This is a genomic window from Nocardiopsis algeriensis, from assembly GCF_014203695.1.
GTDB classification, from domain to species: Bacteria; Actinomycetota; Actinomycetes; order Streptosporangiales; family Streptosporangiaceae; genus Nocardiopsis; species Nocardiopsis algeriensis.
This window is the reverse complement of sequence record NZ_JACHJO010000003.1, coordinates 191,272-248,942: the sequence shown is the minus strand read 5'-3', so window position 1 is coordinate 248,942 and position 57,671 is coordinate 191,272. Positions and strand designations below refer to the sequence as shown.

Annotated in this window: 38 protein-coding genes and 1 pseudogene (1 of these 39 running past the window's edge); 20 read left to right on the top strand and 19 right to left on the bottom strand. The window is 70.8% G+C overall.

Going from position 1 to position 57,671, the window contains the following annotated elements:
• The 3 genes from FHS13_RS05555 to FHS13_RS05545 form a co-directional block, all read left to right on the top strand.
• Positions 1-594 carry the 3' portion of a DEAD/DEAH box helicase gene (locus FHS13_RS05555; RefSeq protein ID WP_184288519.1) on the top strand. It extends 801 nt beyond the left edge of the window, so only the last 594 of its 1,395 coding nucleotides appear in the window; its start codon lies beyond the left edge, outside the window; the stop codon is at positions 592-594.
• A 193-nt stretch (positions 595-787) separates the two neighbouring features.
• A complete protein-coding gene (locus tag FHS13_RS05550; RefSeq protein ID WP_184288516.1) occupies positions 788-1,423 on the top strand; it encodes a TetR/AcrR family transcriptional regulator in 636 nt (211 codons plus the stop codon).
• Between the two features lie 51 nt (positions 1,424-1,474).
• Entirely contained in the window at positions 1,475-2,143 is a 669-nt protein-coding gene (locus tag FHS13_RS05545; protein ID WP_184288513.1) for a GNAT family protein, read from the top strand.
• A gap of 23 nt (positions 2,144-2,166) precedes the next feature.
• On the opposite strand, the gene FHS13_RS05540 is transcribed toward FHS13_RS05545, so the two are convergent.
• A complete protein-coding gene (locus FHS13_RS05540) occupies positions 2,167-2,739 on the bottom strand; it encodes a hypothetical protein (protein WP_184288510.1) in 573 nt (190 codons plus the stop codon).
• Between FHS13_RS05540 and FHS13_RS21835 the strand changes: the two genes are divergently transcribed.
• Positions 2,696-3,523, top strand: a complete 828-nt coding sequence (locus FHS13_RS21835; protein ID WP_343064917.1) for an Imm1 family immunity protein — start codon at positions 2,696-2,698, stop codon at positions 3,521-3,523. The genes FHS13_RS05540 and FHS13_RS21835 overlap by 44 nt on opposite strands.
• Positions 3,524-4,318: 795 nt before the next feature.
• On the opposite strand, the gene FHS13_RS05530 is transcribed toward FHS13_RS21835, so the two are convergent.
• Together FHS13_RS05530 and FHS13_RS05525 are read right to left on the bottom strand one after the other, a co-directional pair.
• Positions 4,319-4,561, bottom strand: coding sequence for a DUF397 domain-containing protein (locus FHS13_RS05530; protein ID WP_184289178.1), 243 nt, complete (start codon positions 4,559-4,561; stop codon positions 4,319-4,321).
• Positions 4,555-5,415, bottom strand: a complete 861-nt coding sequence (locus FHS13_RS05525) for a helix-turn-helix domain-containing protein (protein ID WP_184288505.1) — start codon at positions 5,413-5,415, stop codon at positions 4,555-4,557. The genes FHS13_RS05530 and FHS13_RS05525 overlap by 7 nt, the downstream gene beginning before the upstream one ends.
• A gap of 217 nt (positions 5,416-5,632) precedes the next feature.
• On the opposite strand from FHS13_RS05525, the gene FHS13_RS05520 reads away from it, so the two are divergent.
• From FHS13_RS05520 to FHS13_RS05510, 3 genes are all read left to right on the top strand, one after another.
• Positions 5,633-6,190, top strand: coding sequence for an ATP-binding protein (locus FHS13_RS05520; RefSeq protein WP_246404584.1), 558 nt, complete (start codon positions 5,633-5,635; stop codon positions 6,188-6,190).
• 276 nt (positions 6,191-6,466) lie between these two features.
• Positions 6,467-6,721 (top strand): hypothetical protein, encoded by a 255-nt coding sequence (locus tag FHS13_RS21830; RefSeq protein ID WP_343064916.1) that lies wholly within the window; start codon positions 6,467-6,469, stop codon positions 6,719-6,721.
• Positions 6,722-7,157: 436 nt separating this feature from the next.
• Positions 7,158-7,826, top strand: coding sequence for a hypothetical protein (locus FHS13_RS05510; RefSeq protein WP_184288496.1), 669 nt, complete (start codon positions 7,158-7,160; stop codon positions 7,824-7,826).
• 30 nt (positions 7,827-7,856) lie between these two features.
• On the opposite strand, the gene FHS13_RS05505 is transcribed toward FHS13_RS05510, so the two are convergent.
• Both FHS13_RS05505 and FHS13_RS05500 read right to left on the bottom strand, forming a co-directional pair.
• Positions 7,857-8,525 (bottom strand): alpha/beta fold hydrolase, encoded by a 669-nt coding sequence (locus FHS13_RS05505; protein WP_184288493.1) that lies wholly within the window; start codon positions 8,523-8,525, stop codon positions 7,857-7,859.
• Between the two features lie 91 nt (positions 8,526-8,616).
• Entirely contained in the window at positions 8,617-9,375 is a 759-nt protein-coding gene (locus FHS13_RS05500; protein WP_221442411.1) for an IclR family transcriptional regulator domain-containing protein, read from the bottom strand.
• 94 nt (positions 9,376-9,469) lie between these two features.
• On the opposite strand from FHS13_RS05500, the gene FHS13_RS05495 reads away from it, so the two are divergent.
• The 4 genes from FHS13_RS05495 to FHS13_RS05480 are packed head-to-tail and all read left to right on the top strand — an operon-like array spanning position 9,470 to position 13,314.
• A complete protein-coding gene (locus tag FHS13_RS05495; RefSeq protein WP_246404577.1) occupies positions 9,470-10,564 on the top strand; it encodes a cupin domain-containing protein in 1,095 nt (364 codons plus the stop codon).
• Complete coding sequence (locus FHS13_RS05490; protein WP_184288484.1) at positions 10,561-11,391, top strand: fumarylacetoacetate hydrolase family protein; 831 nt, start codon at positions 10,561-10,563, stop codon at positions 11,389-11,391. Before FHS13_RS05495 ends, FHS13_RS05490 begins: the two co-directional genes overlap by 4 nt.
• Positions 11,384-12,115, top strand: coding sequence for a maleylpyruvate isomerase family mycothiol-dependent enzyme (locus FHS13_RS05485; RefSeq protein WP_184288482.1), 732 nt, complete (start codon positions 11,384-11,386; stop codon positions 12,113-12,115). The genes FHS13_RS05490 and FHS13_RS05485 overlap by 8 nt, the downstream gene beginning before the upstream one ends.
• A gap of 26 nt (positions 12,116-12,141) precedes the next feature.
• A complete protein-coding gene (locus tag FHS13_RS05480; protein WP_184288479.1) occupies positions 12,142-13,314 on the top strand; it encodes an FAD-dependent monooxygenase in 1,173 nt (390 codons plus the stop codon).
• A gap of 41 nt (positions 13,315-13,355) precedes the next feature.
• On the opposite strand, the gene FHS13_RS05475 is transcribed toward FHS13_RS05480, so the two are convergent.
• From FHS13_RS05475 to FHS13_RS05415, 13 genes are all read right to left on the bottom strand, one after another.
• Positions 13,356-15,974: an OmpA family protein gene (locus tag FHS13_RS05475; RefSeq protein ID WP_184288477.1), complete on the bottom strand. Its 2,619-nt coding sequence runs from the start codon at positions 15,972-15,974 to the stop codon at positions 13,356-13,358.
• A gap of 7 nt (positions 15,975-15,981) precedes the next feature.
• Positions 15,982-16,386 carry a pilus assembly protein TadG-related protein gene (locus FHS13_RS05470; RefSeq protein WP_184288474.1) on the bottom strand — a complete coding sequence of 135 codons (405 nt, stop codon included), beginning with the start codon at positions 16,384-16,386 and terminating at the stop codon, positions 15,982-15,984.
• Positions 16,383-16,793: a TadE family protein gene (locus tag FHS13_RS05465; RefSeq protein ID WP_343064915.1), complete on the bottom strand. Its 411-nt coding sequence runs from the start codon at positions 16,791-16,793 to the stop codon at positions 16,383-16,385. The genes FHS13_RS05470 and FHS13_RS05465 overlap by 4 nt, the downstream gene beginning before the upstream one ends.
• The gene (locus FHS13_RS05460; protein WP_343064914.1) at positions 16,790-17,152 is read right to left on the bottom strand and encodes a TadE/TadG family type IV pilus assembly protein; all 363 of its coding nucleotides are present in this window, start codon (positions 17,150-17,152) and stop codon (positions 16,790-16,792) included. The genes FHS13_RS05465 and FHS13_RS05460 overlap by 4 nt, the downstream gene beginning before the upstream one ends.
• Before the next feature lie 3 nt (positions 17,153-17,155).
• Positions 17,156-17,368: a hypothetical protein gene (locus FHS13_RS05455; RefSeq protein WP_184289231.1), complete on the bottom strand. Its 213-nt coding sequence runs from the start codon at positions 17,366-17,368 to the stop codon at positions 17,156-17,158.
• Positions 17,369-17,396: 28 nt separating this feature from the next.
• Complete coding sequence (locus FHS13_RS05450) at positions 17,397-18,287, bottom strand: type II secretion system F family protein (RefSeq protein ID WP_221442410.1); 891 nt, start codon at positions 18,285-18,287, stop codon at positions 17,397-17,399.
• Positions 18,284-19,156 carry a type II secretion system F family protein gene (locus FHS13_RS05445; RefSeq protein ID WP_184288471.1) on the bottom strand — a complete coding sequence of 291 codons (873 nt, stop codon included), beginning with the start codon at positions 19,154-19,156 and terminating at the stop codon, positions 18,284-18,286. Before FHS13_RS05445 ends, FHS13_RS05450 begins: the two co-directional genes overlap by 4 nt.
• The gene (locus tag FHS13_RS05440; RefSeq protein ID WP_184288468.1) at positions 19,144-20,493 is read right to left on the bottom strand and encodes an ATPase, T2SS/T4P/T4SS family; all 1,350 of its coding nucleotides are present in this window, start codon (positions 20,491-20,493) and stop codon (positions 19,144-19,146) included. The genes FHS13_RS05445 and FHS13_RS05440 overlap by 13 nt, the downstream gene beginning before the upstream one ends.
• Entirely contained in the window at positions 20,490-21,227 is a 738-nt protein-coding gene (locus FHS13_RS21675) for a hypothetical protein (protein WP_184288465.1), read from the bottom strand. Before FHS13_RS21675 ends, FHS13_RS05440 begins: the two co-directional genes overlap by 4 nt.
• On the bottom strand, positions 21,227-21,892 hold the full coding sequence (locus FHS13_RS05430; protein ID WP_184288462.1) for an SAF domain-containing protein: 666 nt from the start codon (positions 21,890-21,892) through the stop codon (positions 21,227-21,229). Before FHS13_RS05430 ends, FHS13_RS21675 begins: the two co-directional genes overlap by 1 nt.
• A gap of 11 nt (positions 21,893-21,903) precedes the next feature.
• A complete protein-coding gene (locus tag FHS13_RS05425) occupies positions 21,904-22,800 on the bottom strand; it encodes a hypothetical protein (protein ID WP_184288459.1) in 897 nt (298 codons plus the stop codon).
• Entirely contained in the window at positions 22,794-23,300 is a 507-nt protein-coding gene (locus FHS13_RS05420; RefSeq protein ID WP_184288456.1) for a hypothetical protein, read from the bottom strand. The genes FHS13_RS05425 and FHS13_RS05420 overlap by 7 nt, the downstream gene beginning before the upstream one ends.
• A gap of 209 nt (positions 23,301-23,509) precedes the next feature.
• Positions 23,510-24,130: a DeoR/GlpR family DNA-binding transcription regulator gene (locus FHS13_RS05415; RefSeq protein ID WP_343064913.1), complete on the bottom strand. Its 621-nt coding sequence runs from the start codon at positions 24,128-24,130 to the stop codon at positions 23,510-23,512.
• Between the two features lie 395 nt (positions 24,131-24,525).
• On the opposite strand from FHS13_RS05415, the gene FHS13_RS05410 reads away from it, so the two are divergent.
• The 3 genes from FHS13_RS05410 (at position 24,526) to FHS13_RS05400 (ending at position 45,660) form a co-directional block, all read left to right on the top strand.
• Entirely contained in the window at positions 24,526-34,725 is a 10,200-nt protein-coding gene (locus FHS13_RS05410) for a hypothetical protein (protein ID WP_184288454.1), read from the top strand.
• Between the two features lie 362 nt (positions 34,726-35,087).
• Positions 35,088-44,330, top strand: a complete 9,243-nt coding sequence (locus FHS13_RS05405) for a hypothetical protein (RefSeq protein ID WP_184288451.1) — start codon at positions 35,088-35,090, stop codon at positions 44,328-44,330.
• Positions 44,331-44,427: 97 nt separating this feature from the next.
• Positions 44,428-45,660 (top strand): S8 family serine peptidase, encoded by a 1,233-nt coding sequence (locus FHS13_RS05400; RefSeq protein WP_184288448.1) that lies wholly within the window; start codon positions 44,428-44,430, stop codon positions 45,658-45,660.
• 80 nt (positions 45,661-45,740) lie between these two features.
• On the opposite strand, the gene eccCa is transcribed toward FHS13_RS05400, so the two are convergent.
• Positions 45,741-49,700 (bottom strand): type VII secretion protein EccCa, encoded by a 3,960-nt coding sequence (gene eccCa, locus FHS13_RS05395; protein WP_184288445.1) that lies wholly within the window; start codon positions 49,698-49,700, stop codon positions 45,741-45,743.
• Positions 49,701-49,924: 224 nt separating this feature from the next.
• On the opposite strand from eccCa, the gene eccD reads away from it, so the two are divergent.
• The 6 genes and pseudogenes from eccD to FHS13_RS05365 all read left to right on the top strand — a co-directional run.
• Positions 49,925-51,325 carry a type VII secretion integral membrane protein EccD gene (gene eccD, locus FHS13_RS05390; protein ID WP_184288443.1) on the top strand — a complete coding sequence of 467 codons (1,401 nt, stop codon included), beginning with the start codon at positions 49,925-49,927 and terminating at the stop codon, positions 51,323-51,325.
• Position 51,326: 1 nt separating this feature from the next.
• Positions 51,327-52,778 (top strand): type VII secretion protein EccB, encoded by a 1,452-nt coding sequence (eccB, locus tag FHS13_RS05385; protein WP_184288441.1) that lies wholly within the window; start codon positions 51,327-51,329, stop codon positions 52,776-52,778.
• A 22-nt stretch (positions 52,779-52,800) separates the two neighbouring features.
• Positions 52,801-53,127: a WXG100 family type VII secretion target gene (locus FHS13_RS05380; protein ID WP_184288438.1), complete on the top strand. Its 327-nt coding sequence runs from the start codon at positions 52,801-52,803 to the stop codon at positions 53,125-53,127.
• 57 nt (positions 53,128-53,184) lie between these two features.
• Positions 53,185-53,481, top strand: a complete 297-nt coding sequence (locus FHS13_RS05375) for a WXG100 family type VII secretion target (protein WP_184288435.1) — start codon at positions 53,185-53,187, stop codon at positions 53,479-53,481.
• 116 nt (positions 53,482-53,597) lie between these two features.
• Entirely contained in the window at positions 53,598-55,799 is a 2,202-nt protein-coding gene (locus FHS13_RS05370) for a hypothetical protein (RefSeq protein ID WP_184288432.1), read from the top strand.
• A gap of 29 nt (positions 55,800-55,828) precedes the next feature.
• Positions 55,829-57,671 (top strand): annotated as a pseudogene (locus FHS13_RS05365) (hypothetical protein); the annotation flags it as partial.

The following is a 57,671-nucleotide window of genomic DNA, read 5'->3' as shown; positions in this document are numbered from 1 at the left end:
ATGGAGCACCACATCGTGCACGTGTCCACCGCGGAGAAGAAGTCCGTGGCGACCCGGATCGCGGCCCGCGAGGGACGGGTGATCATGTTCCTCGACACCAAGCGCGCGGTGGACCGGATGGCCGAGCACCTGCTGGCCAACGGAATTCTGGCCGCGCCCCTGCACGGCGGCCGGAGCCAGCCGCAGAGGACGCGCACCCTCGACCAGTTCAAGCGGGGCGACGTCACGGCGCTGATCGCGACCAACGTGGCGGCCCGCGGCATCCACGTGGACGGACTGGACCTGGTGGTCAACCTGGACCCGCCCTCCGACCACAAGGACTACCTGCACCGGGGCGGGCGCACCGCCCGGGCCGGGGAGTCCGGCAACGTGGTCACGCTGGTGCTGCCCGGCCAGCGCCGGGACATGATCCGGCTGATGGACCGGGCCCGGATCGAGCCCCGCGTCCTGGGCGGCAGCACCGAGGCTCCCGAGCTGGCCGAGGTCACCGGTGCGCGCGAGCCCTCGGGCGTGCCGGTCGTGATCCGCTCCTCCGCTCCCCCGGAGCGGAGCCGGAACCACGCACCGCGCGGACGGCGCCGCCCGCGCCGCTGACCCGGACGAACGGCGAAGGGCCCTGCGATCGGTGGAGATTCCTCCACCGACCGCGGGGCCCTTCCGCGTTCCCGGAAGGAGCGCTCCCTCCTACGACACGGGGACTCACCCTTGCCTGCCCACGTGGAACAGAAATTGGCCAGGCGCCTTGGCCACTTGACCAAGGCACTCGGCCATTCGCTAACCTGGACGCATGAGCGACCGGAAGAAGGCACCTCGCAAGCAGATCCGTGCGGACGAGCGCCGCCGACAGCTTCTCGCGGCATCGCTGCGCGTGATGAAACGCGAGGGGATCGCGGCGGCGACCACCCGTGCCATCTGCGCGGAGGCGGGCATGCCCCACGGGGCCTTCCACTACTGCTTCCGGTCCAAGAGAGAGCTCTACGCGGCCCTGCTCGCCAGTGACATCGAGATCGACCTGGATGCCGTCTGGCCGGAGCTCTCCCCGGAGGCGGACCCGCAGGAGAACATCCGGAAGCTGCTGCTCGCGTACTGGTCCCAGGTCGAGGCCGACCCCGAGGCGCAGCTGGTCCTCTTCGACCTGGGGAGCTTCGTGCTGCGCGACCCCGAACTCCAGGAACTGCCCGGGCAGGAGTACAGAGCGTCCCTCGACAGGGCCACCGGGTACATCACACGCCTGGGTGACGAGGCCGGCCTGACATACCTGTGTGAGGAGCACACGCTTGCCGAGCTCGTGGTCACCACCCTCAACGGGGTCGCGTGGTCGTGGCTCGCCCACCGTGACAGCGCGGTCGCCCGGGCGAGCCTTACGCAGTTCGCGGAACTCGTCGCCGGCCTCACCCGAAGAAAGGCTGCCCGCCCGGTGTGACCTCTACCGGCGGCAGATCGAACCGCATCCCTCCGAGAGCCGAGGACGGCCATGACCGACATCGTCCACCGCCCGTACCAGGAGCGCGACGCCGAAGACGTCAAGTCGATGATCGACGAAGCGTTCCACATCCACCTCTACATGACAAAGGAACACCTGCTCAACAGCGCCCTGGAGGTCTACCTCCGCGAACGGCTTCTGGCCAGCACCTACACACGGGTCGCCGTCAAGGACGGTCGGGCGGTCGGGGTGATCATGGGTCGGGTCCCGGGTTGCGCACGGGTCCCCCACTCGGCTCGGAACAGATTGCTGACCTGGGTCCACATGGCGAAGATCGCCGTCACCGGCCTCTCCGACCTGCCCTCGCTGACGCAGTACTTCGCGTTCGACGGCGTCTACCGGAGGCTGCGCCGCAGCACATCTGCGCCTCTTACGGATGAGCTCACGCTCTTCGCGGTCGACGCGTCCACCCGGGGAACCGGCGTCGGAAAGGCCCTGTACCAGGACTACGTCCAGCACCTGCGCGACCTCGGCAGGAAAGACTTCTACCTGTACACGGACTCGCTCTGCACCTATGGCTTCTACGAAAGCAGGGGGATGACCCGTGCCGCGTCAGAGGACATGAAGATCCGGCTGAACGGCACCACCAAGGACCTCGGCGTCTTCCTGTACACGGGCTCGATCTTTGCCAGGGAAATCCCTGACGAGCCCGGCAGATGATCCGCCGCCAGGCATATCACAGGTCAAGGATTTTTCTCGTAACGACTGGCCGGTTCGATTTTTACCCCATCAAACTTCGGCCACGAATCTTGAGTAAAAATCGGACATTCAATATTCCTGGAGAAGAGTCCATAAAGATAATCTAGAGAATGCATGCGATAGCGGATCCACCTGGCCCCGAAGTCCGTAGCCACAATCGACCATTCCCCCGGAGAGCCGACAGCATCCCAGAACAGCATTGCACCATTATCGTCACCACCCCAGTACGTGAGGTTAGAAAAGCTCACCGAATCAACGTCTTGGAGATCACCCGGCCGATAAACCCGACGGCCATTTTTAAAATGAATTAATTTTCTCCCATAAATACGCCCCAAGGTCATTTGATGGTATTCGCGATGATCAAAAATCCCCTCAACATCTAAAATCAAGAATCTTCCATCAGCGACAAGACCAGATCCCATTTTGGAGGCTAGATCAAGGAAATCTGACGGCAGTCTACCAACCCAATCATCTTTGTTGAAAAAGACGCCTGCACCAGCTCGCGCACCATTGATGTTTTTAAAGGTCTCCAGGAGAAGATCTACTTTCGCTACCATGTTCCCGACTCCATCTCTTCCAAGCACCATGATCCCGAACAATCGATGGAGACTTTTTCATTGCTGGTACACCACACCCGGGCCGCCCGGGTGTGGAAGATCGCCGAGCGTATCAGAGCCGCGGGCCTGCTCGGCCTGGGCCAAGGGCCTCGGACGTGGTGTTCTGCCCGTTGAAGGGCCCGGGCAAGCCGCAGTGGAAGAAGGACGCCAACTCCGAACACACCAAGCTCCGAAGTCCCGGCGAACGCGCGATCCCCAGCACTCTGCGTTGGCAAGACGGCAATGGGGCATGGAGAAATCAGACCTATGGAGGACGTTGATTGTGAAGCCTCGCGCTGAAGTTCGGCATCGGCGGAAAAATGGAGACAGGCCGGATCTCATTTATTCCCCCAAGGACGTCGATGCACTAATTGATTCGATGCTCGAGAACCCAATAACTTCATATGAAAATTTTCGCGTGATTGAAAACTTGGCTCAAGTCCACTCCTTGGACCGAGATCTGATACCTTCTTCCGGGTATCCTGATCACGAACTGCTTGTGGGTGTTAACGTGGATTCCCGGGTGGGCATTGTTTCTTTCATGGATGCTGATGGAAATTTTGCACCTCGGGGATCCGCTGAAGGTAGATCCAATGTCGTCTACTACGCCCAGGGGGAGCCAACAGAGTTCCCAGATAATTCAGAAATATCAATCGATCTCGTTCGCCAAGCCGTCAAAGAATTTGTGTTCTCTGGAGGAGAAAGGCCATCTTGCATTCAATGGCAGGTGATCGATTTCTGGTAATTTTTGCCAAAAACACTCTGCCTGCAAACCTGTTTTGCCATGATTCCTGAAGTATTTTCTCGCGGTGCTATTGAGGTGATCTCAGTGGCTTTTCTTCTCGTGATCTTGTACCTACGGTCACTTTGTCCGACTACGAAACGGCAGCAAGACAGGGTGAAGTTGACTCCAGATACAAGATCACGAGAAGAAAAGACGCCGACCAGAGGGAAGCACTGAATTCCAGCCGAGGCAAGAAAGTCGCCGAACCGGACCAACCAGCAGGCAGACCTGAAACCTAGGCCCGACCAACAAAATCACCATCCCTCTCCCAGCTACACACTATTCCCTCGTGATCTTGTACCTGGAGTCAACTTCGCCCCACCTTGTTGGTGTCCCGACAACCAACCAAAGTGACCGCAGGTACAAGATCACCGGAAGAAAGGTAGCTGGTGGGATTGACCGGAAACCTTCGGCCGTGCCTACGTCTGCAATCGCTCCTGGTCCACACCGCTCCCGTGTCTGTTCCCACCCGGAGCTGCTGGGGAGTCGGCCTCCGCGCTGGAGCTGAGGGTTCGGCAGGGGCAACGCCGTCGCCGCGCTCGCTGCCCAAGGGGCAAAGGCCACAGGGGTGGCCCTGTCGCCGTCGTGGCGTGCAGCCGAGACATGGTTGGGCGGACGGGCCTCGGGGTTCTCGCGTGTGAGGCTGTCCACGAAGGCAGCTGTCCCTGTGGCTGTCCGTCTCTGTGGCTTCGGAGCGCGCTGACAGCAGAACCCGGCCATGCAAGGGTCACGGCCGGGCTCTGATCGCGTGCAGGGTTACCTGAGGGCGGCGTGGAGAAAGCCGGCCCACTCGCCGGCCGGGAAGGGGAGGTGCCCGGCATCGGGGTGCTTGGAGTCGCGGATGGCGGCACCACAGGGCAGGTCGGCGACCTCAACGCAGTTCTCACTTGCACCGCTGTGGCTGCTCTTACGGAAGCTGGCGGGGATGTGGGCTACCTCAACGCAGTTCTCACCAGCGCCGCTGTAACTACTCTTCCGGAACACAAAGTTGTTCACGATCGATCCTCTATTGATTCGAGTAGGTCCTGGAGGAAATCTATGGTCTGAGAAACTGTGAGCGCAGCACTGCTTGCTTCACGCCACATAGCATCGTAACGCCGTATATCTTCCGAGCTTTCCACGTAGAGAGTGGAGGTAGGAGTCTCGGCGTAACCGATAGTGGGGTCCCTGGGCTCAGGAAACTCCATGATCTGGAAACTCCCGAGATTAGCAGCATGCATCCCTGCCGAGAAGGGGAGAACCTGGATGGCGATGTTCGGCCTTGTAGCCATTTCGATGAGGTGCTGGAACTGCTCCTGCATGACTGTAGCTCCACCGGCATGCCGCCGCAGAGCGCTCTCATCGATGATTGCTGCGTACTCCGGCGGGTGCAGGACTCCCAGAATTTTCTGACGCTCCATGCGAGCCTTAATATGGCGTTGTATTCTCTCCTCGGAGTAGGCATTTGCCCCCAAGAACACTGCTCTCGTGTAGGCAGGAATCTGAAGAAGGCCAGGAACTACCTGCGCCTCATAAACTCGTATGAAAGAAGCTTCAACCTCAAAAGACGGCAATCCGGTCGCATTGAAGACATCTTTGTACTTAGACCACCATCCCGACTCGGAAGCATCCTTGGCGAGCTGGTGCATACCCTCCCAAGCTGATCGGTCAACCCCATAGAGCTCCGCCAAAGCATCAATGTGTGCAGTCCGGATGCGCTTGAGAGTAGCTGTCTCCATCTTGCCCAAGGTGGCACGCGGGATACCTGACTTTTTGGCTGCTATGTCCAGTGTGTCACCGGACTCCTCCCGAAGATCACGCAGTATGCGCGCCAGGCGCCGTCGCCTGACAGTCGGACTGAAGGTGTGCCTCATGCGGCCAACCTACCAAACCTCTTTGGAGATTCTCTGAACTACTTGACCTCAGAGAATCTCTAGATGATGATTGACGTGTAGCCAGTGATCGGCGCATCACCGAGAGTCTCTGCTGGTCAGGCTACGCCTTGCCCGTTTCGCGCATCACGGCAACCGTGAGACTCCTTCAACGGGCCTGCTCAACCCCTGTTCATGCATGCCAAGGAGTGCATCCGCCATGCCTTCGACCACCCGTGCCCCGATGCCCGAGCTGGGCCAGGCCACCGTCCCGCTCTCGTGCTTCATCCGCTCCGCGCACCGCCACTACTTCTCCGGGCGTCCCGAGCGGCCCGGTTACCGGATGCGCCACTACGAGTTCGCCGGCACCCCCGCGGTCATGCCGCTGGTGCGCGCGTTCCTGGACACCTGCGCCGCCGACCAGAGCAGCGACTACCGCTACCTGTTCACCCTGCTGGGCTCGGAGCTGGCCACGAACGCCCTGCGGCACTCCCTCTCAGGGCGGCCGGGCGGCAGCTACGTCCTGAAGGTCGAGCGCAACCGCGAAGGTCTGCGTCTGACCTGCCGTGACCTGGGCGGACTGTGTGAGCGCGATGCCCACCTGGCCCCCAGCCCCGACGGTCTGGACCTGGGCGCTGAGTCCGGGCGGGGGCTGGCTCTGGTGGACGCCCTGGCCTCCGCCTGGGGCGACAACGGCAACGCCCAGTACCGCAGCGTCTGGTTCCACCTGGCCTACGACCTGACCGACAGCCGCTGGAACACCCTCACTGACCACTGAAACCACCGCCCCGGCACCTCTCGGCACATGCCGACGGCATGAAGCGGGCCCAGGAGAGCGCTGCAACGCTCTTCCGGGCCCCAGATCCCAAAAACCACACTGCGACATGTAGAAAGTCAGGATCTGATGCAGAATCCTATCCCCGCTCCGCGCCCGGCTGTCGACCCCCGGCCCGAGCCTACGCAGCTGCCCTGGCGCCGACCCCTCCCTGGGCCCGTCTGCCCGGTGTGCGGCCACCCCTCCTGTCGGCGCCGGCGCGCCCAGCAGCTGCCTCGCTTGGGCGGGCACCGCGCCGAGTACGCCCGTGAGCACGCCCAGGCCGCCGCGCTTCAGCGCCAGTACCGGCACTTGATCGTCTACTACGGTGAGGCCACCCAGTCTTTCTGGGCCATCACCTCCACCGGCCTGGTGGAGGGCCGTGACATCGATGCCCTCCTGTTGGCGCTGTGGCCGCGCATCCAGGGATCTGTTGTTCGGGGTGGTTTTCAGAGGCAGGTGGCAGGCGGTGCCGGGGTGGTGGCCGCCGCCTGACAAGAGAAAAGCAGCCTGCGGCGGGGAGTAGATTCTGGGGGCGTGGAACCTTTTAGGCTGGTCAGCGGCTGGATCGGCGGGTAATTCTATGGGGCTTGCCGTGCTTTATTCCTTTTGGCTGGCGGTGTCTGTTTTTCGCAAACTTGCAAAATCAGGCATCCTGGCGGGGTAAAGTCGCAGGTCAGCAAGACTGCTCCCCGCGCACGCGGGGATGGACCCTCGTTGAGCTGGAGCTTGGCCAGGAACCGAAACTGCTCCTCGCGCACGCGGGGATGGGCCACGTCGGCCCCAAGGCCCTGGGCACCGACCTCCACCTTCAAGGCACATGTGCCCAGGCCGAGGACCGCCCCAGCGGCAGGCACACCCCCCGCTTCCGGTCGGCTCGTCCGTGCAGGCCACCGCGGTGCGGGAGCCTGCCGCGGGGTAGTGGCCGGGCATGGACACCTCAGCCTCTTCACAGCGGCGGAACCCGTGGAGGGCCGAGCAGCTGGCCCAGCGGCTGGACCGGCCGATGGGGGTGCTCGGCCTGGTCTTCGTCCTGGTCGTCCTCGGCCAGGCGCTGGCCACCGACCCGGGGCTGACCGCGGTCTTCACCTGGCTGGGCTGGGGCCTGTGGGCGGTGTTCGCCGGCGAGTTCGCCCTGCGCGCCTACGTGGCGCGCGACCAGAAGGTGTTCTGGCTGCACAACTGGTGGCAGCTGCTGTTCCTGGTGCTGCCCTTCCTGCGCTTCGCCCGGGCACTGGTCCTGCTGCACACCGCGCGGGTCGGCGGTGTGGTCTCGGCCGCGGTGCGCGGCTCGCGCTCGGCCGGGCAGCTGCTGTCGGGGCGGGTGACATGGCTGGGCGCGGTGACGGTGATCGTCGTCCTGGCCTCCAGCCAGGTGCTCTACCTCCTCGGCTCCTACGACAGCTACGGCACGGCGCTCTACCAGGCGGCCCTGGCGACGATCGCCGGCGAGCCCCTCACGCCGGACGACGCCTACGCGCGCTGCGTCGGGGTGCTGCTGGCCGCCTACTCGGTGGTGGTCGTCGCGGCGCTGGCCGCGGTGCTGGGTGCCTTCTTCCTGGAACCGGAGCGGAAGGCCGCGCCTCCGAGAGCCGGCTGACGGCGGCCGCCGGGGGCGCGGCTTCCTTGCTCAGGACAGGGTGTCGCGCACGTCCTCGGACACGCCGGAGTCCCGCAGGAACGAGATGTGCCCCACGCAGCCGGCCAGGTTGTTGTCGGCGCCCGGGAGGGTGACGCTGGAGACGGGGCGGATGATGAAGTCGCAGTAGGAGCGGAAGGTCGTGTAGGCGACATCGCCCGGGGTGGGGTCGCCGGAGTTGAGCGCGGCCAGGAAGTCGGATCCCACCACCACCTCCTGGCACGACGGCGAGGTCCCCACGCACGGGAGTTCCACGGTGGAGCCCTGGTTGGGTCCGGCGAGCGAGATCCAGTTGTCGACCTTCTCGTGTCCGCCGAGGAACTTGAGGTACCAGCGGGAGGACAGCCCGCCCATGGAGTGGGTGACCATGTCGATCTTCTCGCTGCCGGTCTCGGCCAGGATCCGGTCGACCTCCCGGGCGATCGCCTCGGCGGTCTCCGTGTTGGACGCGTCGTAGTCGTAGCTGATGGCGTACAGCTCGTCGCGGTCCCATCCGTCGTCGGTGAAGTCGGAGATCATCGGGTCCCAGTTGTCCGCGCTCCCGCTGTAGCCGTGCACGAAGAGGACGGGGTTGCGCGTCTCGGCGTGGGCGGTCGCGGGCACCAGGACCGCGGAGAGCGTCGTCAGCGCCGCTGCGGCGAGGGTGAGGAGGGCTCGCACCGGTGGCTCCTTTCCGTAGGGGAGCCATGATTGTGCGTGATGGTTTCTCCGCCGCGCATCCGGTGGAGCACGGGTCGGGGCCGCCGCGCCGTCAGAGGGTGAAGCCCTCGACGTCGTGCTCGGCCCGGGCGATGGACTCCTTCAGCGCGCGCAGGAGCTCTTCGCGGCGTTCGGCGGAGAAGCGGGCGCTGGGAACGGCGACGGTCAGCGCGCACAGGGCATCGCCGGCGCCGTTGCGCACGCAGGCGCCGAGCGCCGAGACGCCTTCCTCGGTCCCGTCGATGTTGAGCGCGTGGCCGCGGGCGCGCACCGAGGCGATGTCGCGCCGCACGTGCGCCCACTCGGCGTCCTCCAGCACGGGCCCGTCGGTCCGCAGGAGCTCCTCCAGCCGGTCGTCGTCCAGCTCGGCCAGCAGGGCCTTGCCCCCCGAGGCCCGCCAGGCCGGCAGGAGCGTGCCGCGCCGGTCGCCGACCTTGAGCAGCTGGGAGGATTCGGCGCTGGCCAGGAAGCGGACCCGGGTGCCGGTGCGGACCAGCAGGTTGACGGTCTCGCCGGTGCGCTCGCACAGCTCCTCCATGTGCGGGGTGAGCAGGCGGCGCAGTTCGCCGGTGGAGCTTCCGCCGGCGTAGGCGAAGGACAGGGAGGGTCCGGGCCGGTAGACGCGGTCCTCTCCGTGCACGGCGAAGTCCCGGTAGACGAGCATCGCCAGGAGCCGGTGGACGGTCGAACGTGCCAGGCCGAGTTCGCGCGCGGCCTCGCTCACCCGGACCTGGCCCTGGTCGCGGAGCATGTGCAGCAGCAGGAGCGCGTTGTCGACGGACTCCAGCGCATAGGCAGGCTTGTTCTTCACAGAAGAATTGTATTGCAGTCTCCAGAACACCGCTCCTAGTGTGCTGTGCATCCCGTCCCGGCGTATGCCGGCACACAGTCCGAGGAGCACATCCATGAACACCGGCCCCGCCGCTCCGGAGCCCACCCCTGAGGAGGAGGCCGCGCTCGAGCGCCTCTACTCCGACTTCGACTCCGAGAACCTCGTCCCCCTGTGGACCGAGATCGGCGACCTGATGCCGCCCCACCCCCGGTCCGACGCCGACCCGCACCTGTGGCGCTGGAAGACCCTGCTGCCGCTGGCCGAGCGCGCCGGCGACCTCGTCCCCGTGGGCCGGGGCGGTGAGCGCCGGGCCATCGCCCTGGCCAACCCGGGCCTGGCCGGGCGCCCCTACGTCAGCCCGACCCTGTGGGCCGCCATCCAGTACCTGGGCCCGCGCGAGGTCGCCCCCGAGCACCGCCACTCCCAGAACGCCTTCCGCTTCGTGGTCGAGGGCGAGGGCGTGTGGACCGTCGTCGACGGGGACCCGGTGGCCATGCGCCGCGGCGACTTCCTGCTCACCCCGGGCTGGCACTTCCACGGCCACCACAACACGACCGACAAGCCGATGGCCTGGATCGACGGCCTCGACATCCCGTTCGTGCACGCCACCGACAGCGCGTTCTTCGAGTTCGGTCCCGACCAGGTCAGCGACCACAGCACCCCCGAGACCTCCCGCTCGGAGCGCCTGTGGGCGCACCCGGGCCTGCGTCCGGTCTCCGACCTGCGCGCCCGCCACAACTCGCCCATCGCCGCCTACCGGTGGGAGTACACCGACCGGGCCCTGACCGAGCAGCTGGCGCTGGAGGACGAGGGCCATCCCGGTGTCGTCGAGCCCGGACACGCCGCCGTGCGCTACACCAACCCCACCACCGGCGGCGACGTGATGCCCACGATCCGCGCCGAGTTCCACCGCCTGCGCCCGGGTACCGCCACCGCGACCCGGCGCGAGGTCGGCTCCTCCGTCTACCAGGTCTTCGAGGGCAGCGGCGTGGTCCGCCTCGGCGGCAAGGAGTTCACCGTCGACCGCGGCGACCTGTTCGTGGTGCCCTCCTGGGTGCCCATGAGCCTGGGCGCCGAGAGCCGGCTGGACCTGTTCCGGTTCAGCGACACCCCCGTCTTCGAATCCCTGCACCAGGACCGCGTGTCCGTCGAGAAGGAGTCAGAGTGAGACTGGCGACCCTGCGCCTGAACGGCACCACCGCCGCCGCCCGGATCGAGGCCGATGCCGCGGTCGAGCTGCCCGCGGCCGACGTCGGCGCGCTGCTGGCGATGCCCGACTGGCGCACCGTGGCGGCCTCCGACGGCCCCCGCCACGACCTGGCCGGCCTGGACCGGGCGCCGGTCGTGCCGCGGCCGGGCAAGATCGTGTGCGTCGGCCTCAACTACCGTACGCACATCACCGAGATGGGCCGCGACCTGCCCGAGTACCCGACCCTGTTCGGCAAGTTCGCCGAGGCCCTGATCGGTCCCACCGACGACATCGTCCTGCCCGCCTCGTCGGAGGCCATGGACTGGGAGGCCGAGCTGGCGGTCGTCATCGGGGCTCCGGTGCGCCACGCCGACGAGGAGCAGGCGCGCGCGGCCATCGCCGGGTACACCGTCCTCAACGACGTGACCGCCCGGGACTGGCAGTACCGGTCCGTGCAGTGGCTCCAGGGCAAGACCTTCGAGGCCACCACCCCCATGGGCCCGGACCTGGTGACCCTCGACGAGCTGGGCGAGGGCGGACTGGACATCGAGTGCGTCGTCGACGGCGACACCGTGCAGAGCTCCAACACCGCCGACCTGGTCTTCGGCCCGGTCGAGCTGGTGCGGTACGTCTCCTCGATCGCGACCCTCCGGCCGGGTGACGTCATCGCCACCGGCACGACCGGCGGTGTCGGCCACGCCCGCAAGCCTCCGCGCTACCTCGCCGACGGCTCCGAGGTCGTGACCCGCGTCGAGGGCATCGGCGAACTGGTCAACACCGCCCGCCGGGAGCAGATCGATGGCTGAGGTCACGGCCCTCGACGAGCGGATCGCCTGGATGGAGGAGGGCACGGCCCTCCTCCTGCGGGCCCTCGCGGACCTGTCCGACGACGACCTGTCGGGACCGTCGGGCCTTCCCGGGTGGAGCCTGCGCCATGTGGCCGCGCACGTGGGGTACAACGCCCGCGCGCTGAGCCGACTGGCGCACTGGGCGCGCACCGGCGAGAAGACGCCCATGTACTCCAGCGGTGAGGCACGGGCCGCCGAGATCGAACAGGGCGCCGCCCTCCCCGCCGGGGAGCTGCGGGCGCTGGTCGCCGAATCCGCCGAGCGGCTGCGCGCCGACCTGGCAGCGCTGCCCGCCGACCGGTGGGAGGCAAAGGTCGCCACGGCACAGGGGCGCACCGTCCCCGCCACCGAGATCGTCTGGATGCGGTGCCGCGAGGTGTGGGTCCACGCCGTGGACCTCGGTGCGGACTTCTCCGACGTGCCCGCCGCCGTGGTGGACGCGCTCGCCCTGGACGTGCTGTCGATGTGGGAGCGCCGGGGCGAGGGCGCCGACATCGCGCTGGCCCCCGCCGACCGGCCCGCAGGGTGGCCCGGCCGCCCGGTGCCCGGGGCCGGGCAGGAGCCGGTGGTCGTCCGCGGCGACGCCGCCGGCCTCACCGGATGGCTGACCGGCCGTTCCGCCCCTCCCGCCCCCGCCGGCGGGGAGGGGACCTCCCTCCCCTCCCTGCCGAGGTGGCTGTGAGCAGCCACGGTCCGAAAGGAGCCCCCATGTCCGAGGTCCACCGCACCGATCCCGGGAGTTCGCACGAGGTCGTCGTCGTCGGAGGCGGCATCGGAGGGCTGGGCACCGCCCTCGCCCTCACCCGGGAGGGCAGGAGCGTCCGCCTCCTGGAGCGCGCCGACAGTTTCGGCGAGGTCGGTGCCGGGTTGCAGCTCGGCCCGAACGCCACCCGGATCCTGCGGGAGTGGGGTCTGCTCGACAAGGTGCGCGCGGCCGGTGTGGAGCCCAGGCGCCTGGTCTTCCGCGACGCCCTCACCGACGAGGTGCTCACCGAGCTGGACCTGGGGCAGGAGTTCCAGGAGCGCTACGGGGCTCCGTACGTCGTGTTGCACCGCAGCGACCTGCACTCGATCCTGCTGGAGGCCTGCCGCGAGGCCGGCGTGCTGCTGGAGACGGGGCGGACGGTGACCGGTGTGGAGAACACCGAGGACACCGCCTACACGCAGCTGGCCGACGGCACCGTCCTGGAGAGCGACGTGGTCGTGGCCGCCGACGGGCTGCGCTCCACCCTGCGGGGGCAGATCGTGGACGACGAGCCGGTGGGCTCCGGCTACGTGGCCTACCGGGGCACGGTGCCGTTGGCCGAGGGCGACCCGGTGCCCGACGACGTCGTGGCCTGGGTCGGTCCGGGCTGCCACTTCGTGCGCTACGCGCTGCGCCAGGGCGACATGCTGAACCTGGTGGCGGTCTTCCGCAGCCCCGCCTTCGACCGGGGCGAGTCCGAGTGGGGCGGCCCCGACGAGCTGGACGCGGCCTTCGGCGATTGCAGCGACACGGTGCGCTCTGCCCTGGCGCACCTGTGGCGCGACCGCTGGTGGCCGATGGCCGACCGGGAGCCGGCCTCGGAGTGGGTGAAGGGGCGCACCGTCCTGACCGGCGACGCCGCACACCCGATGCTGCAGTACCTGGCGCAGGGTGCGTGCCAGGCGCTGGAGGACGCCCACACCTTGGCCGAGCTCTCCACCGGGCAGGAGTGGGCCAAGGCCCTGGCGTCCTTCGCCGAACGGCGGATCCCCCGGACCGCCCGCGTCCAGACCACCGCCCGCATGTGGGGCGACATCTGGCACGTGGACGGGGTCGCCCGCGTGATGCGCAACGAGCTGTTCCGGACCCGGGACAGGTCCGACTACAAGTACACCGACTGGCTGTACGCTCCCTGACACCCGTGCGGGGTGGGCCCCGGCCTTCTGCTCGGGGCGCCCTACTTGGGGCGCCAGCTCCTGCCGCGGCCGGCCTTCTTGGGCTTGCGGGGCAGCGGGCGCGCGGGCTGGGGGTCGGCGGCGGGCTCGGCGGCAGGCGCGGCGGCGGCGCCCTGTCCGGCGGAGGGCTGCGCCCTGCCGAGCCGCTCCAGGCGCTCCAGACGCTCCGTGCGGGAGGCGATCCGGGGTTCGGCGGGCACGGTCCGAGGTCGCGGCCGGGCCGGTTCGGGTTCCTGCCGGGGCCTGGCCGGTTGGGGTTCCTGCCGGGGCCCGGTCGGCGCGGTGCCGGCCGCCGGGGGTGCCGGGCTCCGGCCGCCGTCCCCGGGTGCCTCGGCGGGTCCGCCGCGCGGCCCGGCCTTTCCGGGTTTCCGCCGCGGTGAGGGGGCCAGGGCCTCCTGAAGGCTCCGGAGCACGGATGTCTCCGCTTCCCCAGGAGCCTGTGCGGTTCCGGGGCCCTGCGCGGGCTCTCCACGCTGTCCGGTCGCCTCGGCACCGCCCTCGCTCCCGGGGGCCCCGGAGGATCCGGAGGTCCCCGCCGTCCTGGGGGTCTGCGCGGCCTCGGGGATCTTCCCTGTCTCCGGGGTACCTGCGGGCCGGGGGTCCGCCACGGGTTCGGGGGCTTCCGCGGCTCCGGAGGTTCCGGTGGGGTCCGGGGTCTTCTCCGTCCCACCGGGCCGTGCGGGATCCCCGGCTCCTCGTGTCTCCCCGAAGCCTCCGGCTCTGCTCTCCTCCGTCGGCTCAGGGGTCTTCATGACCCCGGGGTCTTCCGTGGGTCGGAAGGCCTCCACGGGAGCGGGTGCCGGTACGGGGCCGGAGGCCGCGGCGGGTTTCGGGGCCGGGTCGGGCGCGGGGGACTCGGCGTCCAGGAAGCTCCAGAGATCCTCGGTCCCGGTCGTCCCCGCCGGGGCGAGGGGCTCGTCCAGGAACTTCCAGGGGTTCTCGGGTTCGGCGGCCGGTGCGGGCGCGGAGGCGCGGGGCTGGTCGGGGCCGGCGGGTGAGGAGTGGTGGTAGGCGCGGACGGCCGACACGACCTGGTCGGCGGTGGATCCGGGCCAGGAGCAGTGGAAGAGGGGGTTGAGCGGCGGGCTGGTCTGGGTGATGAGGCCGTCCGCCTCGATGACGAGGCTGCCGCCCAGGGGCCAGCGGCCCAGGATCACCGCGGTGATGCCGTTGCGCTGGCCGTGCAGCAGCAGTCCCGACAGCGCCGTCTCGTATTCGGGTCCGGGTGCGGAGGCGACCAGGGCCAGCGGCGGGCGCTCCCCGGTGTCCCCGTGGAGTTCGCGCTGGAGGACCTCCAGTGCCTCCTCCATGGTGTCGACCATGCGAACGGGCTCGCACGGGTGGGCGCGCAGCAGGTCGCGGGTCTTCTCCCCCAGCAGGCGGACCGTGTCGGCCTCGGTGATCAGCACGCGCACGGCGCTGCCGTCGAGGGGGTCGAGCGCGTTGGCGACCAGGCGCCGGACGGCGCCGAAGGCGCCTTCCCCGGTGACGCCGAGCCCGGGGACGTGGTCCAGTTCGACGGTGACCCGCTCGTCGATCTCGTCCTCGGGGACGGGGCGGGGCGGCGGGGCGGGCAGGGCCAGGCGCCGGGGCCGGGACCTGGGGAGCGACCGCACGCGGGGCAGGCTCAGGCTGATCCGGGGCACGCGGACCCCGCGTCTGCCGAGGACGTAGCCGCCGGCCAGGCCGGCGAACGCCAGTGCGCCGGTGACCGTGCCGTCGGGGATCTCCAGGACGACGACCCGGCGGTCGCCGTCGTCCGCCGGAGCCTCGGAGGCGATCTCCTCGACCGCCGCGGCCTCCCGGGTGTGGACCACCGCCGGCGGCGGTTGCTGCGGGACGACGGTGTAGGACACCTCGGCCCGGCGCTGGGCGGCGGCGCCTCCGTCGCGGGGTTCCCCCGATCCGGCGCCGCGCGCCTCGAAGTCGGGGGCGTCCTCGCCCAGGGTGTCGGCGAGGTGGTCGGCGACCGCCTGCGCCCGGCGCTCGGACAGGTCCATGTTGGCGGTGGCGCTGCCGCTGGGGTCGGTGTGCCCGGTGATCCGGACGGGGGTCCCCGGGTCTCCGTAGGAGGCGATCATCTCCGCGACCGGGGCGAGGTCCTGGCGCATCTGCTCGGTGAGTTCGGCGGATCCGACGGCGAACCCCGCGACGGTGCGCACGCGTTCGGTGGGCCGGGCCGCCTCGCCGAAGGCCGGCGGCACGCCCTCCTCGCCGTTCCCGCCGTTCTCGTCCCCGGCCCGTTCCTCCTGCTCCTCCTGGCCGTCGGCGACCGTGTCGGCGAACGCGCCGGCCGGGGTGAGGGCCGCGGTGCCGACGGCGGCGGCCGCGACGGCCTGGAGGGGGCCGAGGGGGCGCAGCCTGCGGGGCGCGCCGCGCAGGCGGGCGGCGACCTCGACGGCCAGGCCCGCGGTGTACAGGCCCCACAGGGTCCACAGGGCGACGATCAGCAGGGCGGCCGGCACCCCCGGCGGCAGCCGCAGGCCGCGCAGGTGGGCCGCGGCCACGTCCCACGACTGCGGCAGTTCGGGCCAGGGCAGGTGCCACAGCAGGAGGTAGGGGACACCGGCCAGGACCGCCGCGGTGATCAGGGCCGCGCTCAGCTTTCCGACATGGGACATGTCCGCCTCACAGGGAGCTAGAGGTGGGCTGGGTGTGGGGACGTGCCGTGGCCGTGGCGCCGACGGTGGTCGAGCCCATCGGCAGCAGGACGTAGGAGTAGGACACCGAGCAGGTCACGGTCACCGTGTCGCCGCTGACCGAGACCGTTCCGGTGGCGCCGGAGGCGGCCAGGAAGGACTGCGCCGCCGAGGCCGCGGCGGCGGGGTCGAGGCCCACCGCGTCGCCTCCCGCGCGGTAGGCGGCCCAGTCGATCTGCTGGGCGCCGGCCCGGGCCGCCTCCTGGGCGAGCACCGCGGCCTCGTTGCGGCTGCGGAGCATGCCCCCGCCGTCGAACACCAGGCCCAGGCACAGCAGGAAGGCCGACAGCAGGACGGCGACGAACGCCGTGGTCTGGCCTCGGTCGTCTCTCACGGCTGCCCCCGGAAGGTGTCCACGACGACCGTCGACTCGCCGGTGACCGTGTGGGTCCCGGGGACGCCGAGGCCGGTCAGGTCGGCCAGGCTGACGTGGCAGCGGACCACGGCGGTCACCGCTCCTCCGGGGAGCAGCCCGCCGGAGTCCAGCGTCACGGTGTGGCTGCCGCAGCCCAGGCCGTGGCCGGCCAGGGTCTGGGTGGCCACGCTCCGCGCCGCCGCCTCCGCGGCGGGCACGGTGCGCTGGAGGGAGGCGGCGCGCGCGGCGGAGTGGGCCGCCTCGTCGGCGGTGGTGCTCGCGTCCACCACCCGCCCGGCCAGCACCATGAGCAGGGCGAAGGCCAGGAGGGCGGGGGTGAGTACCGCGAGCTCCACGGACGCCGAGCCTCGGTCCCTGTCGGTCACGGGGTTCCCTCCTCGGGGACGAACCGCTCCACCGGGGCGGAGGAGTCGTGCCGTACGGGCCAGGTGATCCCGGGCAGGAGGCTCGGTACCTGTGCCCGCACGACGACGTGCACCTCCTCCGCGCCGCGCTCGACGGAGACGTCGAGGTCGGTCAGGAGCGAGCCGCCGAGCGCCTCGGAGGCGGAGGTGCCGCCGTCCGCGGTGCGCGACTGCTCGGCCGTCCTGCGCGCGATGTCGGCGGCGACGTGGTCGCCGTGCATCCACAGGGCGGCCTGGATGACGAACAGGACGAGGAGCAGCAGGAGTGGCGTGGCCACGGCCAGCTCCGCGCTGCCCCGGTCCTCGCGGGGAGGGCGCACCGGTCAGACTCCGCCGATCTCGGCGATCTTGGCGTCCACGAGCGTCTTGACGGCGGCGGCCACCGCGCCGGCCAGGACGACCAGCACGGCGATGATGATGACCGTCTCGGTGGAGTAGCCGTCGTCGTCCTTGCCGGTCAGCCGGTGGCGGAGGTGGACAGCGGTGGCCTGGAGGGCGATCAGCCGGTTGTTGGCGAGGGCGATGAGTCGTCTCATGGAAAGCTCCGGGGTGGTTCGGGGGTTTTCAGGCGAACAGGATGTGGCTCATGGCGGGGTAGCCGAGGAGGACGAGGAAGCCGGCGAAGAGCAGGACGACCGGCAGGCTCATCCGCTCGGTGGCGGACTGGGCCTCGGCGTCGATCTCGGACAGGAACTGGGTGCGCAGGGTCTTGGCCTTGGCCGCCAGGGAGCCGCGGATGCGCGCACCGTCGGCGCCGGCCAGTTGCAGGCTCGCCGACAGCTCGGAGAACTCGGGGGTGTCGAAGCGCTCGCCGAGTTCGCGCAGCGCGGTCCAGGGCGGGCGGCGCAGAAGGGCGGCCTCGCGCAGGCTCTCCCGGATGCGGGACATGGCCCATCCGCCACCGGCCGCGGCGGCGTCGGAGAGGGCGCCGTTGACGCCCGCCCCGCCGGCCAGCGACACCACGACCAGGTCGGCGAACCCGGCCAGGGTGTGCCGCATCTGCTTGCGGCGCCTGTCCGCCTCGTCACGCAGCGACAGGTCGGGGGCGAACCAGGCGACCAGGGCGAAGAGCACCCAGGCGGCCGTGCCGTAGGCGGTGCCGAGGGCGACCCCGGACAGGGCGAGCAGTCCGCCCAGGAGCGGGGGCAGGAGCAGGCCGAGCAGGAGCCCGGTGAACTTCTCGGCGAGGTAACCGCCGGCTTCGCGCTCGCACACCCGCAGGTTGCGGCGGGTGCGGGGGCCGGGCAGGCCCAGGCCCGCCAGCAGCGGAATTCCGAGCGTGCCGAGGCGGGCCAGGGTTCCGGCGTCCTCGCCGGCGACGGGCGCGGGGCGCGGGGGCGGCGGGTCGGCGAGGCGTTCGGCGAGGGTGGGCCGGGCCCAGCGCACGGCCAGCACCAGCCACAGGCCCAGTCCGGCCGCGGCTCCGGCGGCGGCTGCTGCCAGGAGGGGGCTCATCGCGCTGCCTCCGGTGTCGGGGAGGGCCCGGGGGCGAGCACCCGCGGTCCCAGGTCGAAGCGGGACATGCGGGTCAGCCAGACCAGGGCGGTGGCCCACAGCGCGCCGATGGCCGCCATCACCAGCTGTCCCAGGAGGCCGTCGAAGGGGGCCAGGTAGTCGGGGCTGAACAGCAGCATGAGCACGGCCATGCCCAGGGTCGCGGCGACGATGATCCGCGTGGAGGTGCGTACGCGCGCGCGGCTCGCCGCCACCCGCACGAGCATCGCCGCCTGGTCGCGGGCCGCCTCGGCGAGGGTGCCCAGCAGGACGCCGAGGTCGGTGGCGTGCCGGGTGGCGGCGCTGGTGAGGGCGGAGGCCACCAGGTCGGCGGTGGGGTTGTCGACCTCGTCGGCGAAGGCCCGCAGGGAGTCCTGGACGGGGCGGCCCGAGCGCAGCCGCTCGGCGAGGCGGGTGACGGGTTCGCGGACGGGTTCGGGGGCGATGGGCACGGTGGCGGCGATGGCCTGGTGCAGGCCGGAGGCGCCGGCCATGAGGTCGCGCAGCATCTCCGTCCAGGCCGCGACGGCCTCCACCCCGGCCACCTGGTCGCGGTGGCGGTGGTCGGGGCCCAGCAGGGAGGGGCCCCACCAGCAGCCGGCGGCGATGAGCGCCCCGGCCACCGGCCAGCCGGTGAGGAGCCAGACCGCGCCGCCGGCGGCCGCGCATCCGGCGAGCTTCAGCAGCTGCCACTGCCCGGGCAGGGCCGCGGCGCGCCGCGGCCGCCGGGGCCGGGCGAGGGCGGCCAGCGACACCAGGGTCAGCCACAGGCCGGCTCCGGTGAGGGCACCGAAGGCGGCGACGAGGATCAGCGGGGTCACGGAGCCCACCCCACCGGGTCGGTGTGCAGCACGGCGGGGTCGAAGCCGGCCTCGGCGAGGGCGTCGAGGGTGTCGGGGCTGGGCGGCGCCGCCGGGAGCGCGCCGTCGCGGCCGCTGCGGTAGATCTCGTTGGAGATCACGTTCTGGCCCTCGGAGCCCACGACCTCGCGCACGCTGGTGACCTTCCGCCCGCCGGTGGGCAGGGCGGACACGTGCACGACCAGGTGCACGGCGGCGGCTACCAGGGACGCGGTGGCCTCCAGGGGCAGGCGTTCGGCGGACTGGGCGGCGTAGGCGCCCAGTTTGGTGAAGGCGCCCGCGGAGTCGGCCGCGTGCAGGGTGGTGAGGCTGCCGTCGTTGCCCTGGCTCATGGCGTTGAGCAGCGGGACGGTCTCGGAGCCGCGGGTCTCCCCGACGATGACGCGGTCGGGCGACATGCGCAGGGCGGTGCGCACGAGGTCGGCGATGGTGATCTCGCCGACGCCCTCGACGTTGGCCGGGCGGGCCTGGAGGGCGACGCAGTCGGGGTGGGCGGCGCGGTCGCGGTCCAGGCCGAGCTCGAAGACGTCCTCGATGGTGACGATCCGCTCCTCGGGCGGGATCTCGGCCGCCAGCGCCCGCAGGAGGGTGGTCTTGCCGGCTCCGGTCCCCCCGGTGACGACCATGTTGCGGCGGGCGCGGACGGCGGCCCGCAGCAGGGCGGTCAGGGCGGGGTCGACGGTGCCCAGGTCGCGGAGGCGTTCGAGGCTGGTGCGGCTGTGCCGGTGGCGGCGGATGGAGACGGCGGGCTGCCGGGAGACCTCCATGACCGCGTTGAGGCGTTCGCCGCCGGGCAGCTGCATGTCGAGGATGGGGGCGCCCGGGTCGAAGCGCCGCTCCCCCGAGGGGGACTCGGCGGCCAGCCGCCGCACCAGGGCGACGACGTCGTCGGGGTCGTCGAAGAGGGCGGCGTGCTGTTCGCGGGTGCCGTCGGCCCGGCGCACCCACACGTCCACGCCGTTGATGTTGATGTTCTCGATGTCGGAGTCGTCCAGGAGCGGCTGGAGGGGGCCCAGGCCGCACACCCTGGCCAGGGCGCCCGAGGAGACGGCGGCCTCGGTGGCCGGGTCGAGGACCGCGCGCCCCTCGGACAGCGCCCGGGTCGCGGCCTCGTCGAGGATCTGCGCGATGACGCGCTCGGCGCGGGCCCGGTACTGCTCGGCGGTCTCCTCGGGGCCGCCGCGGGTCTCCTCGCTCAGTCTGCGGGTGGCCTCCGCGGCGGTCCGAGCCACCTGTTCCGCCCGGGTCCGGGCGCGGTCGGTGTCCAGGAAGAGGTTGTCGGTGAGGTCGAAGGGTTCGCTGTTCACGCCGGGGCTCCCGTCAGCTGGGGCTCGGTCCTGGTCCCGGTCGCGGCGAGGTCCGCGGCGAGGCGGGACGCGGCCCGGAACAGGGGGCGCCGGTGCGGTCGGCGCAGGTCGGCCTCACCACGCAGGAACGCCGCGGCGCGCGGGTCGGCGGGCAGGCGGCCCCACACGCCGGGGCCCAGCGCCTCGGTGATCTCCTTGGTGCCGCCCTTTCCTCCGGTGACGACGGTCCGCAGGCCCGGCAGGGTCTCGGCGAGGGTTGCGGAGGCCTCCTTGGCCCGGCGCAGCTGAGCGACGTCGTCGGCGACGAGCAGAAGGGCCGCGTCGGCGCGGGCGGCCAGGGCGGCAGCCGGCGAGCCGGGGGCCAGGCGGCCCAGGTCCAGGACGGTCGCGGGGCCGGTCCCGGGAAGGAGCACGGAGGGGTTCTGGGAGAGCAGGCGCACGGCTCCGCCGGCGCGTTCGGCGGTGACGGGGGCCGGGCACACGGCCAGTCCTCCGGGGAGGGCCTGGGTGTGGTCGGCCGGGGCCGTGCCGGAGGCGGTGTCGTGGCGGGCGGCCGCGGCCAGGCCGGTCAGCCCGGGTGCGGGTTGCAGGCGCTGCCAGGTGGCGACGTCCCCGCCCGAGGCGTCGGCCTCGACCAGGACCGCCTCGCCGGGCCAGACCGCGGCCAGGGCCAGGGCGGCGGTGGTGGCGCCGGGGGCACCGCCCAGGGAGAAGAGCGCCACGGTGCGGGGCATCAGGCACCTCCGCGGGGGTTGACCTGGACCAGGCTGACCTGTTCGGCCGCGGCGGCCGAGGCGATGCGGGCGGCGTCGGTGGAGGCCACGACGAGTTCGAGCGTGGCCGAGCCGTCGGTGGAGGAGGCGGTGTCGATGCTCTGCACGAGCGCCCGGTAGGCCTCCACCCCCTCCGTCTCCTCGGCGGTGACCACCACGGACACCGCGGCGCCCGCACTCAGGGAGGCGGGGAAGCGGCCGGGGCGCAGTGCGGCGCCGACCACGGCGCGGTCACTCTCGGGGAAGGCGGCCTCGGCGCCCAGGGCCGCCTCGGGCAGGATTCCGCCCTCGGTGACGGGGACGGTGAGGGTGCGTCCGACCGTCTCCTCCAGGTGCTCGGCGCCGATGAGGGAGACCCCTTCGAAGGCGCCGATCCTCTCGATCCTCAGGTCGTCGGCCGCCACCACGTGCCCGGCGGGCAGGTCGGTGACGGCGACGAGGACGCCGCGGCGGGTGTCGAGCTGCTCCAGGGCCAGGACCCCTCCCAGGGCGCCGGTGACCGTCAGGGTCAGGGCCAGCACCAGCCAGCGCCGGCGCCGGGGGCCGCTGCCCAGGAGCCGCACGGGCGGTGTGCCCTGCGCCTTCGGGGGCGCGGGGGGCGCGGGTGCCGTCTTCGTGTCCACCACGTGTGTCTCTCTCACTGCTGTCGGGGGCCTGCGCCGGTGACGAGGCCCTGGGATTCGGCCACCTCGAGTTCGACCTGCGTGACCGTGCTGACCTGGTTGAGTTCGCCCGAGGCACCGTCGGAGAACTCCCAGGCCGTGTCCCAGGCGACCTCGACGGTGACGGTGTAGGTACCGCCGGCACTGCCTGCGGAGGAGCGGGTGTAGACGTGGCCGCAGTCGGGGGAGGCCGTGTCGGGGGCGTGCACGGCGGGGTCGTAGGGGGTGCCCGGGCCGTCGCACTCGATGCGGGTGCCGTCGCCCAGGGTCCAGGTGGTGGTGACGGGGGTGGCGGTGACCTCGAGGGACCAGCCGGGGACCTCGGCGGAGGCGCTCTCGGGCGCCCATGTCCGGGAGTCGACCCACAGCCAGACGGGCGTGTTGACCAGGACGAGGGAGTCGGGGCCGGGGGAGGTCTCGATCTCGGGCGGGGGCAGCTCGAAGGAGGCCATGGACTCCTGGATGAGGGTGACGGGGTCGACGGGGTCGCGGCCCTCCTCCCCCTCCTCGTCCTCTCCGTCGCCGTAGTCGATCGACTCCCAGTCGATCTCGTGCCAGGGGACCTGGGACCAGTCGACCGCGGTCTCCCAGTCGATGCCGCTGTAGTCGATGCCGTCCCCGGCGGGGGCGGCGGTGTCCCCTCCGGAACCGGTCTGGGTGCCGGTACCGCCCTGGGTGGGGCCCGAGCCGGCGCTTCCGCCGTGGCTGCTCCACCAGTCCAGCCGGACGGTGCAGCCCCTGCCGCCCGAGCTTCCGCACTCGACCCGGCCGAGGAAGGAGCCGGGGTCGGCGTGCGCGGGGGCGGCGGCGCCCGCCGCCGCCAGGGCCAGCAGTGCCGCGGCGGCGGCAGCGGGGGGTGTGGGCCTCAGCATGTTCCTGTCTCCCAGATGCGCAGGTCGGACACGCGCCAGGCGAGTCCGTCGTGGATGAGCGCGGCGTCGACGCGGCGCGGACCCCCTTGCGAGGAGGCCCCCGCACCGAGGTTCCAGTCGGAGTCGTCGAGGCAGTCGGTGACCTCGGCGCGGTCGGCGTCCTCGATGCGCGCGGATGGGTCGAGGACGGGTTCGCCGGTGACCTGCGCGCCCTCGGCCCGGGCGCCCTGCAAGGCGTCGGTCATGAGGGCGAGGGCCGCACCGACGGCGTGTTCCTCCAGTTCGGCGCTCTCGTCCGCGCCTTCGTGCGAGGCGTCCGCGACGGCCTCCCACATGCCGGTGTAGGCGGCGAGCACCGCCTCCTCCTCTCCGGAGGAGGGATGTGCCGGCGGTGTCGCCGCGACCGGTTCGGAAGGGCCGGTCTGCGGGTCCGCGCACCCCGCCAGCAGGGCCAGTGCCGCGGCACCGAGGACCGCGGTGAGGGGTCTCCGCACTGACATGCCCTCTCAGTGTGGCTTTGATTGTGTTTCGGCTTGGCTTTGGGTGAGCTTATAGAAGGACCGCATGCGTCAACAACCCCCGAAGGTCACAGAAGCCCTCTGTTACCGAACCTTCTCCTGAAGGGGGGAAGCAGTTTCCCGCAGCACGGCGAGGGCGCACCCGGAGCGGCGTCCGGATGCGCCCTCGAAAAGGGGCGGGAGGGGTCGCGTCAGACCACGGTGACGCGGGGCCCGCGGCCGCACAGGCGGCGGATCTCGCGAGGGTCCAGGCCGGCGTCGGTGACGAGGTGGTCGACCTCCGCGAAGCGTGCGAACCGGGACAGCCGGTCGCGGCCGATCCTGGTGTGCTCCGTCAGCAGCACGACCTTGTCCGAGGCCCTCACGACCGCCTGCCTGGACACGACCTCGCTCGGGTCAGCACAGGTCAGGCCGCGTTCGGGCGAGACACCGTCGGCCGCCACGAAGGCGACGTCCACATGTATCTGCTCCAGCACCTGGGGTCCGACCAGGGTGGCCCCGGAGCCCTTGCGCACACAACCGCCCAGCAGGTGCACGCTCAGTCCCTCGCAGTGGGACAGCAGCAGCGCGACGGGGACGGAGTTGGTCACCACGGTCAGGCCGGAGCCGGGGGGCAGCAGCGCGGCGACCTGCTCCGAAATCGGGCCCGCCTCCAGCAGGACCACTCCCCCCGGGCCTGGCAGTTCGTCCAGGGCGGCCCGGGCGATGCGCTCCCGCGCCTCGGCGGCGCGGTCCGCCTGCGGCATCACCCCGGTTCCCTTCCCGGCGGTCTCCCCTGCCGCACCGATGGCTCCCATCACAGGAACAACCACCTGAGCCTCCCCTGCATCGATGTCCAGAAGCCGTTCTCCGGCAGCCCGAAGATCTGGTCCGCGGAAGTCGGATTTTGGCACAGGGGCATGAAGGATCCAAGAAGAGGTGGGGGAAGTGCGGACAACGCTCTCCGAACGATCGCCGGGGCGGGAGGAGAGCGGGCGGAGGCACGGGTGTCCACCAGCGGCTTCGTGGCCTCTCGGGGAGGACCGGGGCCGACCGCCCGCGCCGATTTCCTCAGAGCTCAGGGCGTGCCGGCGACAGGACGCCACCAAACAGAAGTAGAACCACAGATGACAACTCAAACAAGGGGAAGACAACAACCACTTCCACATGAGGGCGTTGCGATGTTACCTTCTGTTGCGCTCGCAGCTGTGACCGGGAAGGCGCCCCCATGCCCTTGGACCCCAACATGCCCGAGTCCGCACGCACCGCCATCAAGGTGCTCACCGGCATCGAGGTCCCCACCGCCAACCCCCACGCCATGCGCGCCGCCGCCGAAATCTACCGGACCCTCGAAGACCGCCTCCTCACCGTCCTGGTCCCCCTGGTCGAAACCGTACGCCGCCGCGTACGCACCAACTTCGACGGACGCACCGCTGACTTCTACGACCGCTCCCTCGACCAGTTCACCAAAGGCGACAACGACTACATCGGCTCCGCCGCCCACACCTCACGCACCCTGACCACCGAACTACGCAAAGGCGCCGCCAACGCCGAATACATGGCCATGATGGTCATCGGCCAGTTCGTCCAACTCGCCCTGGAGATCGCCTGGGCCATCGCCACCGCCAAATTCACCTTCGGCGCCAGCCTCAAACTCATCCCCGTCTTCAAAGCCATCCGCAGCCTGGCCATCCGACGCATCCTGGCCTGGTTCCTGCTCACCGTCCCCAGCCACCAGATCCTCAGCCAGATCTTCGCCAGCCTCGACAGCATCATCCAACGCCTGCAGATCGACAACGGCACCCGCGACACCTGGGACAACAAACTCACCAAGGGCGCCCACACCGGCGCCGTCTTCGAAGGACTGGTCTCCGCAGGCCTGGCCGGCGGCATCGACCTGTTCCTGAGCAACCGGATCAGCAAGGTCTTCAACGACCACCTCGACAACCTACGCACGCTCCCCGACCCCGTACCCGCCCCCAAAACCACCGGCCCCGATCCGCTGCCGGCGCCCAGAAACACCGATCCCGCGCCCGACCCGGTCCCCGACTCAGCGCCCGCCCCCAGGGACGCCGGGTCCGATGCAGGACCCGGCACCGACCCCCTCTCCCCTCTCAACGGGGATCTGGCCGACCTGTTCGGACGCCACGGCAACGAGTTCCTGGCCTCCTTCAGCGGCGGAACCCCCGGCCGCGTCCCCTGGGACAACGCCGCCAACGCCACCCAACTGCGCGACGATCTCTCCGACCTGTTCACACGCCACTTCGCCGACCACCTGGGCACCACCGGCGCCCGCGACCTGGGCCGCGACTACGCCGACACCCTCATCCGCCACTGGAACACCCCCGACCTGCACGGACAGCTCAAGAACACCCTCGGCAACCAGCTGCCCCCGCACCTGCGCGACCACCTCGCCGACAGCCCCGCCCACCTCCAACAAGCCCTGCACCAACACAACGGCAAGGCCACCACCTACCTCCAACACCTGGGCCTGGGCGCCGGAAGCGGAGCCCTGGAGGGCTACCTCGGCGAAGGCCTGGGCAACGCCGCCCAGGGCGAGGGCTGGAAAGCCTCCGTCTGGTCGGCCACCGCCGGCGCCAGCCAAGCAGGCACCCAACAAGTCACCACCGACAGCGCCCTGGCCGGCATCAACGCCCTCACAACCCCACCCACCCTGCCCGATCCCCTCACACCCCCACCCCCAACCCAGACCGACAGCGGCGGAGAAGACCCCCCGACCACCAACACCACCGGCCCCGACAACCGGCCCTCCCTCGACGACCGCAACGATCCGGACGACAGAGACCCCGGCAGCAGGAGCAGCTCCCACCCCGACCACGGCACCTCGGACACCGACAGACCCAGGCCCGGAAACAACGAGCCGTCCGAAAGCGGCGGCGCCGCCCCTGGCAGTGGTCCACGCGGGACCGGGGACGGACAGAACACCGCTCCTCCCCGGGAAGCCTCCGACGGCCCGGGGACGGAGAGCCCACGCGAGAACACCGACCGGCCGGAACAGGTCGCGGAGGACAGCACGAGCACTTCGCGGGAGGAGTCCTCCGACGACCACGACTGGCCGCTCGGGGACATGCCCGACTTCCGCACCGGCGAAGGCGACCCCCCGGCCCTGGGCGCCTACCCCGACCGCAGCCCGTTCGACCCCCTGGGCCTGCTCGACGAAAAACCGGGAACGCCCTGGGTCCCGCTGCTGTCCCCCAAGGAGGATTCCCCCTTCTCCGACATCCCCTTCCCCGGCTACCAGGGCAACCTCACCGTCTTCATGCTCAACGAGCTCTCCGTCACCGGCCCCCACCCTGCACCGGAAGAGACAGACCCCGCCACCGCCCAAGGCGGCACGGAGCAGGCCGCCGAGGCAGCACCGGCGCCGTTCGGGCCCCCGCAAGCCCCCGCCACTCCGTCTTCCTCCGGCGTCGGCGGCACCCCGCCTCCCGCCGCCGAACAGCCGAACAGCGGGCGGGACGGCAACCGGCCCTCCCAGCCCCCGACGACCATCCCCCGCTCCGCACCATCGGTGGCGACCAGCAACGACACCGCCCGGGGAGAGTTCACCACAGCTGCCCAACCCCCAACACAGAGCGCAGCACAAGACACCTCTGCCTCATCTGCGACCCACGCGTCCCCCAAAGAGGCAGGTCAACCCTCCGCACCCACCAACACCGGTCGGCAGGAGGACACCTCCCCGGCTGCGATCGGCCGGCAGGAGAGCGACCCCTCCAGCAGCCATCGCGAACGCGACAGCGACGTTCCTCCTGACCATCGGCCCACCACCGGCGACGACGGGTTCGACGAGTACCTCGTCCTCGCAGAGGCCTACGAGGCAGCCCTCGCGCACACCGATCCCGCCGACATCACCGACGGCTCCGCCTCCGGCCCCGAGCCGGAGAAGGCAGCCGACGCGGGATCCCCCGCGGAGCGCTCCGGTTCGCAGGGCACGGACACAGGCGAGGAGGGCGTACCTTCCTCGGCGCAGCCGGTACCCGCCGCCCCCACCGCAAGAACCGAGCAACCTGCGCCCCCGCACCAGGACCGGCACACCGGAAGCGGGCAGCCCGCAAACCGGCGCACGGGCCCGCAGGGTCCGGCTCCCGACCCTTCCGTGCCCACCACCCCCGGCGACACCACGGACGAACCTGCCGACCCGGTGGCCGGCAAGGACACCCCTGCCCCCGAGCCGGCACAGCCGCCCCTCAAAACATCAGCAGAAACACCGGCGCACACCGCCAACACACAAGAACACCCCATCCCCACGGCCGAGACCGACCCCTCGAAAAACGACCCTGCCGACAAGAAAGACCACTCCGAGGAAAACACCCCCCGGCCCGAGGAGGCCCCCCTCCCCCGGAAGGACCCCGACCGCCCCCACAGCGACACCGACTCCTGGGAGACCTACTCCACCGACACCAACCCCGACACCGGCCAAGGCCACTCCAGCCCTGACCGGCCCGCACCCGTACCCGGCCCGAGGCCGGACCCGCCCACGCCTTCCTCCCGGGACCGACGCCCCGCGAGCGGACGCACGAACCAGCACGAACCGGCCCCCGCCCCCTCCGCGCCCGGCAACACCACGGGCGAGCCCGCCGACTCCGCGAACGCAGCGGACAACCCCGCCTCCGACCCGACGCAGCCGCCTGTCGAGGCATCAGCGGAACCACCGGCCCTCACCGGCAGGACACAAGTACGACCGGCCCCAGCGCCCCAGACCGACACCACCGACACCGACCAGAAGGACCACCCCGACCAGGCACCCCCGACCTCAGAACACTCCGCCCCGCAGAACACCGGTACGGACCGGCAGAGCACACCGCCCCCGAGTCAGGCAGCGGCTTCCCCACCCGCTCCACAGCCGAGCTCCTCCGCATCTCTGCCCAGGGACCGGCAACCCGAAAGCGGACACCTGAATCCGCACGTTCCACCACCTGCGTCCTTCGTGCCGGACGGCACCGACAACGCCACCGGTGAGCTCACCAACTTCACGACCGCAACGGACACCCCCACCACCAACCCGGCACAACCTCTCCCCCAGACATCAGCAGAATCACCGGCTCCACCCCAGACCGCCCGCTCCGAGCAGGAAGACCGCCCCGAAGAAGACGAGTTCCGACTCGGCCCCCTCTACATCGACCGCCGCTCCGACCCCCGCTTCAGCCACACTCCGCCCCGCTTTTACCCCCGCCACCTCACCGACGACGACCTCAACACCCCCCACCTCTCCAACGACCCCTTCACCGACAACGACCCCGACACCACCCCGCACCACAACCCCACCGACAACGAGACCCTCCCTCCCGAGGGGGAGACCCAGCCGGAAACCGGCGTCACGTCCGACCCCGAACAGAAAAACCGCTCCGGAGGAGACCAACTCCGTCCCGACAAGAACCCCCCGCCCCCAGGGGGCTCCAGCCGATCCCACAGCGGGGGCCACTCCACCGACAGCAACCCCGATCCCGGTTCCGGCTCCGGCACCGGTCCCTCGAACGCCCGTCACGACATCGGCTACCTACTGACCTCGGACCTGGTGAACCCCGGCATGCTCAATGCGCGGGAGATGGCCTCGTTCATGGACCGCAACCTCCACGGCAACGCCGGGACCGGGCGCCCCGCCGACGCAGTGCGCGACAACCTCAGGAAGAAGATCGCGCAGCAGGCCGGCAGGAGCATGGCCCCGTTCTTCGCGGAGGACGGCTTCTCCACCGCTGTCGAGGACGCGAACGGCATCACCTGGCAGGCGACCGTGTCGCTGCGGCCGGGGAACAACGGCTTCCTCCCGGTGACCGTCACCGAGAAGGACAAGGAGGTCCTCTCCCAGATCGCACTGTCCGCCGAGGCCGGAGAGGCCAACCCCATCAGCGGCAGCAGCTCCCGGGGCAGCAGCAAACAGATAGCGCTGGCCTTCCACGCGTCCCCGATCACCGTCGGCGCGGTCAACGGCAACCCCCTGGGACCCAGCGTGTACATACGTGTCGCCGGCGGCACACGCATGCGCAGCACCGGTCAGAGCACGACGAACACCAACGAGGCTTCCACCGGCCACGAGGTCGCCGGGGAGCAGAAGCTCTACGTCTCCGATCTGGTCATGTCCGTCACGCTGGAACGCCCTCCGAACACGGCGGCCTCCGGCGGAGGACACAACCCGGTCAACCTCCGGTACACCGCGCCCGACGGTCTGCGCCTCGTGCTGCCCCGCGAGGTCAGGGCCCCTGTCGAGGACGCTCCCCGATCCTTCGGCCGGCAGGGCAACGACACGAGGCCCCTGGCACCGCCCACCGGCAGCGGGCACCCCCTCTCGGTGGGACCCGTTCGCAGGACCGACAACAGGCAATCGCTCCCCGACTGGCTCCACGACCGCCTGTGGACGGACAAGGAGAAGAGCTGGTTCTACCAGAACCTGCACAGCGAGAAGTCCAAGCAGAAACACCTGGAGGACTTCCGGGCCCAGGTCGATGCGACCTTCTCGACAGATTCCATGCGCGCCAACCTGACCCGGATGAGCCAGGGCCCCGTGATCTTCCCGGTCACGACCCCCTCGGGCCGGTCCCGCCTGGTGGGCATCTACTCCGCGCCCACCTCCTACAGGGCCAAGAGCGACATGCTGCCCCCCGACAAGCTGTCCGACAGGACCAAGGCGACACGTGAGAGCGGCTCCTCCACCTCCCACAGCAAGAACGCGTCGGCCACGTTGGGGATCGGTCTCAACGTCGACGTCCCGGTGGACAGTGCGCGCCGGGGCCGTCTCGACATACCGGGCCTCGACTTCTCCGGCAGCAAGGGGTCGGCGAAAGAAAAGGGTCAGTCGTCCTCGGGGTCGGTCGCGCGGTCCGGGTACAGCACGTCGGAGGCGGCGACCTACGATGTCGACCGCATCTTCCACGTGTACGTCGACGGCTCCTCCGAGTCGTACACCTTCACCGGAACGAGCGTGGAGACCCTCACCGTCGAAGAAGCCCGTGCGATGAGCGAGCAGGTCCGCGCGGCGAGCTCGGCTCCGGCGCCGAACACCCGCCCGAACGCCGACGGCAGCGGCAGCGGCAGCGGCAGTGCACCCGCCCGGCCCGCACGCCCCAATCTGGCACAGCAGGTTCCGGTCACCTTCCACGGCGCCACCCCCCGCGAACTCACCTGGCCCGACGGAAGCCGGCACCGGACGGACAACGGCGACCGGTTCACCGTCCAGCAGGAGATCGCCCACCGGATCCTGACGGCCCTCGCTCAGGAACGACCGGGGATGGTGCTGCCCGACCTGGTACGGGACCCCTCGAACTTCGCGCACAGGCCCGACAGGCAGAACGCGAACCGTTCCTGGCGCGAGCACCGCCCCTTCCGCCGCAGTCATGACGCCGCGGTCTTCAACACGCAGCGGGTGATGGATGCGGTCTCGGAGACGATGCTCAAGAGCAGCTTGGACGACCTCACCCTGCACGGGATACCGGTACACCTGGTGGAGACGGCGTGGATCAACCCCAGCGACCTGTTCAAGAAGGACGCGAAGATGCTGCGGCCCCCCTTTGTCACGGTGCGCATCACCGCTGACTTCTCTCCGCTCACCCCGGGGAGAACGACGGAGAGGGGGACGGGTGGAGAATACTCCGGCGCTTCGGGGCGCTCCTCCGGATCGAGCAAGCAGAAGAGCGGCGGAATCGCTCTGAAGGCGGGCTCCTACATCCGCTCCAACGCGGGCGACGCGTCCAAGTTTCCCAAGAGCGCCGGCATCCCTTCCTTGTCCCTCGAACTGAACAACTCCCGGGGAAGCGGCCGCGGTCAGGGGACGAGCTCCCAGACCGAGGACGTCGTCAGGCATCCGGAAGGATCCCAGGCCTGGGGAAGCGACGTCCGCGTCTCGGCTCGGCTGTACGAACACGACGATCTGGGCATGGCGCAGGGCGACGATCGCGGCATCCTCCTGACCGGAAAGCCGGTCTCGGCCCGGATCGTCCTGGAGACCCCCGAGAGCAAGGAGGGGGCAGCCGGCGGGACGTCCCGGACGCAGCCGCCGGGCACGACCGCAGCGAGCGGCACGCCCATTCGTCCGCTCACGACCGACGAGGCCAAGGCTCTCATCGACGGCCGCCCCGCGCCCCGGAACAATGCTCCGCAAGGGCTCGGTGAAGAGCGTGCCCGCCTGCTCGAACAGGCGCTCAGCACGGTGGAGCACATCGGTACCAGGCTCCGCACCGGGGGGAGCAACGACGTCGGCAGCCTCCTGGAGGCCGCCTACAAGAACTTCTCCGCCACCCCGCTCTGGGGCGACGGCTTCGCCTTCGAACGCAAGCTGAGACACTTCCTGGCCAGTGGCCAGGGCGCCCATCAGTTCTACGAGAACCTCTTCTCCCCCGAGAACCTCGCGGGTCACCCGGCTCTGACCTCGTCCGGCGGCCTGCGAGCACGCACGGAGATGAGCGGCGGGCCGCTCTCCCCCCGCAATCTGCGGCCGACCATGACCACCCGGATGGACATCGACTCGATCGACCGCTTCGAACAGTCCGACGCCGAGATCGGGTGGAAGGACACCGTCTCCCTGAACACGTCCTTCAACAAGGGGAAGGGGACGTCGCTGGGCCTGAAGGTGTCGGGCGCGGGCCGTTTCAACCCGAACCCGCTCGTGAGCAGTGAGGAGACCGCGCACACCGCGCCCAACTCCGCGAAGAACCCCACACTCAACATCGGCGGCGGGGCGGGGTGGAACTTCTACCAGAACTCCACCGGTCAGACCACTACGGCGAACCACTCCAGAACGGTCGAGTTCCACCCCCAGGTCCAGATGTCGTACGCCTTCACCGGTTCGGGGACCGTGTCCCAGGCCATGGAGTTCATCTTGGCCGCGCTCCCCGGGATTCCCATCCCCCTCGGCCCCCAGTACCGGGCCTGGCAGGCCCGGGTCCCCGAGCTGATCACCGGCCTGATCCACGTCCGCGAGGCCCACCACGCGGGCCTCGTCCGGGACCGGGTCGCGGTGAACGACGACGGATCGCTGACCCTACGGCCCCAACCGGGCTCGGACGCCCCGAAGACCGTACGGATCCGGCCCGGGTTCGAGGACTCCGGCAAGCTCCTCAAGCCGGCCGATCCCAGCGGTGCGCTGAGAGACCTCACCGACAAGCTGGCCGCCAAGGGGTGGGAGCTGACGGCGGGCAGCAGAGAGGCCATCCTCCAGGCCCTCACCTCCCATACCGGCCTGCATCCGAACACGGGTGTCCCGCTCCCCGTGAAGGTGCGCAGCAGTTCCTCGCCGAGGGCGATCCCCTCTCGGGACGCCACCGTCACCCTGAAGCTGAGAAACGTGTCCACCAGTGCGGACTACCTGTCCGGCAGGGCGGAGTACCACCAGGAGCAGACCCGCGAGAACACGTCCGAGGAATCGGGGGGACGGGGCAGCTCGGTGTCCGGAGGCACGAACGCCAGCCCCCTTCTGGCCCTGCCCCAGTCCGGTGGCGACCAGCCGGGAGGGGAGTCGCCGACGAGCCGCCCGGTCTACGGAAGGCTGACCGCGCTCGATCACTCCACGAGCAGCAGCACAGGCACGAGCACGGGCAGGACGGACACGAACAAGCGCACTCTCGGGCTGACCATGGACACGCCCTATGTCAGGCTCTCCATGAAAACCGAGCTGACCATCGATCTGACCCTCGCCGAGAGGAGGAGCACCGACGAGAACCGCCCGGGGGACACCGCGCCGGCGGGAACCACCCCCGCAGGGAGCACTCCGGCGAGGAACGCGGGAGAAACTGCACCGGAGGAGACCCGCGTCTTCACCGGTGTGCACGACTCCGGCACCGTGAGCGCCTTCTATCCCGCCCCCTACCTCGACCTGTCACCCGCACCAGCCACCACGGCCATCTCGCCGGGCTCCTCGGGACCAGCCGGCGATCGGGGCGTGCTCGTTGTCGAGGACTCGTCCGACGATCCCCACCTCTCTCTCGGCGAGATGATGCGTGCCTGGACCACGGACAAGGACCCGCAGGCGCACAACGACGTCCGCGACACCCCTCTCCTTCCGGTCTCCGTCGAGGACCGCGGACAGGGCGTCCGCGACACCGCACACATCACCGTGGCCAGGTCCTTGGGCTGGACACCGCCTGCCGGCTCCGTCCGGAACGGCCGGTACACGAAGGAGGCTGTCACGTCCGCACGCGCGTACGCAGCGCGTGAACTGGGCCTGAACAGCCACCACAACGCCATCGACCAGAGCCTCAGCGAGATCGCCCTCAGGTCGGTCCTTCCCGACGCCACCGCGAACGAGGGCTCCGAGCTGATCCGGATAGGCCGCACCACCTGGAACATCCGCGCCATGCCGATCCTCTCGTCAGCGCGCTTCCTCGACTACAACCCCGAGGTGCGGTTGACCGACTCGGCCGGATCGAGCACGTCGTCCTCGTCGGCCAGGAACCACTCGGGGACGCAGTCCTCGGGTCCGGAGTTCCAGCCGTTGGCGGTACACGAGACCGCGCCCACGGCGAGCCGCGTCCTCTCCGGCATCGCCACCGTCCCTCTCAGCAGTACGAGTTCGGGAGAGACGTCCCGGGGCGGCGGCACGCAGGAGGACAGCTCCGACGGCCTCAGAGGAGGTCCCGCCTATCTCGTGGAATTCGACACCCGGGTGGCGATCGGGGCCAGGAGCGAGAAGCACGGAGCCTTCGTCCGCAAGGTGAAGCGAGCCGGGCGCGCCGTTCAGAACTTCTTCGGCGGGCACTCCGAGTCCAGACCCGCCCGTTTCCAGAGGGGCGAGACCTCGGCCAAGGTCGCCGTCTGGGTCTCGGAGTCGGACCTTCGGCGGTTCGGTCTGCTCGGCGCCGCCGCGGACACCTTCTCGCTCCGCGTCAGTGCCGGCAGGCTGGCCGACGCCCAGAAGGCCCTTGCCGAGGCCGACAAGGCCTATCTCGAAGCGCGGCGGCCCTTGGAGAAGGCAGCGGCTGACTGGGTGGCGTCTCCCGGGGACACACGAGCCAAACAGAGATACGAACAGCTGGAAGCGGACTACCAAGATCGGCGCGAGGCGTTCACGAGGGCGCGGGAGGACTGGGAGGAGGCACTCGGGGACCTCCGATACATACTGGGCGGTCTCAACACGGGAAACCGCACGGCGAGTGGGCTCTCCCGCGGCAAGCCCCCGGCCACCAGGAACAACCGTTTCAGCAGTATGCCCCCGATCCCGGAGGAGACCTCTTCCTCCTCGGGAAACCTCCAGAACCCTCCGGTCACCGATCAGGGCATCGAGCTCCCCGACTGGCCCGGCACCGGGACCTCCTCGAAGGCCCCGACCGAGGGCCAGGGGAAGGAGAAGGACGTCGGTCAGCAGGGCGCGGGCGGAGGAAGCGGAGGAGACAGAGGCGGTTCAGACCTCGCCGATTACTTCAACGACGTTCTGAACAGCTCCTCCTCCAAGGGCAAGGGGAAGCAGAGCAGCACAGGCTGAGCAGCAGATCCGCCCGGCCCCGCACCTGGAGTCGGCGCCGGGGCCGCACCGCGGTCCCGGCGCCCGGGGGCCGACGGCGCGGCCACCGAGAGGCCCGTGTCCCACCGCCCCTCTGCCGCGGGAAACGGATTCCGAACAACCGGTCATCAGCCGGGGAATCCTCGGCGAAGGAATTCCCTTCCCCGAAGGGCAGAAACAGCGTCAAGGAAAAAAGGGAGGGCTTCCACAAACCTCCCACCTGGAGGAACGCTTTCCTTCCGTCGCCATGCGGTGAATCCGGCGTCTGCACACGAAGAATTCCCGGCCGGAAACCCGGTGTTACCTTCTGTTGCGCTCGCAGCTGTGACCGGGAAGGCGCCCCCATGCCCTTGGACCCCAACATGCCCGAGTCCGCACGCACCGCCATCAAGGTGCTCACCGGCATCGAGGTCCCCACCGCCAACCCCCACGCCATGCGCGCCGCCGCCGAGATCTACCGAACCCTCGAAGACCGCCTCCTCACCGTCCTGGTCCCCCTGGTCGAAACCGTACGCCGCCGCGTACGCACCAACTTCGACGGACGCACCGCCGACTTCTACGACCGCTCCCTCGACCAGTTCACCAAAGGCGACAACGACTACATCGGCTCCGCCGCCCAGACCTCGCGCACCCTGACCACCGAACTACGCAAAGGCGCCGCCAACGCCGAATACATGGCCATGATGGTCATCGGCCAGTTCGTCCAACTCGCCCTGGAGATCGCCTGGGCCATCGCCACCGCCAAATTCACCTTCGGCGCCAGCCTCAAACTCATCCCCGTCTTCAAAGCCATCCGCAGCCTGGCCATCCGACGCATCCTGGCCTGGTTCCTGCTCACCGTCCCCAGCCACCAGATCCTCAGCCAGATCTTCGCCAGCCTCGACAGCATCATCCAACGCCTGCAGATCGACAACGGCACCCGCGACACCTGGGACAACAAACTCACCAAGGGCGCCCACACCGGCGCGGTCTTCGAAGGACTGGTCTCCGCAGGCCTGGCCGGCGGCATCGACCTGTTCCTGAGCAACCGGATCAGCAAGGTCTTCAACGACCACCTCGACAACCTGCGCACACTCCCCGACCCCAAGCCCATCGGTCCTGGGACTCCTCCTCCCCCCAGGACAGCGGATCCCCTACCCGGCCCGCTCCCCGGTCCCACTCCCCGGGGCACTGTGCCCGATACAGCTCCTCCTTCCTCGCTCAACGGGGACCTGGCCGACCTGTTCGGACGCCACGACAACGACCTCCTGGCCCCCTTCAGCGGCGGAACCCCCGGCCGCGTCCCCTGGGACAACGCCGCCAACGCCACCCGACTGCGCGACGATCTCTCCGACCTGTTCACACGCCACTTCGCCGACCACCTGGGCACCACCAGCGCCCGCGACCTGGGCCGCGACTACGCCGACACCCTCATCCGCCACTGGAACACCCCCGACCTGCACGGACAGCTCAAGAACACCCTCGGCAACCGGCTGCCCCCGCACCTGCGCGACCACCTCGCCCACACCCCCGCCAACATCCACACCCACCTGCAAAAACACAACAGCAAAGCCACCACCTACCTCCAACACCTGGGCCTGGGCATGGGAAGCGGCGCCCTGGAGGGCTACCTCGGCGAAGGCCTGGGCAACGCCGCCCAGGGCGAGGGCTGGAAAGCCTCCGTCTGGTCGGCCACCGCCGGCGCCGGCCAAGCAGGCACCCAACAAGTCACCACCGACAGCGCCCTGGCCGGCATCAACGCCCTCACAACACCACCCGCCCTGCCCGATCCCCTCACACCCCCAACCGACACCGAGGGAAAGAACCCCACAGCCGACAACATCGGTCGAGAGAGCTCGGGCGGCGGCAGGCCCGGGCCCTCAGGCAACGGACCGTCCGGCGACGACGACTCCACCCACGGCAACGGCCCCGACAGAAGCCAGGACGGGCAGAACACCGCTTCCCCAGGGAAGGACCAGGACGCACCCGGACCGCACAGCTCGCAAGAGGACACCCACCAACCAGAACCCGCGGCGAAGGACAACACGGACACCACGCAGCAGGGGCCCTCCGACGACCACGACTGGCCACTCGCGGACATGCCCGACCTCCGCACCGAACAGCGCATGCCCGCCCCCGAGACACTCGACGGCTCCAAGCCCCTGTCCGACCACCCGGGCCCCAGCCCGTTCGACCCCCTGGGTCTGCTCGACGAAAAACCCGGATTCCCCGCCTTCCTGAACCTCTCCCCCAAGAACGACTTCCCCTTCTCACCCCTGCCCTGGCCCGGCCACCAGAACAACCTCACCGTCTTCATGCTCAACGAGCTCTCCCACACCGGACCCGACCCGACACCAGGAGAGACCGACCCCGCACCCACCCACAACACAACACAACAGACAACTCAGACGACCCCGGCACCACTTGGTTCTCCCGAAACCGGAACCGGCCACCAAGGGAGCAAACCAGAGGTTGGAACCACGCCACCAAAAGACAGCTCATCCCACAACCGTCCTGCGCGTGACAGCGAAGGGCGCCCCGGCCATCGGTCATCTACCGAGAACTCCGACGACGGGTTCGCCGAATATCTCGCCCTCGCAGACGCCTACGAAGCCGCCCTCGCACACACCGACGAGTCCGCCGACAGCGCCGGCCACAGCCAGCCAGGAATCACCGGCCCCGAGCCCGCACCCGTCCCGGAACAGAACACGGCACAAGACACCTCTGCCTCCGACGCTCCGAGAGCACCCCGCCAAGAGGCAGAGCAGCCACCCGTACCCACCAGCACCGGGCAGCAGGAGAACACCCCCGAGGCGGGAACCACCCCGCTGGAAAGCGGCTCCAACCGTCCTGTCCACGACAGCGACAACTCCCCCGAGCATCGGCTGTCCACCCCCGATGACGGGCTCGCCGACAGCACCGACACCTCCGGCCACGACCAGCCCGGGGCCCCCGACCCAGATCCCGCACCCGTCCCGGAGCAGAGCACGACGGCCGACGCACAACTTCCCGCCGGCCACTCCGAGAGCGGTTCCTGGGAGACCTACTTCACCGACAGCAACGCCGATTCCGAGCAGGAAGACCGCCCCGGAGAAGACGAGTTCCGGCTCGGCCCCCACTACATCGACCACCGATTCGACCCCCGCTTCAGCCACATCCCACCCCGCCTCTACCGCCGCCATCTCACCGACGACCTCGACACCCCCTCCCTCTCCGACGGCTCCTTCACCGACGACGACCTCGACACCACCCCGCACCACAACCCCACCGACAACGAGACGCCCCCAGAACTGCCCCCACACCGCTCCGCGCCACCACCCGAGAGAAACCAGGACCCCGACGAGCAGGAGCCGAACCCCGAGTCCGACCTCTCCGACACCGACTCCTGGGAGACCTACTCCACCAGCAGCAACCCCGACACCGGGTCCGACCCCGGCGGACCCCCCTACCGGGGATCGGTGGAGGCGGACAGGTCCGGCACCCCTTACGATCTGGCCTATCTGCTGACGTCCAGCCTGGTGAACTCGACGATGATCCATGTCGAGCACATGGCCTCGTTCGTGGACGACGCACTCGACACGAGCGGTCTCGACCCGGCGGCGGCCGGCGCGGTCCGGCAAGATGTCGCCGCGCAGGCCCGCCGGGACATGACCGCGTTCTTCCGGCCGGGCGGTTTCCGGACCGCGGCCCTCCGGGCGGACGGCTCCACCTGGCAGGTGCGGGTGGAGCTGCGTCCCACCGACGGCCTCTTTCACCACGCACCCTCGGAAGCGGCCCAGGAGGGCTCGGCCGCCCCCGAGTTGAAACTGGTCGACGAGGCCGGTGAGGGCAACCCCGCGGAGAGCAGCGGCGTCCACGGCGGCAACAAGTACGTCGGCATCGGTTTCCAGGTCTCGCCGCTGCTCATCGGCCCTCCCCGAGCAGGAGCCCTGGGTCCGCGCTTCCTCTTCACCCTCACCGGAGGAACGCGCCAGCGCGCGACCGGGCAGAGCACCTCGATCCTGTACGACGGGTACAGCAGCTACGAGATCAAGGGCAAACCGGAGATCTATGTCTCCGACGTGACCATGTCCTTCACCATGGCACCGGAGGACGGCCCGGGCGGAGGACCCGACGACGGCCTCCCCCCGGTGAACGTGGAGGCGCCCTCCGCCAACGGTCTGATCCTGGTCCTGCCGGGCACGGTCACCGGCAAGGGTGTGGAGGGCGGCTTCGACGTCACCGACCCCTTCGCACGCAGGGAGCAGAGGAACGGGGACCGGGCAGGAAGCACCCCGGAAAGGGGAAACCAGGAAGGGAACGGCCGAGGAGGCCGCCCGGGAGAGGACCCCCGGCAGCCGAGCCCTCACGCGGGCAACGGCCATCCCGTCTGGGTGGGGCCCCTCCTCTCCGGCGACCGGAGCAGCCCGTCCCCCGGCAAGCCCTTGGCCGACTGGGTCCGCGACCACCTCTGGCCCCCCGACCGGCACCGCGCGTGGTGGAGGTCGGCGCTGGACGCGGTCGACCCGGGGGCGGAGGAGCGCCGCCAGAGGCGCCTGGACCTCTTCCACCAGCAGGTGGAGGAGAAGTTCGGGGACAAGGCCCTGCGCAACAACCTGCCGAAGATGACCAACGATTCCGCGGTCTTCGCCGTCACCGACCCCTCGGGTACCAGCCGGCTGGTCGCTCTCACCTCCGTACCGACCTCCTACAGCCCGAAGGACCACTCCGTTCCGCCCGCCAAGTACATCAAGGGCAACAGGACCGAGCGGGAGAGCGGAACCTCGACCAAGCACAGCGACATCCTGGGCGGCACCTTCGGCGGAGGTGTCAGCGTCGACGCCGGGGCGCCGGGCGACAGGTACAGAGCGCGCGTGGACGCGATCGCGGTCGAAGGCGGTCTGCGCGGCAGGTCGACCGACGAGAGCACGCGGTCCTCCTCCGGTTCTGCCAACCGGATGAACTACGGCAAGACCCCCTCGTCCGCCTACGACGTCCGGCGCACCTACTACGTGCACTTCGACGGGGAACCCCGGACGTACCGCTTCCACGGCGACAGCGTCGAGATCCTCACCGACGAGGAGGTGCGGATGATGAAGGGCGAGGCTCCGTCGGACAAGGTGCCGGCGCGGACGGACCCCGCCGGCGGAGGAGGAAGCGCGCTCGCAGGCAACCGGAACCCCGCCGCACCCGCGGAGGGCACGCCCACCGCCGCAGGAGGGAGCACAGGGCCGGAGAGCGGCGGCACCGCTCCGCGACCGCCCCGGCCCAACCTGGCCGAGGAGCACCCGACCACCCTGCACGGAGCGGTCCCCCGCGAGTTCACCTGGCCGGACGGAAGCCAGTACCGGGAGGTCGGAGGACAGCAGCGCACCCTCTACCAGGAGATCACCCACCGGGTGCTGACGGCACTGGCCGACAAGCGCCCGGGGCTGGTGCTGCCCGACCTGTCCAGGAGCAGGGCCGACTTCGCGCGCAGGCCGGGGCGCCCGGACGGGGAGTTCTTCAGCGGTTCCCTCCGCGAGCACCGGCCGTTTCGGCGCGACCACGACATCGCCGTCTTCAACACCCACCGGGTCATGGACGCGATCTCCGCGGCGAGCCTCAAGAGCGGCGCGGACGACATGGCGCTGAAGGGGATCGCCGTCCATCTGATCGAATCGCGGAGGTTCAGCCCCTCCGCCCTCTTCGCCTCGGGCCGGGAGGTGATCCGTCCGCCGTTCGTGACAGTGCGCGTCACCGCCGGCTTCGGTGCCCTGCGCCATGCCGGGGACACGAGGAGGGGAACCGGCGGCGAGTACACCGGGGCGTCGGAGCGCACCAGCGGCTCCGGGTCGCAGTTCCGCAAGACGGTACGGGGCACGACCGGCGCCTACGTCCGCAAGGGAAACGCCCTCGACGCGGCCGGCAACCCCGAGGACGGCGGTCTGGCCTCGGCCACGCTGCAGTTCAGCAGTTCCACGGGAGACGGACGGGGCGTCGGCGTCAAGACCCAGAGCGAGGAGATCGTCCAGTACCCGGAGGGCTCCAGCGTCTGGAACTCCGATGTCCGCATCTCGGCGAAGCTCCACGAGAACGACGACGTCGGCACGGTGCCGGTCGACACCCCGGAGCACGAGCGCGGGATCGACCTGTTCGACGAACCGGTCCGGGCCCTGCTGACACTGGACACCCCCAGGGCCGTCGCCGACGGCGGACAGCAGGGACGCGGCACCGGCCCGGCCCAGGTCACCGACATCCGGCCGATACCCGTCGACCAGGCGCAGGAGATCATCGAGGGCCGCACGGCACCGGAACCGGACCACGTGCACAAGACCCGGGACGTGTCCGGGAAGATCAGGAACTTCCTCGGCAGGGAGGCGACCCGGCAGCCCCCGGCCAACGGGGAGCAGGCGGCACCCGGGGCAGGCGGTGGCCACCGGGACACCGGCGAGCGGAACCGGCCCGACACGCGCACGGTCCAGCAGCGCCGCACCGACGCGGCCCGCGATCTGGGCGCGACCGTCGAACACGTCAACACCAGGTTCACCACCGGTGACGGCAACCCGGTGAGCACATTGCTCGAGGCCGCCTACGCGAACTTCTCCCCGGTTCCTCCCTGGGAGGGGCGCGACGGTGTCCGGCGCACCCCGGGCAGGTTCGGCTTCGCGCGCAAGCTGCGCCACTTCCTGCTCGGCAGCCAGGGCGGCGCCCAGTTCTACGCACACCTCCTCTCCCCCGAGAACCTCGCGGGCAACCCGGCCCTGCACTCCTCCAGCGGCCTGCGCGCACGCACGGAGATGAGCGGCGGGCTGCTGTCCCCCCACGACATCCGCGCGACGATGGCCACCACGTTCGACATCGACTCCGTCGACCGCTTCGAGCAGGCCGAGGGCGCGATCGTCTGGAAGGGCAAGAACACCGCCGAGGTGTTCACCAAATCGGGTCGGCGCAGGGACCTGGCACTGCGCTTTCCCGGTGCCGGCCGCTACAACCCCAACCCGCTCCGGTCCTCCGCGGACGGCACAGGCGCCCCGCCGGACGCGCCCGACTCGGCCACGGCCCCGCTGCTGCAGGCCGGCCCCTCGGCGGGCCTGAGCCTGTTCGACCGCTACTCGAGCAGCAAGGTCTCGTCGAAGTACTCCGAGACGGTCGAGTTCCATCCCAAGATCGAGATGTCCTACTCCTACTCCGCGTCGGGCCGTGTCACCCAGGCCGTGGAGTTCGTCAAGAACTGGAGCATCGGGCCGACGTTTCCGCGGACCGCACGCTACCGGGGCTGGCAGGCCAGGGTGTCCGGCCTCGTCACCGGCCTGATACACGTGCGCGACGCCCACCGGGAGGGCCTGGTCGAGGACAGGGTCGTGGAGAACCGGGACGGCACCCTGACCAGGTCTTCCCAGCCCGGACCGGAGGAACCGCAGGGTGTCCGGCTGCGGCCGGGGTTCGAGGACTCGGGCAAGCTCATCCGGCCCGCCGACCCCGGCCGCGCACTGCAGACACTCGCCAACCGGCTGGCGGAACAGGGATGGGAACTGACCGGGGAGAGCCGGGAGAACATCCTGCACGCCCTCACCACCCACACGGGTCTCAACCCGAACTCGGGCGCCCCGATCCCGGTGAAGGTCCGGGCCATCGACCACTCCGTCCGCCACCTCAACTCCCCCACGACGGCCCCCCTGTCCCTGGACGCGACCGTCACCCTGGGTCTGGAGACGACCGGTACCCGGATCAAGTACCTGGGCGGCAACACCGAGTACCGGCAGAAGCAGGGCCGGGAGGACTCGGCCAAGATCCAGGAGGGGGACGAGAGATCCGCCGTCGCCGGCGCGCAGGGAGGGCTGCTCGCCCCCCTGCCCCGCCCCGGCGGGGACCAGGTCCCGGATTCCGCCCCACCGAGCCGTCCGTACGTCATGGGCCTGTACGGCGACGCCTCCGCGACGGGCACGAGGGGTGGCAGCGACACCGTCAAGGACACCGGCAAGCGGTCTGTCGGCCTGACCATGGAGACGCCCTACGCCAGGGTGTCGATGGACACGAGCCTACGCATCGACCTGCACATATCCGAGAAGCAGGGGGCGGCCAACACCGTACTGTCGGAGCTTCCGGGGACACGGCGGGACTTCACCGCCACCGAGGAGTCGGGGCGGGTGGAGGGGCTCTATCCGGCCCCCTACCTGGACTTCGGGCGCGGCGGCCACGCGCCCGACGCACGGACCGGCACGCCCGGCGCCACGGCTCCGGAGAACCCCGCCACCGCCGTCCACCACTCCTCCGCCGACACGCTGCGCGCCTGGACCGAGGCCAACGATCCCCACGGGCGGGGCGACGTCGGCGGGGCCGTGCTGCTGCCCGTGGGCGTGGAGAACCGCGGACAGGACATCCGCGACACCGTGAACGTCGTCGTGGCCGAATCCCTGGGGTGGACTCCTCCCGCCGGCTCCGTCACGGACGGGCGCCACACCCCCGGGGCCGTCGACTCGGCTCGCAGGCACGTGGCGGAAAAACTGGCGCTGAACTCCCGGAACAACACACTGGAGCAGAGTCTCAGCCCCCTCGCCCTCAAGGCCCTGTTCCTCGACGCCAACGCCCCCGAGGGCATCGAGATGCTCGACCTCGGCCGGACCACCTGGGCCCTTCGCGCCGTACCGGACCCCGGGTCCGCGCGGATCCTGGACTTCAACCCGAACATCCGCCTGACCGACTCCTCGGAGTCGGGCAGGACGTTCTCCCCGGCCCGGGACGCTTCGACCACGACGGCCATGGGCATGTCCGAGCGCCCCTCGGGCCGCTCGGACACGGAAGCGGTGACCGGTGTCCACCACGGAGCGGCCGGCCACCAGTCGTCGTCGGTCTCGGGAGGAGACACCGCACGCGGCAGCAAACCCAAGGAGCCTCCGCATTCCGACCGCGTCCGCACCGGCCCGGCCTACCTGGTGGAGATGGACACCCGCTGGGTCGCCACCGCCAGTTCGCGGGAGCGCGGACCGTGGTACAGGCGCACGGCCCGGTACGTGGGCGAGAAGGCCGCCGAGGCCGGCCGGTGGAGCGCCGACAGGTTCCGCGCTGCCCTCGGAGCCGGGGCCGCCCCGGCCCCGGCTCCTCCTCCGAGCACCTGGCGGACGAGGGAGGCCCGGGCGAGGACGACCGTCTGGATCAGCCGGGGTGACGCGGAGAGGCTGGGCGTCCTCACCCCGGACAGGGCCGCGGCCGTCGACCGGCTGACCGCCGACTTCGCCGTGCTGCAGAAGAACCTCAAGGACACGGAGAAGAAGTACCTCAAGGCCCGGTTCGCACTGGACCCTGCGGCCGACAGGTGGGCGGCCTCGGGCGACGGTGCCGCGCGCGACCGGTACAAGGAGCTGGAGGACACGTACCTCGCCGCGCTCGACGCGTTCCAACAGGCGATCGACGCCTGGGTGGAAGGGCTCGGCACACTGCGTGAGGGGCTGGCCGCGCTGCCCCCCGCGCCAGAGCGTTCCCGACCGCCGACCGTGAGCGGCGGCGCGCCCCCCGACACCGTCCAGGAGGAGGCCGCCGACGCGGGGGAGCCGCCGGCGGGGGCCGGCCTGCCCGACCTCGCCGAGAGGTTCAACTCCGAGCTCAACCTCGTTCCCGCGAGGAACCGCAGGACCCCGGCAACGGGGTGACGGCGGCCGGGCAGAATGGAGCGGAGCCCGCCGGCGAGACCTGGATCCCGACACAGGACGGCGGGCAGGCCCCCCGAAAGTCTGGAGTGCACACGCGTTGACCGAGAACACCGAACCGGGCAGGACACGGCAGCGCGCGGCCGCATGTGCGGCGGCCGCGGCACTGGCGCTGTGCTCGCCCGCCCTGACCGTCCCGGCGGCCGCGGACCCGACCGGCGACCCCGCTCCCCTTCCCCAGGTCCACCCGTTCAAGGGGGCGGACGAGGCGTGCGCCGGGGAGAGCGGGGAGACGGTGGACCAGACCCCGTGGACGCACTCCTTCCTCGGCCTGGCGGGGGCCCACGAGCTGAGCACGGGCCAAGGGGTGGAGGTCGCGCTGCTGGCCACCGCGGCGGACGGTGGCGTTCCCGCGCTGTCGGAGGCCGTGGAGGGGGGCGGATCCGACTGCCTCGGCTTCGGCACCTTCCTGGCCGGAGTGGTCTCCGCGCGTCCGGTCGAGGGCAGCGGCCTGGTCGGTGTGGCACCGGGGGCGTCGCTGAGGGTCCTGCCGACCGGGGACGCCGGCACCGGTCTGGCCTCGGCGGAGGAGATCGCCGACGGAATCGGGCGTGCGGTGGAGTCCGGGGCCCGGGTGGTGCTGGTGGGGACGGGTACCTGGGAGGACTCCCCGGAACTGGAGGCAGCCGCGGCCGAGGCGGCCGAGGCCGACGTGCTGGTCGTGGCCCCGGCCACGGTCGCGACGTCGCAGGGGCTCCTGCCCGGGTATCCGGCGCAGGAGGAGTCGGTCCTGAGCGTGGCCGCCCACGACGTGGACGGCGCCCCTGTCGCCCGGGCACCTGTGCTGCTGCCGTCCGGTGACCTGGCCCGGGTGGACCTGACCGCCCCCGGTGACCGGGTGGTGGGAACGGCGCCCGGGGGCGGGCACGCCGCCGCTTCGGGCGACGGCGTGGCGGCGGCGTTCGCGGCCGGGTCCGCCGCGCTGCTCATGGCGCGCGAGCCGGAGCTGTCGGCGCGGGAGGTGCGCGAGCGCCTGGTGTCCACCGCCTATCCCTCCCCTCTGGGGGCGGCGGACCCGCTGCGGGGCAGCGGCCGGATCGACCCGCTGGGTGCGATGGCCGAGTCGGGGGACGGGGCCGCCGCCGGGGTCCCGGGGGAGCCGTTCACCGCCGGCCCCTCACCGCGGGGTTCCCTGCGGGAGGTTCCGACCGCGGCCGTGGTGGCCGGGTCGGTGCTGCTGATCGTGCTGTGCGTCCTGGGCGGCGCGGCGGTCCGGCGGGGCCGGGCCCGCGGCCGGCGCCCCGCTTCCCCGGGCGAGCCGGTCGAAGGCTGAGAGCGTGTTCGGGCAGGCCCTCCCCTGTCCTGACGTGATCCTGCTCCCGAGTGCAGGATCGTCGGACGGGAAGCGGGGGCTCACTCCTCGGCGCCCTCGGCGATGGCGAGCTGGACCTCCACCGGGTCGCGGCGCGAGATCCACAGGGCCCGGCCCGGAGGCATGGTGCGGGCGCGGATGTTGCCGAACAGCATGCCCTCGGAGGGCGGGCAGGACAGCATGATGCTCGGTGTGTTGAAGTCGATGAGCGACCGGACGACGGGGTCCGAGGAGGCCCGCCCGAAACCGCCCGCGGCGTGGGCGATGATCACGTGCAGGCCGATCTCCGCGCCCTGGGTGAGCATCGGCAGGAGCGGTGCCAGGGGGTTGGGGCCGCTGCCGGAGACCATCTCCAGGTCGTCGATGACGATGAACAGCTCGGGCCCGGTCCACCAGTCGCGTCTGCGGATGCGGTCGGGGGTGATGTCGGGGCCGGGCAGGCGCACCTTCATGGCCTGTGCCGCGGCCGCCATCATCTCCTTGACGCTGTCGGCCGAGACCGCGTAGCCCAGCTGCATCTCCTTGGGCACGGCGTCGTAGAGCCGGCGGCGCTGGTCGGCGAGCACGACCCTGGCGGTGGAGGGATCGTAGTGCCGCCGGATCGCGTTGGTGACGTGCCGCAGCAGGGTGGTCTTGCCGGTCTCGGTGTCGCCGACCACGAGCAGGTGGGGGGTCGTGCCGAAGTCGTGCCAGAACGGCTGCATCCGGCGGCTCTCCAGCCCCAGCGGCACCTTGAGTCCGCCGGCTTCGGTCAGTTCCGACGGAGGCAGTTCGGAGGCGTACAGCTTCGGGGGCAGGGTGCGCACCGGCGGCGCCGCGGGTCCGTCCCAGGCGGCGCGCACGCGCTCGACGAGTTCGGCCGTGCCCACCGACAGGGTCACCGGGTCGGGGCGGCCGTCGGCGCGGGGCAGTCCGGTGAGGAAGTGGTACTTGTCCTCGGTGATGCCGCGGCCGGGTACGCGCGGGACGGTCTGGGCGGCGCGCATGTGCACCATCGAGTCGACGGGATCGCCCAGGCGCAGCTCGAAGCGCGTGCCCATCAGGTCGCGGACGCCGGTGTGGAAGTCGGCCCAGCGCGGTGAGGCGACCACGACGTGCAGGCCGTAGTTGAGGCCGCGCTGGACGAGCTGGACGATGGGCGCGACCAGGTCCATGTGGTCCTGGCGGATGGTGCCCCAGCCGTCGATGAGGAGGAAGACGTCGCCGTGGGGGTCGTCGGCGAACTCCCCGGCCGCGCGGCGCCTGCGGTAGGTGTTCATCGAGTCGACGCCGTGTTCGGCGAAGAGGGCCTCGCGCCGGGTGAGCAGCTCGTGCATCTCCATGACGGTGCGGTTGATGCGCCGCTCGTCGGTGCGCGACGCGACGCTGCCCACGTGCGGCAGGCCGCTGAGCGAGTTCAGGACGCCGCCGCCGCAGTCGATGCCGTAGAACTGCACCTGGGCGGGGGTGTTGCGCACCGCCAGGGCGAGGACGAGCGTGGCCAGCATCGTGCTCTTGCCGCTCTGCGGTCCGCCCGCGATGCCCACGTGGCCGCCGGCGCCGGACAGGTCGGCGACCAGGGGCAGGCGCAGGTGTTCGAAGGGGCGGTCGACGATGCCGAGCGGCACGGTCAGGAAGGTCTCGTCCCCCCAGGCCAGGCCGCCCTCGGGCACCTGCGTGCCGACCATGGCGAGCAGCTCGTCGAGCAGCGGCGGCACGTCCAGCGGCGGCAGCCACACCTCGCGGGCGGCGGGCCCCTGCCCGGAGAGGCGGTCCAGGGCGATGTCCAGGAGGGTCGCGGTGCTCTCCTCCTGCTCCTGGTCGACGGGTTCGGGTTCGGGCTCGTCCCGGGGCACGGCGGTGTCGGTGAAGAGCACCACCTCGCCGCCGGCGGCGGACCTGCTCGCGGCCCGCCGCCGGGTCCGGTAGGGGCCCGAGACGTAGGCGGCCTTGAAGCGGGTGAGGGTCTCGGTGTCGGTCTTGAGGAAGCCGTTGCCGGGGGCGGAGGGCAGCTGGTGGGCGTCGGGCACCCCCAGGACGCCCCGGCTCTCGATGGCGGAGAAGGTACGCAGCGCGATCCGGTACGACAGGTGGCCCTCCAGCTGGTGCATGCGGCCCTCGTCCAGGCGCTGGGAGGCCAGCAGCAGGTGGACGCCCAGGCTGCGGCCCAGGCGCCCGATCATCACGAACAGGTCCATGAAGTCGCGGTGGGCGGCGAGCAGCTCGCTGAACTCGTCGACGACCACGAACAGGGTGGGCATCGGCGCCATGGACGGGTCGGACTCGCGGGCCTTCTCGTACTCGTGGACGGAACTGAAGTTGCCGGCCGCGCGCAGCTGCTCCTGGCGGCGCACGAGCTCTCCGTGCAGGGCGTCCTGCATGCGGTCGACCAGGATCGCCTCGTCGGCCAGGTTGGTGATGAGCGCCGAGGTGTGCCGGAGGCCGTCGAGGCCGATGAACGTGGCGCCGCCCTTGAAGTCGACGAGCACGAAGTTGAGGGTCTCGGAGGAATGGGTGAGGGCGAGCCCCAGCACGAGGGTGCGCAGCAGCTCGCTCTTGCCCGAGCCGGTGGCGCCGATGAGCATGCCGTGCGGGCCCATGCCGCCCAGCGCGGACTCCTTGAGGTCGAGTTCCAGCGGCGCGCCGTCGGAGGTCATGCCGATGGGGACGCGCAGCCGGTCCTTGGGGTGCAGTTCGCTCCACATCCGCTCGGTGTCGTGGCCGTGCAGGTCGGCGACACCGAGCAGGGTGGTGAGCTCGAAGTCGGTGGTGAGCGGTTCGGTGACCTCGACGGCCATGCCGATCCGGTAGGGGGCGAGCAGGCGGGCCAGGGATGCGGCCCGGGTGGGGCCGAGGGAGTCGGGGCGGCCCAGCACCTCCTCGGTGTCGCGTCCGGTGTTGTCCCGGGAGAGCATGACCAGGCGGTCGGGCTCCACCCTCAGGGCCAGCGTGTAGGGGTCGTCCTCGGGCGGCATGGGGTCGGCGACGTCGACGACGACGGCGTTGCGGTATCCGCCGCCCAGCAGCCGCGAACCCGGCGGGATCCGGCCGCCGTCCACGACGACGACGGTGAAGGGCTCCTCCCTGCTGGGGATCGCGGTGGGGTCGAAGCGCGGGCGGTCGGCGAGGTCGGCGCCCAGGAGCTGCTCCAGTTCCGAGGCGTCGGTGCACAGCAGGCGGGCGGCTCCCGCGCCGTCGCGGGCGGTGGGGTGCTGGGTGTGCGGCAGCCACTTGGTCCACGACCAGTGGGGCAGCGCCTCCTCCGAGGCGCACACCGCGATCCGCAGTTCGTCGTGGGCGTGGAAGACGGCCAGCTGCCCCAGGAGGGCGCGCACGAGAGCGCGGGAGGCGGCCAGGTCGCCGCGCAGGGTGATGCGGGCGTAGCCGCGCAGGTACACCTGGACCGGCTGGTCCTCGACGGTGCCGTAGGCGCGGATGAAGCGGCGCAGGGCGTGGGCGCTGAGGGGTTCGAGGTCCTCCACGGGCTTGGAGGAGACCGGGGAGATGTCCATGGCCAGGGCCTGTTCGCCGACGGCGACGCGCACCTCGGCGAAGTCCTCGTCGTCGGAACGGCGCTCCCACAGGCGGGAGGTGCGCACGATCGACCACAGGGCGTCGGGGTGGGGTGCCCGCCAGAGCATGGCGTCGCGCTGCTCGGTGACGACCTCCCGCAGGCGGACGCGCATCTGCTTGAGATAGCGCAGGTAGTCGCGGCGGTCGTCGTTGAGCTTCTGCCTGCGCTCCAGGAGGGCGCGCACGTACTGGCCGCCGAGCATGACCACGGCGCCCACGAGCATCATGCCGCCGGCCAGGTAGGGCATGGCGGTGCTCCCGCCGCCTCCGGGGCGGATGAACAGCAGCACCATCGCCATGGAGGTCAGGGCCATCGGCAGGTACATGAACAGCGACGACATGCTCGACTGCGGTTCGGAGAGCTCGGGGGGCTCCTGGAGGGTGATCTCCCCCGAGGGCAGGTCGGGCCCGGGCCGCCGGGGCGGACGGCGGACGAGGATCGTACTCACGGGGGCGGGGCCCTCCTTGTCGGACCGCGGGAGGCGCCGTCGGGCGCTCGGCAGGGAACGGTGGCGCGGCGCTCGGGTGACGAGTATGGTGCCGCAAACGCTACTGTGACCAAACAACATCACAAATTCGGAAACTTGAACCAACACATCTCCAAAAAGCGTTGCCGGAGTGTTAGCGTCGCTTCCGCTCCTGTCACGTAGACGCGCATGATGGGCCCCACCGGATGAACGACTCCGCGTCCGCGGACCTGTGCCGCCTCCTGATCCGCGCCCCCGGGCGCACCTTCGAGATCGCGGCCCCCACCGAGGTCCCCCTCTCCGAGATCCTGCCGACCCTCGTGCTCTACGCCGAGGGCGACAACGGCGAGGACCTCGACGAGAGCGGACTGGAACACGACGGCTGGGTCCTCCAGCAGCTGGGCGACGACCCGCTGGAGGAGGACGAGACCCTCCGCTCCCTGGGCCTGTGCCACGGGGAGACCCTCTACCTGCGCCCGCGGCGCGACCAGCTGCCGCCCGTGCACTTCGACGACCTCACCGACGGGGTCGCGACCGGGATGGCCGAGCGCCCGGACCGCTGGCGCCCCGAGCACACCCGCCTTCTCCTCCAGGCCCTGGGCCTGGCGGTGCTGCTCACCGGCCTGACCGTGCTCGCCACGGGCGGCCGCGGCCCGCTGACCGCGCTGAGCGCCGCGTGCTCCGCGGTGTTCATGCTGCTGTCGGCCTGGGCCGCCTCCCGCGCCATGGGCGACCTGCGCGCCGCCACCGGCCTGGCCGCGACGGCCACCCTGGCCATGGCACTGGCCGGGGCGTCCGTGCCCTCGGGTGAACCCGGCACCGTGCTGACGGGTGCGGTGCTGCTCACCGGCGCCGTGACCGCTGCCGGGGCGAGCGTGCTGGGGCTGGCCGCGGTGGCGGGCTCGGTGCCCTTCTTCGCCGGGCTGTTCACCGTCGAGGTCCTGTGCGCGCTGGGCGGGCTCTCGCTCATGTTCCTGCCCGGCGCCACGGCCCCGGCGGTGGCGGGCCTGATCGCCCTCGTCGCCCTGCTCACCGGCACGTTCGCACCCCAGCTGGCCTTCCGCCTCTCGGGACTGAGACTGCCGCCGCTGCCCTCCAACCCCGAACAGCTCCAGGAGGGCATCGACCCCTTCCCCGCCCGCGACGTCCTGGACCGCACCGCCCTGGCCGACCGCTTCCAGACCGCCCTGTACGCCGCCACCGGCGCCGTGCTCGCCGTCTGCCTGGTCGTGCTGGCCGCCTCCCCCGGCTGGGTACCGGCGACGCTGTGCGTCGTGGTGTCCCTGGTGATGCTGCTGCAGTCCCGGGGACTGGCCGGCGCCTGGCAGCGCGGAGCCGTGATCGCCCCGGCCTGGGCCGGGCTGACCGCCCTGGCCCTGACCCTGTCCTGGAGTGCGGACGCGCTTCCGCGCCTGCTCGCCACCGTCGGCCTGTTCGCCGCCACGGCGGTGCTGGCCGTGGTGTCGTGGACCCTGCCGGGCCGCCGCTCCCTGCCGCACTGGGGACGGGCCGCCGAGATCCTCCAGTCCCTGCTGACCGTGGCGATCGTGTCCCTCGTCCTGGCCGGCTTCGGCGTGTTCGCGCTCCTGCGCGGGATCGGCGGCTGACATGCAGTCGCGCCGAGACCGGGTGATGGCCCACACCTTCACCGTCGGACGCCTGGGTACCGCGATGCTGGAGGGCGACCCCGACGCGGTCGACGCCCCCATGCGCCGCACCCGCAGCGGAACCTACATCGGCACGGCGATCGCCGCCGTCCTGTGCGTGGGCTTCCTGGTGTTCGGCCTGATCTTCCCCGGCGGCGCGAGCACCTGGCGCCAGGAGGGGCGCCTGGTCGTCGAACGCGACAGCGGGGCCTCCTACCTGTACTCCGGAGGTGTGCTGCGGCCGGTCGACAACTACGCCTCGGCCCGCCTGATCCAGGGCGGGGAGGACGCCGTCAGCCTGGTCTCGGCCCGCTCCCTGGACGGAGTGCCGGTGGGCGGCCCCGTCGGCATCGCCGGTGCGCCCGACGCGCTTCCGGACCCCGAGGCGGCGGCCTCGTCGGTGTGGCGGCTGTGCGCCCTGCCGCCGGAGAAGGGCGAGCGGGCCCGCACCGCGCTGGTGGTCGGCGACGCACCCGACCCGAACCCGCCCGCCGGCGACCGCGCCGTCCTGGTCACCGACCCGGAGGGCGCCCCCCACCTGCTCTGGCAGGGCACCCGCCTGCGCCTGGACGAGGAGGGCGGCGCCGTGCAGGCCCTCGGCTACGGCACGAGCCGGGCGCTGCCCGTCACCCCGGCCTTCCTCGACACCGTGCCGACCGCCCCCGACCTGGCCGCCCCCGAGGTGCCGGGGGCGGGCGAGGAGGGCGCGGTGCTGGCCGGTGCGCCCCGGCGCGTGGGCCAGGTGTTCGCGGTCTCCGCCCCCGGGCAGGACGACCAGCACCACCTGCTGACGCGGGAGGGACTCGTCCCGCTCACCCTCACCGAGGCGCTGCTGCTGCTCGCCGACCCCGGCATCGCGGAGGCCGCCTACGCGGGTTCGGCCCCCGAGGCCGTCCCCCTTCCGGCCGGCGAGGCGCACGCGGGCCTGGCCCCCGGCGCGGAGGAGGCCGGCGGCCGGGAGCCCCGGCTCCCGGCGGTACCGCCGAAGCTGCTGGAGGACGACGGGCGGGCACCGTGCGTGCGGCTGGATCCCGACGGCTCCCTGTCCCTGACCATGGACGGCCCCGACTCGCTGGAGGCCTGGCCGGTGCAGGAGCGTCCGGGTACCGCCCCCGGATGCCCCACCCCCGACCTGGTGGGCATCCCCGCCGGGGAGGGTGCGCTGGTCCGCGCCCGTCCCGTCGGCGGCAGCAGCTCCTCCCCCACCCACTACCTCGTCACGGACGCCGCCGCGAAGTACCCCGTGGCCGGCGACAGCGCCCTGACCGCGCTCGGCTACGACGCGGAGCAGGCCCTGCCCGTACCGACCCCCCTGCTCCGGCTGCTGCCCACAGGCCCGCTGCTCGCCGAGGAGACCGCCGCACTGCCACTGGCTCCTCCCGCCCGCGCCGACGGCACCGGGTGCCCCCAGTGAAACCCATCAGAGGAGAGAAGAGATGACCCAGAGGACACGCAACACGGAGGAGGCCAACCGGATCGCCCAGGAGGCGATGTCGGAGGCCTACAACAACTGCCGGAGCATCTACACCAGCGTGGACAACACCCGCGACCAGCTGCGCGTCTCCTGGCGCGGCGCCGCGGCCAACAGCTACTTCGAGGCGCTGGTCCTCTGGCTGGAGGAGCTGCGCCTCATCACCAACGACATGAACCGGATGATCGGCACCTTCGGCGGAACCGTCCAGCAGATGCTCCAGACCGAGGACCAGGCGGTCCTGACCGGTTCGAGCTGGATCGGTGAGCTCAACCCGAACCAGTCCGGCTGAGCCCGCGATGCCCGGGCCCCGCCCTCCAGGAACCCCTCCCCGAAAGGCAGAACACCCATGAACGGTTTCGACATCAACTACGGCCCGGTCGAGGATGCCAAGGGCATGCTGCGCACCCAGACCGAGGCGGTGGCCAGGCAGATCGAGGAGCTCGACGCCCAGATGCAGGCGGTCAGGAGCGACCTGGAGGGTGCGACCGCGGAGAACTACGACGCCAAGGTCAAGTCCTGGCGCATGAACGTCGAGGACATGCGCGTCCTGCTGGCCAAGGCGGAGATCGCCCTGGGCCAGATCGCCCAGAACTACTCGACCACCGACAACCGCGAGGCCATGAACTGGTCCGCGCTGATGTAGCCCTCCCCCTCCGGGGCGGGCACCCCGCCACTCCCCTCGACGGGTGCCCGCCCCTCCCCTGCCGGTACGAACACCCCACGAACGACCGCCCGTGCGGGCGGTGAGGAGGTCCTGACGTGGAGAACAGCCTCTTCGACTTCCGAGCTGCCCTCTCCGGCGAGGTGCCGACGGAGTCCGCGGCCTCGGAGGACTCCCCCGCCCCCGAGGCGGGGTCTCCTGTCGTGTTGAAGGCGGGGCGACCGGGCGGCGCCCCGATCGGTATCGACCTCACGACCGGCCTGCTCCTGCTCCGCAGCGATTCGGGAACCGTCCGGGTCGACACCGGGACACAGGAGGCGGTCCTCGACCCGGACGGGGGCGAGGTGGTCGTCGACGACAGTGGAATGGCCGTCCTCCGGGCGCAGGCCCGGGGGAACGGCTCGCCCGACCTCCCCGACGGGGAGGAGGTCCGCCACACCGTCCTGGCCGAGGCGCCGGAGGAGGCGGACTTCTCCGGGCAGGAGGGATCCCGCGACACGGGGGCTCACACGGAGCCCTTGACCGAAACCCGCGTCCTCACGGAGGCCGAGGCATCTCCCGTCCCGGCGGAGCCGGCGGTCCTGCTGAAGAGGGACCCGGTTCTTCCGGAATCCGCGGTACCGGCCACCGAGCCCGTCTTCTCCGGGAAGCTGATATCCGCGCCGGAGCCCGGTTCCCCGGTGGAGGACGCCGGTTCCGGGGAGGAGGGCACGCAGGAGGACACCGGTCCGGTGGTGACCGTCGACCCCGCGACCGGGGCGATCACCGTCGAGGCCGGGGATCTCGAGCTCACCGTGGACCCGGAGACGGGAACCCTCGGGGTCGAGCCCGGGGAGCGGAGCCTTCCCCTCGACCCCGAGGCCGGGCCGGTCGTGGTCGAGGCCGGGGGTATGCGGCTCACCGTGGACCCCGGGAAGAACACCATCGGCATCGAGGCGGTGGAGACCGACGAGGGTACCGAGGCCCTCACCATCGAGGTCGGCGACCTGCGCCTCACCGTGGACCCCGAGACCGATGAGATCACCGTGGACCCGGGGGACGGGGAGGTCTCGGTCGATCCCGGGACGGGCCTGGTCACCATTTCCGAACCGAAGGGGCAGCAGGACGGGGGGTCGCAGGAGCAGGGAAGCCGGACCGGCCCGGAGGAGCACGTGCGGTCCGTGCCGAAGGACGACGGCTCGGGGGTCGAGGCCGGAGCAGGGCAGGCCCCGTTCGCGCCGGCCACCGGCACCCCTGCCGGGGGTGTCGGTCCGGACGGCGGAGCAGGACAGTCGACCTCGCAGGACCCGGCGACCTCGGAGAACCTGGCGACCTCGGAGGACCCGGCGGACGGGAATCCTCCGGTGGACTCCGGCCCTGCGAGCGATCCTCCCACCGACCTCGGCCAGGACCTCGGCGCCCTGGCCACCGCACCGCAGCAGCAGGAGCCCCTCATGCAAAGCCTCCGGGACGAAATTCCCGGAGATCCTCCCCATACCTCTTCTGTCAGGCCGTCCCCCACCACCAGCACAATTCCTCCGACCGGGGAAACCTCCTCCGACGACTCCCCCGAGGACAGCGGCGAGGACAAGGGCGAGGGCACCGAACCCGGGGACGACAGCACCCAGGACCTCGACGCCCTGGCCACCACACAGCGGCAGCGGGGGCCCCTCATGCAGGGCATCTCGGACGAGATTCCCGGGGGTTCCCCTCACATCCCTGTCAGCACGTTCTCCCCCACCACCGGCACGACCACTCCGACCGGGGAAACCTCCTCCGACGACTCCCCCGAGGACGACGGCGACGACTCCCCCGAGGACAGCGGCGACGACAAGGGCGGCGAGGACGGCGGGAACGGCACGGACGACGGTTCGGGAGACGGCAAGAACGAAGGCACAGCGATCGACCTCGATCGGCTGAAGGCCTTCCAGAGGGACTTCCTGCTTCCCCTCCGGGAGCGGGCCAGTGAGGAGACCGCTCGATTCTCCCGCTACCAGAGCGATTCCTCCGGGAGCGGCGAAGGTGGCCCGCACATCTTGCTCGGCAACGAGAAGTTCCTGCCGATCGCCGGTGAACTCGCCAAGGAGATCGACACGTCCATGTCCAAACTCCACGCCATCCTCACCGCCCTGGAGGACGAGCTCATCCGGGTCGAGGACCGGCTCAGTTCGAACATGACCGCCTTCGTCGAGCTGGAGGACGCACAGCACCTCAGCGCCCAGGAGGTGGTCGACCTGATCGGGAGTCCCTCGGTCGGTCGCGGCGGCGCCGGAGCCGGTGCCTTCACCACCACCGATACCGACACGAGCGACACGGCCTAGTCACACGGACGAGGAACAGGGAGGAGCACATGCCGGATCTGCCGAAGCTGCACGAGATCATGAACGTCTTCGCCGACAGGGAGGAGGGTGGCAAGCACCCCCCGATGCCGGCGATGGACACGGTGACGAAACCCAAGTGGCTCGATCTCGGCCGCTACCACTTCTGGCGCGACGACCACTTCTTCAAGGGGTTCGACTTCAAGAACGTGGACCGGTGGTGGCGCTTCGGAGAGTCGGTCCCCACGGGCGTCGGGTACGGCTACGTCAACATCACGCGGTGGAACTACGCCGGCTACAAGATGCAGGACCAGCTGTGGACCGGCCCCGACTCCGTCGAGGCCAAGTTCCTGAAAGGTCTGGCCGACCTGACCAACGTCGCGAACATGGCATCGGGCGAGCTGGCGTCCACCTCCTACGACCAGAGCACGATCTGGGACATCTCCGTGAACGTGGCACGCCTGGACGACTTCCTCGAGAGCCAGGTCGGCAACAACGACGCGGGACTGCTCCAGGCGTACAAGAGCATCGACGTCCCCGACAGCGCCATGCGCGGGTCTGCGGCCGCCGCGTTCGCCGCACGGCTGTACGACATGGCCAAGCGACTCGCCGATCTCAGCCAGCAGCTGCACCGCTTCCACAACGAGGTGAACAACCTGCGCGCGCCCCTGCTGGAACGGCTCAGCGCCTTGTCCGATGCGGTGAACACGGCACTGAAGGGCACGAACAGCACCATCAAGGGCACGCTCGACAACTGGTACTTCACCGTGTCCGTGGGCTCGGAGCGGTGGAACGAGGCGCGCGGGCAGTTCGAGATCAAGTACCACGACGACCCTCCCACGTACGGAATCGTCGGCGACGCCATCACCGACTCCAACATCAACCAGGTGCTGAAGAACCGCTGGACGGAGAACTACAGGCCGGTCATCACCGCTGCCGAGGACCTCTACACCACGATGCAAGATCACTACCAGCAGGCAGCCGCCAACCTGATGCCGATCAGGGAACCGGCCGGGGGCCTGCCTCCGGGTTACTCCTCTCCCGGCAACGGAACGGGGTCGGACGGCAGCGACATCCCCCCATGGCTCAAGGACCTCTACGAGGACGGGCCCGGCGGCGGTGTTCCCGACTGGCTCGAGAACCTCGGCGGCGGTGGGAACCCCGACCCCTTGAACCTCAACGGACCGGGCGGAGACAGCGACGGCAACGGTGTTCCCGACTGGCTCGACAGCCTCGGCAGCGGTGGGAACCCCGACCCCTTGAACCTCAACGGACCGGGGGGAGGCGGCTCTCCGGGTCTCGGCGGCCTCGGGGGCGGAAACGGCGGCGCCACCGACTGGCTCGGCAACCTGGACGACATCGGTGGAAGCACGCCGCTCGGTCTCAACGGCCCGGACGGCGGAAACGTCGGCGCCACCGACATCGGGTCCGGCAACCCCGGCCCGCTGCCTGTCGGACTCGGTGGCCTCGGCGGACTGGGCGGACTGGGCGGCCTCGGCGGACTGGGCGGCGGCCCGAACGATCGGGGCCGCAGTCCCGGGCTCGGCACGAACTTCCCCTACAGCGGTTCGCTGGAGTCGGACCCGGGTTCCGGGCTGCCGATCGACCCGGCCACCGGCGCCCCCTACCCCGTCGACCCCGAGACCGGCCGACCCTACAGCCCCTCCACCGGCCTGCCCATCAACTTCGACCCCGGCACCGGGCAGGTCCTGCCCATCGACCCCGTCACCGGACAGCCCGTCGGCATCGGGGAGAAGGGCAGCGGTCTGGAGTTCGACCCGGGTTCCGGGCTGCCGATCGACCCGGCCACCGGCGCCCCCTACCCCGTCGACCCCGAGACCGGCCGACCCTACAGCCCCTCCACCGGCCTGCCCA

Coding starts and splice junctions, on each gene's coding strand:
- FHS13_RS05550 (WP_184288516.1), top strand. CDS start 788: ATGAGCGACCGGAAGAAGGCACCTCGCAAGCAGATCCGTGCGGACGAG.
- FHS13_RS05545 (WP_184288513.1), top strand. CDS start 1,475: ATGACCGACATCGTCCACCGCCCGTACCAGGAGCGCGACGCCGAAGAC.
- FHS13_RS21835 (WP_343064917.1), top strand. CDS start 2,696: ATGTTTTTAAAGGTCTCCAGGAGAAGATCTACTTTCGCTACCATGTTC.
- FHS13_RS05540 (WP_184288510.1), bottom strand. CDS start 2,739: ATGGTAGCGAAAGTAGATCTTCTCCTGGAGACCTTTAAAAACATCAAT.
- FHS13_RS05525 (WP_184288505.1), bottom strand. CDS start 5,415: ATGAGGCACACCTTCAGTCCGACTGTCAGGCGACGGCGCCTGGCGCGC.
- FHS13_RS05520 (WP_246404584.1), top strand. CDS start 5,633: ATGCCTTCGACCACCCGTGCCCCGATGCCCGAGCTGGGCCAGGCCACC.
- FHS13_RS05510 (WP_184288496.1), top strand. CDS start 7,158: ATGGACACCTCAGCCTCTTCACAGCGGCGGAACCCGTGGAGGGCCGAG.
- FHS13_RS05495 (WP_246404577.1), top strand. CDS start 9,470: ATGAACACCGGCCCCGCCGCTCCGGAGCCCACCCCTGAGGAGGAGGCC.
- FHS13_RS05485 (WP_184288482.1), top strand. CDS start 11,384: ATGGCTGAGGTCACGGCCCTCGACGAGCGGATCGCCTGGATGGAGGAG.
- FHS13_RS05480 (WP_184288479.1), top strand. CDS start 12,142: ATGTCCGAGGTCCACCGCACCGATCCCGGGAGTTCGCACGAGGTCGTC.
- FHS13_RS05475 (WP_184288477.1), bottom strand. CDS start 15,974: ATGTCCCATGTCGGAAAGCTGAGCGCGGCCCTGATCACCGCGGCGGTC.
- FHS13_RS05455 (WP_184289231.1), bottom strand. CDS start 17,368: ATGAGACGACTCATCGCCCTCGCCAACAACCGGCTGATCGCCCTCCAG.
- FHS13_RS05450 (WP_221442410.1), bottom strand. CDS start 18,287: ATGAGCCCCCTCCTGGCAGCAGCCGCCGCCGGAGCCGCGGCCGGACTG.
- FHS13_RS21675 (WP_184288465.1), bottom strand. CDS start 21,227: ATGCCCCGCACCGTGGCGCTCTTCTCCCTGGGCGGTGCCCCCGGCGCC.
- FHS13_RS05425 (WP_184288459.1), bottom strand. CDS start 22,800: ATGCTGAGGCCCACACCCCCCGCTGCCGCCGCCGCGGCACTGCTGGCC.
- FHS13_RS05420 (WP_184288456.1), bottom strand. CDS start 23,300: ATGTCAGTGCGGAGACCCCTCACCGCGGTCCTCGGTGCCGCGGCACTG.
- FHS13_RS05410 (WP_184288454.1), top strand. CDS start 24,526: ATGCCCTTGGACCCCAACATGCCCGAGTCCGCACGCACCGCCATCAAG.
- FHS13_RS05405 (WP_184288451.1), top strand. CDS start 35,088: ATGCCCTTGGACCCCAACATGCCCGAGTCCGCACGCACCGCCATCAAG.
- eccD (WP_184288443.1), top strand. CDS start 49,925: ATGAACGACTCCGCGTCCGCGGACCTGTGCCGCCTCCTGATCCGCGCC.
- eccB (WP_184288441.1), top strand. CDS start 51,327: ATGCAGTCGCGCCGAGACCGGGTGATGGCCCACACCTTCACCGTCGGA.
- FHS13_RS05380 (WP_184288438.1), top strand. CDS start 52,801: ATGACCCAGAGGACACGCAACACGGAGGAGGCCAACCGGATCGCCCAG.
- FHS13_RS05375 (WP_184288435.1), top strand. CDS start 53,185: ATGAACGGTTTCGACATCAACTACGGCCCGGTCGAGGATGCCAAGGGC.